Source organism: Paenibacillus koleovorans NBRC 103111 (assembly GCF_004000845.1).
Taxonomy (GTDB): Bacteria; Bacillota; Bacilli; order Paenibacillales; family NBRC-103111; genus Paenibacillus_AA; species Paenibacillus_AA koleovorans.
On record NZ_BIMA01000015.1, the window covers coordinates 1 to 57,449 of the forward strand.

A 57,449-nucleotide genomic window follows, 5' to 3' on the forward strand; every position below is an offset into this window, starting at 1 on the left:
TTGCTGTTGTACCGACGTAGGTCGGATTAGAGTCTGCGCTCCATGTGACATCCACCGTCGCCGTGCCGCCGCCGACCAGGTTCACCGTCACGCTCGTGCCCAGCGCAGCCTTCGCATCAGTGATAGTCGTTCCGTACGCTACGGTCTTGGTGATGTTGCTGACACTCGCTATGCTCACCGTGTCCACGGTCACCGTTCCACTTGGAGCGGACACGGTGTTCTTGTTGTCCACATTCGCCGGCAAAGTGCCGAACGTACTCGTGAACACGTAGGCTGCCGACGTGTTGCCATTATAGGTCGGCGTGGAGTCCGCGCTCCACGTGACCGGCACCGTCGCCGTGCCGCCGCCGACCAGGTTCACCGTCACGCTCGTGCCCAGCGCGGCTTTCGCATCGGCGAGGCTCGTGCCGTATGCAACTGTCTTGGTAATATTACTGACACTTGCTATGCTCACCGTGTCCACGGTCACCGTTCCACTTGGAGCGGACACGGTGTTCTTGTTGTCCACATTCGCCGGCAACGTGCCGAATGTTCCCGTGAACACGTAGGTTGCCGACGTGTTGCCACTATAGGTCGGCGTGGAGTCCGCGCTCCACGTGATCGGCACCGTCGCTGTGCCGCCACCGACCAGATTCACCGTCACGCTCGTGCCCAGCGCCGATTTGGCGCTTGCTAACGACGTACCGTACGCGACCGTTTTCGTTATATTGGCTACGCTGGCAATGCTGACTGTAATCGCAATATTCGGTGCCGATTTACTCGACCATCCCGAGTCCAAGTAGGTAGTTCCATTCCCCTTCGTCTGAACCTCCACATAGTAGCTCCCTGTCGCAAGCGCCCGTGTGGATAAATCAATCGAAGTGCCGGTTCCGACATCGACTGTATCAATCAGCGTTCCGCCGCTGTTATAGATTTTGACCATATACTTAGTTGCGTTCAGGATCGGGTCCCAGCTTACCGTCTGATTGCTGACTGCCAAGATCGGTGCCTTCAAAATCGTCTGCGGGTTGGGAAACGACCCCCCGGCCGCTCCGAAGTTGATTGAGAACTCTCGATCCGTCAGCTTCCCCGTGGTGCCGATAGTTAACGCAATGCTGCTGACAGGAGCCGTAAAATTGACAATAACCGCCGCTGTTCTATCAAAATCGATATTTGGCAAGGAAGTAGTCGTTCCATTAAATCGGGTTTTGCCGTCGCCGACGGCAGAGATCCCCAGTTTCGTGGTCGAATCCACTATATAGCTTTGGAAGCCGGACAATTCTACGAACTCGTTGAATGTGGAGCCGTTACCGTCCAAATCTATGACCGTGATATAGAAGTTCTGCAGTTCGACCGGCACCGGTGTAGGCGCAGGATCAGGAGGACTCAGCGGAAACGAGGCTTGATCATAGAAGTCAACTCTGTAGTTAACCATGCCCGCCGGGTCCGTTGTCAATTTAGGATTGAATCGTTTCTGAAGTTCAGCGTCATTGGGAAAAGCATTGTCATGTGCCGATAGTGTAGCATTTGTGATTCCGGTTATGGTAATCTTCGCCAACACTTTCTTCTGTGTAACGGAGTCCGTAAAAACATCCCGATACGTGTAGACGGTTCCTACGCCTCCATTCCCGGACACGGTTGGCACGCCGAAATTCATACTCTGATGGTTGATGTTTATCACATCTAGGGTTGCGGCTTTGACGGAGTGCGGGGAGAGCCAAAGACTGATCAACAGCAAGGAACAAATAAAACCAAACAGCCGTGTCCATCTAAAAGCACCTGCAACTGCAATACGAAATGACATTTCGAATCTCCTTTTTTATGTGAATTAGTCAATAAGTCCTAGTCCCGGCGGAAAAATAGAGCAAATCTTATGCCCCTTTTATTAAATATATGGAATTAGACCTGCCCACACCAATTCATTATAGATCTAAAGATCTATTTTTTTAAGATGATTATACATATATTTTCTGAATAAAATCTGAATAGCTGCCGAATAGGGGATAAAAAAACCGCCCACAATGAGATGGACGGTCGTTATTATGAAATTTATCCCAATTCGCTAGCTCAAGCTATGCAGCTTCTCCAGCGCGGTTTGCTCGTCTGGCAAGAAAAACACATGCTTCCCGTTGTTGCACTCATAAATAAAATCCTTAAAGCTTTTGCTGCTATACGTGCTGAAGTCTCCGACGATGGCGATGATCATGCTGTAGTTCGTATACTTTTGCAAAATGTCTCCAGCCAACCGTGTGCTCAAGTCGAAAAACGACTCTACAAGGTTCTGCTTAAACAGGATGAGCTTGTCGGCCTCCACCTGGTAGCGAACGGTCGCCATCAAGTCCAGCGCATCCTGCGTGTCTTGAATCAGCACCCGGTCGCTCTCAACGACGGCTACCTTCGACGCCCCCCGTTGGTCCGCTCTAAGATTCATTTTCTCCACCTATTCCAAACCCGCCAAGCGAGCTTTATATTGTTCGTACCAGCCTTTCCACTCCAGCTCCCGTTCGAGCGTCCTGCCGTCCAGCAAGGCGGCAATTACGTCCAAGCATACGTGCCAGCCTGCGAGATCGCGAGGAGTGTGGTCGGTCAGCTTCCCGATTCTCTCGATGAAATCGAGGCGACACCCTGCAGCTCCTTCCGGCTTCAGCTCGAATCGCACGCGGTCTTCGCCCCAAGTATACTCCAGCACGGATTTAGGCTCGAGGTCGAGAATCTCCATCTCCTCGAAGGTCCCGTCCTGCATGTCGAACTTGAGTAACCCTCCGACACGCAACTCGTCCACCCGCAATTCGGAGAACCATTGCTGCAGGTAGCCGTTATCTGTTAAATAAGCCCATACCAGGTCTGCGGAATGGCTATAATGACGCACATAGTGCGCGGTGTAGCCTTGTTCGGTCTTCTGAATGGTCGCTAGCATGCTCGGAGGCCTCCTTGGTTTGGGGTGACTAAGTATCCGCTCCGCCGATAAATTCCTCGAGGTCGCGGTCGGCTTTCGTCTGATTGCATAGGTTGCAGGCGCAGACGCAGTTGTCCGGTGTCGTATGTCCGCCTTTGGCGCGGGGCAGCAAATGGTCGATCGTGTCACCGTATTGCCCGCAGAAGCGGCATGTGTAGTTGTCTCTAGTGAGGATCAGCCGCCGGAACTCCTTGTTGCTGTACAGGCGACGGATCGTATGACGATTGACGATGACGGCCGCCCGTTCACGGACGAGCGTCTGCGCCAGCTCCAGGTCGATCTCCTGGAACCAGCGGCGGCCGTTATCTGTTTTGCCATGCATACGGATGAAGCCTTGGCGTGTGGCTTTCAAGCCAGTTGCGTCGATCGGCGGACCCGAGCGGACCGGCGCCGTGAAGGCGATCGGCATCGGTGCGGCGAGCTTCGCCTTTTTGCCGCGTCGCCGGCGGCGACGCTTGCGCTTCGGCGGGGCGACAGCATCTCCCGCCGAGGTCGTGTCCGCGGGCTCGGCAGTGGCCGCCACGGGCTGCTCTATGTCGGCGGCGGCAGGCGCCTCCTCCGCTGCAGGCAAGGGCGCCTGCGGAGGCGTCGGCTCCAGCGACGCACTCGCCGACATAGCCGCAACCGAGCCGGCCCGGCGCCTGCGGCGCTTCCGCTTCGGCGGGGCGACGACCGCTTCAGTCGCGTCGAAGTAGGCGGGCTCCAGCGCAGCCTCGCCTACGGCAGCGTCAGTCCCCACTGCGGGCGCCTCTGCCTGCGCTTGCGGGAGCAGCGCCTCCAGCGCCGGCGCCGGCGTTGTTGCAGCTGCTGCAGAGCCGGTCCCGCCCCGACGACGGCGTTTCCGCTGCCGCTTCGGCGCTGACGCCGCTGTGGTGCCCCCTGCAGGCGCAAGCTCCAACATATCGGCTTCGCCCGGCAGCTCAGCAGCAGCCGCATCGACGCGCTCCTCCGGCAACGCCGTACGGCAGCTGCGGCATGTGCCGCGCCGCCGCGGCGCGCCGGCCCGCTTGCCGCTGCGGCGCAGGAAGTCCGCGATCGGCTTCATCGTGTGGCATTGGGCGCACAGCTTGAGCGTCGGCTCCGTTTCTTGGTTTGGAGTATCGGTCGTTAACATCGTCATGGTTCCCTCATCCGGTTGCAAAATCATCTTAGGGAAAGTATACCATACCTAGGTTCCAGGTAAACAATCGCCGACCCCCGCTACACCGTGTACCGCACCCCGGCCTTTCCCTCGTGCTTATGCCTATACATCGCCCTGTCCGCCTGCAGCAGCAAAGTGTTGCTGTCCCGCCCCTGCTCCGGGTAAAAGCTGACGCCCATGCTCAGCTCCACGATCAGCCGCTGGTCGCCGTAGATCAACGCCTCCTCCGATAGCCGCAGCTGCAGCTGCCCCATCATCTCGCGGACATCCGCCTCCGACGAGATGCAGCGCAAGAACAAAACGAATTCATCCCCGCCTAACCGGGCCGCAAACCCGCCCCCGCCGGCGGTCTCGCCGATAATTCTCGCCACATGGCGCAGCAGCGCGTCGCCCGCCTCATGCCCGTACTTGTCGTTCGTTTCCTTGAACCGGTCCAGGTCAAGCAAAATTACGGCTAGCTGCAGTTGCTTGGCTTCCGCTTCCTCGAGTGCGGTCCGCAGCTCTTCATGGAAGTATCTCCGGTTCGGCAGACGCGTGAGCGAATCGTGGTAAGCGAGGAAACGGATTTCTTCCTGATGCTTCTTCTGCAGCGTAATATCCCTCACGATCAAAATCGCCAGCAGTTCGTTCTCAAGCGTCACGTAATCGCCGTCAATCAGCACGTCCAAGCGCTCATTGCCGTTATGAATGGTCGTTTCGTAAGCTTTGATCGCTTTGCGGCTCTGGACCGCCTCTTGGAGATACGGGTCGACCAAGGCGAAGAACAGCACACGATCCAGATCAATGTAGTCGAACAGCTGGCGTGCGCCTGGATTCGCTTCACGGACATGGCCAGAGGGCTCGACGAGCAAGATGGCCGCCGGGTTCATGTGGAACATTTTCTCATAACGCCTGGTGGAAAAATTAAGAAAGTCGTAGCGGATCATAGCCAGTCGAAGAATGAACAGCCAAATCACGCCTCCGAAAATATAAGGATAGGGGGGTGTCCACTCGCCGAATTGAAAGAAGCCGAACACGATATGCCACACGGAGCTGATGTAGACTCCTAAGAGGAGCAGGTCGAATATTGCGCGATGTTCGGCGCTGCGTGTGACCGCACGGCCTTTGTACAGCACGGCCAAATACAGCAGGCTGATGAAAATGCTCGCACTAAGTGCTATATAGTAGGAACTGTTGTACACCGGCATCTTCCAGACGCCGACCGTGACGAATTCGCTGGAGGAAATAATCTGCTCGCGGCTGAGCACATTGACCACAATGACCGATAGCGGCAAGTAAAAAATATAAGGATAGACGTAGCGCGGCATCCGCTTATCCATTCCGGAAAACTTGGCAAGGAAGTGGAAGCCGAGCCCCGGGATGGCGATGCCCGCATTGGAGAACCACAGCGCCACGATCGTCGCACTTTCCCCGATTGGCAGCTGATGGCGTACGTACTCTTCCATAAACAACAGAACATAGCAAAAGGCGGTTACGGCCAGAAGCCGATGCTCCGTCTTTTTCGAATTGCGCAATAGAACGTCGGTACCCATGTAAATAAAAAACAGGAGAGGTATCAAGTAAACTGCCACGTATGTCCATACAGCCCCCGTACTCAAGCCACCACATCGCTTCCTGTTCATTATCCATTGATGAGAGCCATCGCTACACGCTCATTCTAACTGATCCTGTACGTAACATGCCATCGCTCATGACAAAAAGAGGTCTAAAGCCCTAGTGAGAGAGCCGCTAGTTGAAATTACGATACATCACCTCAATTACAGCAAAAAACACCCCCGGCGAAGACCGCATCGAAACCGACGACGCAGCCCCGCTCCAGGGGAGCTCCTCACTTGTCTATCCCAACACTCTGTAAGCGTTTCATGTTTCTGTCATGAGGCCCCCGTTGACGTGAATCACTTGCCCTGTCACGAAGGAAGCATCGTGAGCGCCGCCTTGGTCATGAAGAACATCGGGAAAATGTTCGTCCGGTACGTATCCTCCAACTGCCCGTCGGAGATATTCGAGAACCTGCCGTAGGCTTCGATCGTCTGCCGCACAACGGCCACCGAGAAAGCCGGATGGCGCAAGTCCCCTTGTATGAGCAGGCAGCGGCGACCATACGTTGTCGCAGGCAGAATATTCATATGAAGTCCATGGGGTGCGTGCCCATGCTCGAAACGCATTAGGGGCGCACGCATGACTCGTGCTAATATGGTAAAGAAAATAAGCCATCGAAAGGGGCGGTCCGTTTTGGCCGATCAAGATCAAGCACCAGCACAAGCAGCACCTGTTTTTGAAATGGGGATCAGTACCTTCTTAGAAGCGACGGTCGACCCGGCCACCGGCGGGCCGGTCAACCATGCCGAGCGGCTGCGTCACGCGGTCGAGGAAATTGTAGTCGCCGATCAGGCCGGGCTCGACGTCTACGGCATCGGCGAGCATCATCGCCCGGACTACGCCGGCTCGGCGCCGGTCGTCGTGCTCGCGGCGGCGGCCGCGATGACGAAGCGGATCCGCCTCTCGAGCGCCGTGACGGTGCTGTCGTCCGACGATCCGGTCCGCGTCTACCAGGCGTTCGCCACGCTCGACGGCATCTCGAACGGCCGGGCCGAGATCATGGCGGGCCGCGGCTCGTTCATCGAGTCGTTCCCGCTGTTCGGGTACAGCCTCGACGATTACGACGAGCTGTTCGAGGAGAAGCTCGAGCTGCTGCTCGCGATTCGCGCTTCGGAGAAGGTCACGTGGCCTGGCGGGCATCGCCCGGCAATCCGGAACACGGGCATCTACCCGCGCGCGGTGCAGAACCCGCTGCCGGTCTGGATTGCGAGCGGCGGCAACCCGGAGTCGGCCGTCCGCGCCGGCACGCTCGGGCTGCCGATCGCCTTCGCGATCATCGGCGGTATGCCCGAGAAGTTCGCGCCGCTCGTCGAGCTGTACAAGCGGGCCGCGGCCCAGGCCGGGCACGATCCGGCGAAGCTGGCGATCGCGACGCACTCGCACGGCTTCATCGCCGACACGACCGAGCAGGCCGCGGAAGCGTTCTATGAGCCGACGGCGAAGCAGATGAACGTCATCGGCCGCGAGCGCGGCTGGGGGCAGCCGTACACCCGCGCGACGTACGATGCGGCCCGCAGCCTGCGCGGGGCGCTCTATGTCGGCGATCCCGAGTACGTGGCGGAGAAAATCGTGCTGCTGCAGAAAAACCTCGGCATCACCCGCTTCCTCCATCACGTCAACGTGGGGACGATGCCGCATCGCGAGGTGCTGCGCTCGATCGAGCTGCTCGGCACGAAGGTCGCTCCCCTCGTGCGCAAGGCGCTTGGGCAGCCATAACAAGAAGGGCTATCGCTTGCGGTCGACATGGACCGCCTGCGATAGCCTCTTTTCATTTGGGGTTACGGATCTGAGTACCTAAGTACTTTAAACAGGAATCTAGCTTCGCGAATTGGATACTTAGGTACTCAGATTGGCGAAAATGAAGCCCGTATGCGTAATTTGGTTCTCCAATAGCGAAATTGGGTATCCAGATCACCCTGGACCCGGCCCTCATGCCCGGAACCGTCACACACCCCCGCCGCACCCTACTGGTACAACACCTTATCCACATTGTACTTCGCCCGCTGCTTGTTCACGATGTACGTCTCGTAGATTTCCCGTTCGACGGGATCCTCCACCAGACACACCTCGATGCGGGTAATTTCGCCGCGATGGTCCTTCACGGCCGACACCGTGTCCTCGAAATGCTTCTTGATCCGCGGCCGCAGCTTGCGCGCCTTGCCCACGAACAGCAGCTCTCCCGCTTCGTTGTAGAACATGAAGATCCCGCCTCGATCCCTCGGAATCAGATGAAAATCGGTAAACCCATAAATATGGCTCAGCTGCGGATCGGCCTGCTTCAAAATCGTCACTTCCGGATTCGGCACCGTAATCAGGATCACGCTCGAACACTTCCTCATTCACATTTGTCCCACATCGTACCACAAACGCCGCCCAAACGCCATGCTTGCCGCCTCCTTTAATGGGATTCCTTGCAAAGGGGCATGATAATCAGGCAGCTTGAATTTCCTCAAAGTGCTTGTCCACGCGGAGGATTGGCAGATATGGTGGTCTTTCGCCTTCTGGGCTTTCATCCTGGTGATGCTTACGGGGGGAATACGACTATTCCGCAAGCTCGTCGCCACCATCGATTATTTTTTGCACGCTACCCCGTACCACACCTACTATTTCTCCGACAACCCCTCTTATGAGCTATCCGGCGCGTTTTTCCATTTCTTCATGTATCCGAGCGCTTCGATCTTGTTCTTGTTCATTTATGAAAAATGGCGGCTGCACGGGTGGAAAACGGTGGTGTATGTGCTGGGCTGGTCGGCGTTCGCGCCGCCGCGACGATGCTGCTGATCTTGTTCCATTATACACGAGGAAAACTGCGAGAGCTGGCGTATCAGCGAGATAGAGCGATGAAACGATGAGTCGAACCGGCCGCCGTCTCCAAGATTGGCTTATTCTGCCCCTTGCTCGAGTTTACTTCAAGGAGTATATTGTTAAGTAGTTATTTATTAAGCACTGAATTAATTAGGAGGGGGACGTTTGAATCGTTATGACGATATTTTCGCCTTAGCCGCTTTGTTCAAAACTTTTTTCAAGGGCATCTCGAACGACTGGAACAAACACGGATTCGGGTTGACGCTCCCTCAGTTCAAAGTAATGTACTTGATCGAGCGGGAGGGGCCGCGCAAAGTTTCGGAAATCGCCCATTCGTTAGGCATCACGCCGTCGGGCGTCATCTGGATCACCGATCAGTTGGAGAAGGAAGGGTATGTGCGCAAGGAGAGAGCGGAGACGGACCGAAGAGTTGTGCATGTGATCTTGACCGACCCGGGCGGGCAGCAGCTTCACCAAGCGCAAGCCTTGCAGAAGCAGCTCATGCAATCTTATTTTCATTTGCTGACGGATGAGGATATCGGGCATCTACAGCGTATTTTCACCACCTTGAACCAAAGCTTGGACCAAACTTAACAAAATTGGAGAGAGAGAGACCGCAATGGAACATTTGTCCCACAAACGCAAGATGACCATTATGATCGCAATCATGGCCGCCATGTTCTTCGCCGCGATCAACCAGACGATTACGAGCACGGCGATGCCGCGCATCATTGCCATCCTGAACGGGATGGAGCTATATACTTGGACGATCAACATCTACATGCTGACCTCTACGATTGCCACGGTGCTAGTAGGGAAGCTGTCCGACATGTTCGGGCGCAAGCCGTTTCTCCTGATCGGGATTTTGTTTTTTATTTTAGGCGCTTTTCTGACCGGGACGTCGAATGACGTGTACCAGTTTATTTTTTATCGAGGCATTCAAGGGATCGGCGCCGGTATTATTCAATCGACCGCCTTCACCGCCGTCGGCGACTTGTTCCCTCCTCGCGAGCGCGGCAAATGGATGGGCATGATGATGGCCGTCTTCGGCTTCTCCAGTGTGCTCGGACCGACGCTTGGCGGTTACTTGGTCGACCATCTCGACTGGCATTGGCTGTTCTGGGTGTTCCTGCCGCTCGGCGTTGTCGCCTTCTTCATGATCTTGTCGCTGTTTCCTAAGGTGGAGCGCGGCGCCAAACAAAGCGTCGATTATCTCGGCTCGCTGTTCTTGACGACGACGATTGTGCCGCTGCTGCTCGCCTTCTCGTGGGCCGGATCGCAGCATCCTTGGGGGTCGGCGCGTATTCTCGGACTGCTTGGGGCGTCGCTTGTGTCGTTGTTGATCTTCATCTGGGTGGAAACGAAGGCGAAAAGCCCGATTTTGCCGCTCAGCCTGTTCAAAAACAGCATCGTTACAATTTCGAACATCATCGGCTTCATTATGAACTTCGGCATGATGGGCGCGATGATCTACCTGAGCTTCTTCGTGCAGGGCGTGCTCGGCATAACGCCGACTTACGCCGGTTACGTCACGATGCCGATGTCCATCGTTATGGTTGTCGCGAGCTCCATGGCCGGTCAGCTGATGGCGAAGAAAGGCAAATACAAGCGCTATGCAATGCTCGGCATTCCGCTGATGATTGCCGGGATGGCGATTATGATCTTCATGAACAGCGTCTGGCTGGCGGTCGTCAGCATGATCGTGTTCGGCCTGGGGCTCGGCCTCGGCATGCCGGTCTTCTCCCTCGCAACGCAGAATGCGGTGCCGCATACCGAGCTGGGGGTCGCGACGGCTTCGAGCCAGCTGTTCCGGAACTTGGGCGGTACGATCGGGATTGCCGTCATGGGGACGGTTATGTCCAACACGCTCGGCACCCATCTGAAGGAAGCGTTGGCCTCGCCGAACGCCCCGGATCTCAGCAAGGTCGATCCGGCGCTGGCCAAGCAAATGCTGAGCTTCGCCAACCCGCAGGCTCTGATGAACAAGCCGCTGCTGGAGCAGACGCAGGCAAGCCTGCCGACAGACGTGCAGCCGCTGTTCACGCAGATGATCGACAACATCCGGGAAGCGCTTGGCGCTTCATTATCCACCGTCTTCTTGGCCGGCACGTTAACGCTGGCGACCGCCTTCATCCTGGTGTTCTTCCTGAAGGAGATCCCGCTGCGAACGACGAACCAGGCCAAGCCGAAGCCGGCTGAGGCCGAGTCGGAGAAGCCGCTGGAGGAGCCGGGTACCCTGGCGCTTCCGCTCGAGAGAGCTTAAGCCTTAGTTTCTTTTCGTCTCTTGGAGCATCCCCGTACAGCGCAAAAGCCGTCCTCGCGGACGGCTTCTTGCTTTTGCTTTTGCTGCGTGAGCAACTTAACTTATTTAGTCAACCTTAAACGTAATCTTCTTGCCCAGCGCGGTGGACACTTGCTCGGCGTAGCCGTCGAACAGCGCCTTGCCGCTGTATTTGTCCATCAGCTCTTGCGAGTATTTGACCCAATTGCTGGAATCCTTTTCGTCGAACAGCACTTTGGCTTGATAGACATTCATCTGTTTGCGGAACGCCGCCAAGTCCAGTCCTTGCGGAGGCGAAACGTTCGTCCCGAGGGTGTAGTACTTGTTCGTCTTGAACTGAGCCAGAATGGCGCGGTCGTGATCGGTTTCGCGCGGATCGACCAGCTCCAGGCCGAGCGGGGCCAAATCCTTCACGCCATAGCTGAATATACTGGACCAGATCGTTGTGAAGCTGCCGTTGTCGATAATGTCCTTCTTCACCGCGTCCGGAATCAGGGTAATTTTGTTGCCGTCCTTCTTGTAATGCACGCCTTCCTTGCCGAAATTGGCCAACAGGAAGCCTTCCGGAGAAGCGAGCCAGTCGAGAATTTCCATCGTGCGCTTGATCTTGTTGTCCGGCGTCTTCACCCCGATCATAAACGGCAGGCCCGGCAACGCTTCGTACGTAATCGGGATGTTGCCCGCAATGTGGAACGCTGCGAATTCAGCTTTCTGGTTGCCGGTTACTTCACGGGTTTTCGCTTGAATGCTGTTGTTGCTGTTGTCGAAGGCGATGTCGCGGGCGGTGGAGTAGAAAATCCCTACGCGGCCCTGCTGCACCTTGTTCAAGTGCTCGCCCGTCTTGTTCAGATACCAGTCGGGATCGACGACCTTAAGCTCCAGCGTCTTGCGGATCTCGTCGAGCACCTTGCCGGCCCGTTGATTGGAGCCGGTATCGTAGAAGCTTTCTTTGTCGATCAGTAGCCCAGCACCCATCCCTGCCTTGAACCATTCCGGGAACTCCCGGGATACGTTGGCGCCGGCTCCGAACGTAGTAAAGCCGTACGTATCGTTTTTGCCGTTGCCGTCCGGATCCTTGAACGTGAACGCCTTCATGACCTCGAGCATTTCGTCGTAAGTTTTAGGAATTTTCATCCCCAGGTTGTCGAGCCAATCCTTGCGCACATAGTATGCATGGTACTGGGATTTCTCGAACGGCACAGGCGCCCGCTTGAACGCGCCTTGCACTTGGTAACGCTTCATCTCATCCTGCGTCACCCATTTGAAGTAGTTCGGCATCGTCTGCGGAGAGACGTACGGCGTCAAATCTGCTACAACGCCGTCCAGGATGTACTTCGAGGTTTTCTGGGCCTCGGCGTGGAACAGATCCGGCGTATCGCCGGCGGTCATCTTCGCGTGCAGCTTGTTGGAGAATTCCTCTCCCAGGACGCTGTACTCGATCTTAAGCTCGACATTGAACTTCTCCTCGATCGTCTTGCGGATGAAATCTTTGTCCGCCGCAGGCAGGCTCGCTTGGGCATTAGGGACCGAGATCATCCAATTCAGCGTAAGCTTCTCCTTCTGGGCGGCGCCGGGGGCCTGGCTGCCGCCGGGCGAGGGCGAAGCCGTCTCCTCCTTGCTGCCGCAAGCGCTGAGCACGACAGCTGCAGCAACCGCGACCGATGCCGCTTTTTTCCAATGTTTCGTCATTGCTGGACCTCCTCCATGTTGTTTCCCCTATACTTTATATTGTCTGCAAGGCGGCAAGCGCCTGGACAACCGCTTTATGGCCCGAATACGCGCACATTATTGACATACATTGTTCCGGTCGCCGTCGTGCTGAAGAAAAACTTAAGCTGCTCCACCGAGCTGACGCCGCTGCGGTACGCAAAGTCGTCCGCTACCTTGACTCCGTCCACATACACGTCGTACTTGTCTATTGTCGAATTCAGCACCAGTCGCATATCGTACCAAGTGTTGGCGCTGTAGGGTCGAAGTGTTGTGGCGGTAACGCCGTTGTAAGCCTTGATGTTGCCGTCCGAGGAGAACACGATAATCCCGGCGTTGGCCCCCGCTCCATCGAGCACGTAGGCGCCGCCCAAGCTGACATTGGTCTGAGCCGCCATGAGCGAATACTCCACGACCGCTGTTCCGGTAATTGCGGTAAATGCGCGTGTCGCTTCGGTCACCTGTGCGTTGTTCGTATCCTGAATGCGCAGGCTCTTATCCGACGAGCTTGGCGTGTTGACCACTTGAACGGTTCCACCTGCAGTGACGGTTGACCATCCAACCGGCAACGAACCGGAGTCAAAGCTATCGTTGACCGAATAGGTCGGTTCATCGATTCTAACAGTGCTGCGATACGTCTCCGTTTGCACCAGTTGCCCTGTCGCACTCTCGTATAGATCGGCGCTATAAATTCGGAAGTCCGCTTCACCCGAGTTGACGATTGGCAGGAATTTCACCTTGAACAAAGTCCCGTCGCCGGTCGCTCCGCTCGAGCCCGAAATGCCGATGGACAAGTAGCCCGACCTGATTTCCTGCACAGTATAGCTTAGTCCGGACAAGGTTCCGGCGGAAATGCCGACATACTCGAAGCGGCTCGGATCGTAGTTCATCAGCACACGCTCGGGTTTGATCGTATCCTCCGGATTCCTCAGCATCGCTTTCACTTCAAGCTCGGTTCCCGCCGGTACGGCGTCGTCCATCATGAGCTGCACGTCCGGCTTCGGCCGAACTCCATTGTAGAAGTACTTCTCCGCGTCCGTATACACCCTCAAGTTGTCGATATACAGTGAGCCGGTCGCTGTGGTGCTGAAGAAAAATTTGATCAACTTCAGAAAGTCGATGTTGGCGTCCCGGAAGCTGAATTGCGAAGCCTCCAGTCGGCCGTTGATGTAAATGTCGAATTTATCGGTGGTCGTATCCATATCCAGCCGGATATTGTACCAAGTGTTGGCGCTGTAAGGCATCAACGTCGTTACCGTGGACCCGTTGTAAGCTTTGATATTGCCGTCCGAGGAGAAGACCACGACGCTGGCATTGAGCGCAGCCGTATTCCCTCGCCTGTAACCGGAAACATAAGGCGCCCCTACGCTGACGTTGGTCTGACCGGCCATGACGTTGTAGTCCAATACGAGCTTGCCGGACAGATCGGCGAGCGCATGCATCGCTTCCGTCGCCTGTGTCGAGCTGGTGTCGGTTATTTTCATGCTCCTGTTGGAGGCGCTCGGCGTATTGACCAGCTCCACGGTTCCCCCGCTCGTAGTTTTCGTCCATCCCGTCGGCAGCGCTGTCCCTGCTCCGTTGAAGCCGTCATTGATTAGGTAGCGGACACCGGGCACGTCACCGCGAGTGTCCCAACCGGAGATGTCGCCAGCGGAAGGCAGCGAAGCCATGGATGAGAGTGTGCCTACCTTCACATCGTCCAGGTACACCGTCACGGACGGATCGCGAAAGCCGATCCGGATTGCTCCGATCCCCGATACCGCGCGAATCAGCGGCACCCGACGCGCCTTAAGCGCATCGTCTACATATACATCCGCCTGATCGGTAGAAGTATCGAGCACGACACGAATTTTGTACCATTGGGCCGCGTCATAGTTTTGCAGATATGTGGAATACGGGCCTTCGCTTGACTTGATTCGGCCGTTCTCCTCCAGCACAATCTCCAGAGCCGGCGCTGCCGAGGTGCTCTCGAGCAGCGACACGGTGATCGGCTCGCCGGTCTGATCCGCGCGAACCCGGAACTCCGCCGCCACTACTCCGGAGACGGGCGTGAAGCTTTTCTCCGCCTGGACGAACGTCCCTGTCGATGTTGATCTCAGCTTGTAATCCTTATCGCCGGAAGCTCCGGCAGGTACATTCACTACCCCGCTCCCTCCGGTCTGTGTCAGCGTCCAACCGGACGGCGCCGCGCCGGTCGTGCCCGAGTCGAACGAATCGTTCAAGGCGAGACTGCCGATCTGCTCGTAAGCGGGAGCCGAAGGCGTGGATGGCGTTGCTCCCGAGAATGTCCCTTGCACGATCAGCCTTGGCCCCCCGTAAGAAGCCTCCCGGCTGAGCAGCAGCAAGTTCTCGTCATCGTAGTCCGTGCCTGCAAGAAGCAGGGTGACCGTGTTGTCTCCGGCGGCTTGAGCGGCTACGTAATCCGTCACGTCCAGCTCGTAGTCCTTCTCCACGCCGCTCACGAATATCGTATCCAGCACCGACGATTCCTTGACCGGTGCGTTGCTCCATGTGACGGCTCCTTCGGTCCAGTTATCGCCCGCTCCCATCACCGTAAGCGCTGCGGCTTTGCCCGATGGAGTGGAGGAACGCACCACGAGCTTCGCACTTGTCACGGATACGATGGAGGTCACATCGAATTTCACAACCGCCTTGCGATCCAACTGATCGGCGATCGCTTCTCGGACGCTTAGCGATTTGGACGATCCGAAGTTCGTACTCGCCTGATCCTCGTGAACGGAAGCGTCGGCGGACGGTGTGTAGGTCACAACGGATGGTTGCGTCGAGCTGGCCGTATCCAGCTTGATCCGCTTGGTGGCTCCCATCGCGCCGCTCACTTGCACCGATAGGCGGATCGACGGCGTCAGCGAGAGTACCTCGATGGCTGGGTCGGATGTCACGACTTTCGCCGCGGTTTTGTTGATTTCCACTTCAATCGTACCGTTGTTTCGCTGCGTCGGGTCGGAGACGGCGATCTCCAGCTCGGTGCCGGTTTCCTTCATGGCGACCGATGCCTTCTTATCGACCGTGATGCCGCCTGCCGTCCGTTTCACATCCTGCCAGAAGTTGGCCGCTACGATATCGAGCCCGGTTTCTTCAACCGCATGCACATATTCGGAGTTTTCGAGAATCGAAATATCCGGCGAGGCGGCATAGCTCGAGACCTGCGTAGCGTTCCGATTCGGCAGCAGGACGTAAGAGTAGCCGGCATTGCTCGGATTCGTCCCGTGATCGAACCATAAGTTCATGAAACGATTCGTGTAAGACGTCGTGGAAGCGAGATCGGACACATCTTTCCAAGAACCGGTGCGGCTTTCCCGCAGTCCCTTGACGGTGGCCGACCCAGGGAAGTAGTAACCGGTGTCCGCCCCGCTAACGTTGCCCGCCAAATGAATCCAGTTGACGCCTGTCATCGTCTCGCTCCAAGGGATGGATGTCGACTTGGCGGAGCCGTTGACGGTGAGCGCATTATTCCCCGTACTGTTCAGCTTCCGGTTATCTATGATCGTCTCAATCGTACGGCTGTCGGCGCTATCGATATCCGAGCCGAGCGCCACGATTTCGTCATCGAACGCGAACCAGGACTTCTTAGCCGTCAGAGTCGTTCCGAACCCCTCCAGCTCCATGCCCGATACCCCGTAGAAATCGCCCAGCTCGACGCCGCCTACCCAGCTCTTGGTGCTCAGCTTGCTGTCGACGCCTTCCGCCCGGGCATAGTCCTGATCCAAGGTAGTGCCCGGCATCCGCTCCATATTGACGGTCGCCCAATAGTTGTCGTTGTACTGGGACAAGTCGTCATTATAGAGATAAGTCATGCCCGACGACGTGTACCAGCCCCTCTTGTTCTCGATATTGTGGTTCGCAGGCGTCCCGATCGCCTCGAAGTCGTAGACGCGGTCCGAGTACATGGCGAGTCCGAACGTATAATCCGGACGCTGCTGCACGGCTCTGTCCATGGAAGGATACTGGCGGTAGAGCTCGGGTCGAAGCGGGGTGATGCCGCCGTCCTGAACGATCGCCTTCGCTTTGATCAGACTGGTCAAAGAGGCTTTGTTGTAAAATGGAGCGTACGTATTTTCCTGCATCCATTCCTTCATGTACCGCTTGAGAAGAGCCGATTCCGCCGGCGGGGACGCATCCACCAGGATCAGCAGCGCATCCAGCAAGGCGTTGCCTTGCGAATAGTCGCTCGAGGCTTCTCTCGCAATGGTCCGGCCGTTGACCATATCCAGCAGACGTCCGCGATCCACCAGCGGGACGTACCCGTCGAAAGCCCAGTTCAGCACATTTCCCCCTCGAGGGTCGTCAATTTCCCAGCTCGTTCCGTCCAACAAGTATTTGATCTTGATAAAAGTCGAAAAATGGCCCAAACCGTAGGATCCGTTGTAAGGATGTCGATCATGGGAGATGAAGGATCCGTCTCGGTACCAGCCGTTCAAGGCTTTCACATTGTCATAAATTTTCGCTTCGAAATCGCCTAGGCGGTCGCGCACCAGCGCCAGCTTCGAGCTGTTTTTCCCAATCACCCCGCGTAAGGCGATCACTAGCGATTCCCACAGCCGGTTGGCGCCATACGAAATCGTAGTACTGGTGGAATAATTGGTCGGGTCATTGGCGAACTTGTCGACCGCATTCATGTAATTCGTCCGTTGCGTCGAGCTCAGTTGGTCATACATCAGGATGACGATATTGCACAATGTTGTAGGCGTCGAGATTTCCCACAGATGCGTGTTCACTTGCCAGGTCATCGTTTCGTTGTACTGGTTCGTGTACATCCAATCGAGCGCGTTCTTGATGTCGGTCAGCAGGGTGCCGTCCCCTTCAAGCGCAGCGCCCTTCGTCCGGTAAGCTAGCGCCAGCGCGTAGATCCGATTGTAATTTTCATAAATATAGCGGGATTCCGGGTAGTTGACGGCGGTTACATCGCTCCACAAATACGTGCGGCCTGGGGACGTGTTCAGCGTATTCCACAGATCCTGGACTTCAGTGTCGATGGAATCGACCCGTACCTGTACATCGGGGTCTGTCACGGGAAGCGAATAGAGATCCGCACCGGTTAAATAGTTGAACCATTTGATTCTCATGTCGTCATACTCGTCGGCAGCTCCCGCCTGTTGCAGGACAACGCCTTGAAAACCGGTGACAACCAACGTAACGATTAGCAAACGAATAAGCATTTTCCGAACGGCTCGCAGCAAAGGAATCCTCTCCTTGACTTCAAATTAGTCGCCGTATTCCACGATCGCGCCGACTACGGCGGCGGGGTTGCTGGCAAATTCTCCATACAGGTCGCTCATGTCGGAAAGCCTTGCTTGTTTGTTGATGAGCGAAGTCACGGCTATCCGTCCTTCTTCCAGCAATCGAATATATTCCTTCATGTTCCTCCCTTCCGTCCATCGTACATAGCCGAGCGGATAATCCCGTCCCTCGACTTCATATGCGGCGTCATATCGGCCCGGACCGCCGGCTCTTGAAATGACGACCTTCACCTCCTTGCCGAACATCTTGGAGCGAGTCAGCTCGGTCAAGATGTCCCCTACGACAACAATCGTGCCTCGATCCCGCAGCATATCGATGCCCTCGTCGATCAGGCCCGCCCGTTTGCCTCCGGCACAGATCAGCACTGCATCCGCCCCCGAGCCGTCGCTTAATCGGCGAACCGCTTCGTGAAGCTCGGCCGCCTCCAGGCACACTTCAAGACCGGGCAATCGAGGCAGCAGCGCACAGCGCGATTCCAGCAAGTCGCACGCTGCGATGCGATAGCCGGCCGCATAGCCGATTCGGGCCATAATCTGTCCGAGAATCCCCAAGCCTTGAATGACGCCGATTGCCCCGAACGACAGCTCTCCCTGCCGCAGGGCATGAATGCCGATGGCTCCTAGCCCAACGAAGGCCGCCGCCTTCATATCGACCGATGACGGCACCTTGACGGCGAGATGCTTGGGGATCAGCTGCAGCTCCGCATGCCGAACGTAAGGCCCTCCGTAGCAGGCAACGCGGTCTCCCGGCGCTACATGCTCCACTCCTTCGCCTACTTCGAGGACGATGCCGGACGCGCTGTAGCCGATCGGGGTGGGGAAGTCGTAGCCACGCCCGATCATCGTCAGCTCCGTTCCCGGACTGACGGCCGAGTACTGCGTCTTCATCAGAATGTGGCCGGGCTCTATTAGTGGCTCTTCCACCTCCAGCAATTCAACGGCACAGTTGCGGGTCACGATCATTTTCACAGACGATTCCTCCTAAGCGATTCTACGTTGTTCATATATTGTTTATATATTCACTATATAGGCGAAATGTAGGCGCTGTCAACGACAAAAAAGAGCAAAAACAAATGTTTTTGCTCAAGGGTTTTGTTAATTTATATACAATTAATGGACTATTTTTGCCGTAACCTGCTCCATACTCTCCAATCCGGCCCAATACAGCTTCAAATCTCCGCGCATTTTCAGAAATTGCCTAGGGGTCAATCCCAGCTCCGTGTAGTAGCGGAAGGTAGGAACGATCTCCCGATACATGGCAAACCTGGAGATGCCGGAGGCATGGCCCGCGCTTCTTCCCTCCGCCGCCGGCTTCAGGGCCGGCAAGCTGAACGTGTCGTTCGCGATCAGCTGCTGCCCGACGGGTCCCGTGAGGAAATCAATGAAATCGCGCGCCTCGTCCTTATGGTGAGAATGCCGGTTCAAACCGACGCCGATGTTGACCAGAAGCGTCTTGAATGCGCCTGAGGTCGGAATTGGCGCTACGTCGAACGGAAAGTCGCAGTCCTGCAATCCGTTCAGATTAAAGTAAGTCGTCATAATCATAGAAGCCTTCTGCTGCTTGAACAGCAGCTCGGCATCGTTCTCGCCTTCCAGCAGAACAAGCGGCATCCCCTGCTGAGGCTGCAGCAATTGCCTGGTGAAGGCAAGCGCCTGCTGAATCCCCTCCGTCTCCACCAGAGCGGCGCCTTGCTTGAAGCGGATTCCTTGCTGCAGCAAGAGGACGGACCAGCGGTGCTCGGAAAGCAGATAGAAATAGAAGCCGTACCGTTCCTCGCTTCTAAGCTCGCAAGCCGCTCGCATCAGCTGTTCCCAGCTCCAGCCGCTATCCGGTTCATCCAGCTTCGCCTGTTGGAAATGCCGCCGATTGTAGCAGAGAACGACCGGGGAAAATAAAAACGGACGGAGCCATAAAGCTTCCCCCTCCCGATAAACCTCCTCCAGAAAGGGGTAGGTACCGGGTACAGGCGGGAGCGGCTCCAACAACGTCCCGAGCACTCCGTCGCTCTGCAGCAGACCGAAATCCAAGTAAGGCAACGATATCGCATCCACCATGCCGCTCGTCATATAGGACTGTACGGTTTCCGTATCGATTTCCGCCGGCAGCACGATGGTCTGCACTTCGACCTCCGGCTTTAGCTTCTTATAAGCCTCGAGCAGCTGAAGCATAGCGGCGTCCCGCATAACCGATTTGTATAAGCCCAGCTTCAATTTCACTTTGTCTCGGAGCTCCGCTATCACAACATGTCCGACATTCGGAACTTTACGGACCAGCTCCTCGGCCGCCAGCAGCTCCAACGCTCCTCGAATGGAGTTGCGGCTAAGCTCGAATCTGGCGCTGAGCTCCACTTCGGACGGCAGCAGTTGCCCGGGCTGCAGAGCCCCGCTGTTGATTTCGTCTCGCAAAGCGCCAACCATCGCGTCTATTCTCGCTTGAAACGTAGCTCGATCGATTCTGCCCATAACATGTCCCTCTATTTATCAGTCTAATCTCTGTTATACCATATTCTCGCCGGAAGAAATACTGCATAGTTCATATATTGTCTATAAATCAACCCTGCGTTCTACACTCTCTACATAAGTTGGACTAAAAATCAGTCTCGAGGATGAGGTAAATGAACTGAGTGCGTAATATACTGTTTATATAACATACAATTCATGGAATGGGGGAACCTTTATGAATGTTTATGCCATTGAAGTGAAGAGCTTGCGTAAAAGCTACGGCGCTCACACGGTGCTGGACGGCATCGACCTCTCGGTGATGAAAGGCACGATCTTCGCGCTGCTCGGGCCGAACGGTGCCGGCAAAACGACGCTGATCCACATCTTGTCGACCTTGTCCAGCCCGGACGGCGGGAGTGCACGTATCGTGGGGCATGACGTCGTCACCGAACGGAGTGCGGTCCACGGCTCCATCAGTCTAACCGGCCAGTTCGCGGCGGTGGATGAAGTGTTAACCGGGCAAGAGAACCTGATGATGATGTGCCGGCTGTCCGGTTTGTCAGCAACGGAAGCCCGGACGCGAACCGCGGAGCTGCTGAAGCGTTTCGAGCTGCAGGCTGCCGCAGGGAAACGCGTGAAAGCTTATTCCGGCGGCATGCGCCGCCGGCTGGATCTGGCGCTCAGCCTCGTCGTCCCGCGTCCGGTGCTGTTCCTCGACGAGCCGACCACCGGCCTGGACACGGTTAGCCGCCGCTCGCTATGGGACATCATCCTGCAGCTCAAACGGCAGGGGATGACGATATTCCTGACAACGCAATACCTCGAAGAGGCGGATCAGTTGGCCGATGAGATCGCAGTGTTGAACAAGGGGCGGATCGTAGCCAGCGGGACGGCCGAGGAGTTGAAGGCGCGCGTCGGAGGCGAGGTTATCGAACTGCGGAATCAACTGGACGAAGTCCTCATGACCATTCCGACGAGCGGCAGCCTCTCAGATGTGCAGCATTCGTTGAGTGAAGTCGCCGCCGTTCTGCCGCCAGACGCCCGGGTCGTCATCCGCAAGCCGAGCATGGACGATGTCTTCCTAGCCTTAACCACCACCACTTCCGCCGAACACAAGGAGGTTATTCACGTATGAGTGCGAATTTGAATCCTACAACGGCATTCTCAAGCGAGCCAAGTCAGGGGCCGATTTCCCCCAAACCCGCCTCGCTGCTGACGACCAACCTCGTCTTTATCGGACGCGGCATCCGCCACAGCCTGCGCAACGTTGAATCGCTCCTCATGTCGATTATGCTGCCCGTCATGCTGATGCTGCTGTTCACCTATGTGTTCGGCGGAGCGATTACGGCAGGCGGCGACTACGTGAATTACGTCGTGCCGGGCATCATCCTGCTATGCGCCGGCTTCGGCTCCTCCAGCACGGCGGTCGACGTCGCCACAGACATGTCGAACGGCATCATCGACCGATTTCGGACGATGCCGATTAGCAGCATAAGTGCCGTCACCGGCCACGTCGCCGCAAGCCTTGCTCGCAACTTGCTCGCCACGGGCATTGTGATCGGCGTCGCCCTTCTGGTTGGATTCCGCCCCTCCGCAGGTTTCGTCGAGTGGCTAGGGGCGCTTGCTCTCATCGCCTTGTTCATCCTAACGTTCACGTGGCTGTTCGCCGCAATCGGCATGGTCACAGGCAGCCCTCAGGCGGCAAGCGGCTATGGTTTCATGCTCCTATTTCTGCCCTACCTGTCGAGCGCCTTCGTCCCGACGAACACGATGCCGTCCTGGCTGCAAGGCTTTGCCGACCATCAGCCGATCACGCCGGTTATCGAGACGATCCGCGTGCTGCTCGCTGGTCAGCCGGTTACGAGCAACGTCTGGTGGGCGGTCGGCTGGTGCTCCGCAATCCTGTTGATCGCTCTGCTCTGGTGCAGCCTCGCTTTTCGTCGGAAAGGCGGACGGCGCTAACCCAAAGCGTACCGCATTTTTCCAAAGCAACATTGTCACAAAACCGAGTCCTCCTTTGTCTAAGATAGTGAAACAACAAGGAACCTAAGGAGGACTACAAAATGCAGATGAGAATGAACCATCGCACGGCCAATCCGGCCGGTTTTCAAGCGTTGCTCAAGCTGGAGGATGCGGCGAAAAAAATGGGGCTCGATCCGGTGCTCTACGAGCTGATCAAAATTCGCGCCTCGCAAATCAACGGCTGCGCGTTCTGCCTCGATATGCATGTCGCCGATCTTCGCCAAATGGGCGAATCCGAGCAGCGGCTCACGCTCATCAGCGTCTGGCGCGAAGCGCCGATGTTCACCGACCGCGAGCGCGCGGCGCTTGCTCTGACCGAGGCGGTCACTCGCATCTCCGAAGGCGGCGTGCCTCTAACGCTCTACGAGCAAGTACGCGAGCAATTCAGCGAGAGCGAAGTCGTCGCGCTCCTCATGGCGATCAACGCGATCAATTGCTGGAACCGCATGGCGATCACGACCGGCATGTTCCCGGGCAGCATGTAATCGCACACCGCGCAACGCCAAGCCTCACCGCTGTGCGCCTACTGAAATAAGCCACCTCCGGCGGGTGGCTTGTTTCCTATTCTAGAGGTTATAGTAGTAGTATGGCCGAAAGGGGCGAATGCCATGTCAACGAACGGAACGGCAATCGAGGTTGAACAGCTCTATCGAGACTACAAGCCGCTGCTCGCTTCCATCGCCTATCGGATGCTTGGCTCCATAAGCGAGGCGGAAGATGCGGTGCAGGACGTGTTCGTCACGCTCAGCAAGGTGGATCTGCACCACATCGGACATCCGAAAGCCTATCTCGTCAAAATGATCACGAACCGCGCGTTGAATTTGATGAAAGCGGCTCCCCGTCAGCGGGAGACGTATCCCGGTCCTTGGCTACCGGAACCGATCATCGAGCTCGCATCGGAGGGCGAGCCGCAGGAACGGCTGCTGCGCCATGAGCGGCTCGGTTATGCGCTGCTCGTGCTGCTGCAGACGTGCACCCCGCCGGAGCGCGCCGTCTTCGTGCTGCGCGAGTCGCTCGGCTACGACTATGCCGACATCGCCGCGATGCTGGACAAGTCCGAAGCCGCCTGCCGCAAGCTGTTCAGCCGCGCCTCCGCCAAGATCCAGCATCGCCCCCACGAACAAACCGAGGAAGCGGCGCTCGACGCTTCGATCGATCGTTTCGTCCAGTCGTTCGCCCAAGCGATCGACTCCGGCCGGTTCGAGCCGTTCCTGCATCTGCTGACCGATGACGCGGTCATGCTGAGCGACGGCGGCGGCATCGTGCGTTCGGCACTGAAGCCGATCCTCGGCCGGGAGCGGATCATCGCCTTCTTCGCCGGCATCGGCGGCAAAGGCTCGCTCGCCGGCGAGCTGCGCCGCGTGCGCATCAGCGGACAGCACGGTTTGCTGCTCTACAAGCAAGGGAAGCCGCAATTCGCCTTCATCCTCGAGCCCGATCCGCAGCTGCAAGCGATTCGCGCCGTCTACCTCGTCTCGAATCCGCACAAATTGGGACGGATTGAGCCTTAATCGTCACCAATACCAACGAACGAATGCCTACTGCTGCTGCTTGGACCGCAGATACTGCTCTATCCCGTCCAGAATCCGCTCCAGGCCGAATTCGAGCTCATTGCCAACCGGATTTTCGGCTTCATCCGTGTAAGCCCCCGACAAGATCAGGGGGTACAAGTAAGGGAATCGTTCCGGCGTCACCAACTGCCGCAGCGCGGGGCCGAACGGGACATTCGTAATCGTCTCCGCACTTCTCCCGCCGCGCACCGCCATCTCAATGTCCCGCGCGATGAGGCCGCAAGCACGGGCGTAGCTGCTGACTAGCAGCAGGAACGACATTTTCTCATACTCGTTCAGCGGGAAATCCCTCATAATGCGAAGCATCCAATCGATCACGGCCATATTGTTCGGCCCCAGCGGTACGTTCGTCACGGGAATGTCGGCGTACCATGGATGCTGCTGGAAAATAGCGACGCATGCCCACACGTACTCCTTCATCTCATCGCGCCACGGCTTCCCTTCCACTTCCGGCGGGATCGAGATGACGCTTACCGCATCCTGCATCAGCGTCAGCAAATCTTCCTTGCTCGTCAAGTAACGATACAGCGACATCGTCGTGAACCCGAGCGACTGGGCGACCCGACTCATCGAGACCATCCCCAGCCCGTCCCGATCGGCAATCGCAACCGCCGCGTCCACGATTTTTTTCACGCTCAACTCGCCCTTCGGCCCGCGCCGAGGCTGCTTCACAATCCCCCAGCTCAGCGCGATCCCGGGCGGTAGTTGGCTCAAGCTTTGCTCATCCGGCTTTTTGCCGCCTGCCATGATGTCCATCCCCATTCATCCGTTCGAACTTGCTCCGAAAATGTATATTTCATATACAGTATAGCACACCTTGCTCCGCCTATCGCCGACCACAGAATAAACGCTTAGGAACTCTGATGAATGAAGGAGGTCGACAAATGAAAACAGACAAGGAAAACGAACCGATAAACGACGTGACAGAGCACTATCAGAAGATAATGGGGACTCCGAATAAAAAGGTTGATTTATCCACGCTACCAAATCTTCCACTTTCCGTATGAAGGAGGTTCGTTATGATTTTGCACAAAGGCGAAACATTGTTCCGACAAGGAGAGACGGGACCGCTATATCGCTTGAAAACGGGTCTGCTCAAAATTGTCCGCATCCACGAAGACGGCACCCCGCTGCTGATCAATATCATCGTGCCGGACGAGGTGATCCCGCATCATTCGCTGATCAGTCCCAAGCCTTACCACGGCTCCGCCATCGCGCTTGTGACCAGCGAGATCGAGCTGCTGCCCGCGGCTGACTGGTACCGGGAGCTGGAGCAGCATCCCGAGCGGTACCGCGATATTAGCCTGCTGCTGCAGGACAAGCTGCGCATGATGCAGCAGCGCATCGATCAGTTGTCGGAGGCGTCGCCGACGGGGAAGCTGCTCAAGCTGCAGCTGTGGTTCCAGACTTACATAGCCCCCGCCGCATTGACCGATGTGCTGACTCAGGACGAGATCGGCCAGTTGCTCGGAATACGCCGTGAAACGATCAATCGTCTGCTGCGGAAGCAAGCGGAGCCTACTTCGAAGCGGAAGTGACAGCGCCCTTCGCCTCCAACGGCTCTTCCAGGCTGCCGGATGGTCCGAAAAACTCGTAATGCCGGTCGGCTGCGGGTACGCCCCACTCCGCCAATAGATGATTGATATGGCGCATGAAGGGGACAGGTCCGCAGAAGTAGAAACTCACATCCAGCGACGGGATCACCTTCCGCAGCAAGGGCAGATTGATAAAGCCTTCGTGATCAAAAGCGCGGCGCTCCCGGTCCTGCGACGTCGGTCTGTCGTAACACCAGAACACCCGGACCTGCGGATAATGCTCGGCGATCTTCTCCACTTGCTCTCTCAAGGCATGTACGTTCCCGTTCTGAGCGGCATGGATGAATGTGACCGGGCGATTCGGATTCGTCGTAACGACCGTCTTCAGCATGCTGACGAGCGGGGTGAGCCCGACGCCGCCGCTTAGGAGGACGACCGGGCGCGTGTCGCGTTGATCCAGCGTGAAATCGCCTGCCGGCGCCGATAGCGACAGCACATCGCCTTGCTTCACTCGTTCGTGCAAGTAAGTGGACACCTGGCCCGCCGGCTTGCCGCCGATTGCATCCTCACGCTTCACGGTGATGCGGTAATACGGATAACCCGGCGCTTCGGACAAGCTATATTGGCGGATATGCGTGTTGGGCTCCCCGGGGATCTCGAGCTTCACGCTGACATACTGGCCCGGCTCGAACGTCGGCACGGCGCCTCCGTCCTGAGGCGCCAAGTAGAAGGAACGGATCACGTCGCTCTCCTTCACTACTCGGACGACCCGGAACTCGCGATAATCGGCCCAGCCGCCTGGCTGGCGCTCCGCTTGCTCGTACATCTCGGCTTCGACGTCGATGAACACTTGGGCTATGATGCCGTACGCTTCCTCCCATGCTTGGAGGATGGCCTCCGTCGCCGCTAAGCCCAGCACCTCGCGAATCGCTTTCAGCAGCGTCTGCCCGACGATCGGGTATTGCTCCGGCTTCACGCCGAGGCTGCGGTGCTTGTGCGCGATTTGCCGGATCGCCGGCAGGATTGTCTCCAGCTTGTCGATATGAAGAGCCGCGGCATAGATGGCGTTCGAGAGCGCTGTTTGCTGCCGGCCTTGGTTTTGGTTCGCGTGGTTGAACAGATTCAGCAGCTCCGGATACTCCGTGAAGAGCAGCTTGTAGAATGTCTTGGTAATCGCCGTCCCGTGCACCTCCAGGACAGGAACCGTCGATCGGATGATGCGGATCGTTTGTTGGCTTAGCATAACGATTCTCCTCGCTTTCTTAACGCTTGGGATACCCCAAGTATAGAGAAGGGAGGCTGCGATCGATGTGATCGCAGTCACAGCAATTGGCAACGATTTGTGTCTTGGGCGGCTGGGCTGGCGGCATTGCGTGATCTATCGGTTGCCGTTAGCCCCGCACGTCCCGCTAATCCCGATCCTCGTCCGCCGCCGCTTCCAGCATGAGCTTGCCGGCATTGCGTCCGGCTTGGCGGAACAGCTCTTCCGGGGTAAGGCTTGGGCGCAAGACCGGTGTCGGGATGTCGTCCTCGTATGGCTCCGCGATCTGCTCTTCGACCGGATCAGGCACGACGAATTCCGCTTCTGCACGAGTGGCGAAAAGCGCAGACAGCGGGTCGGGCTGCTGCTCCATGGCCGTAGGGATTGATTCCGGCGGCTGGCGTCTAATCTGCTCGGTCAGCAGCTCGATGATGCCTTGGCTGAAGTCGCCTTCTTCCTTGAGGCGATTCAGATAGCGGATGACCTCCGGCGGGGTATCCGCCGGTATGTACAGCGTTACATTTTTGCCCGGACGCACCAGGACCGTTTCTCTTCGTTTCCTCAATCCGAACCGCTCCCGCCTCTGGCTTTCTTCTCGGTTTCCGCACCGGCCGCCGCTTCCTGCCCATGCTGCTGCAGCGCATGCTTCAGCAAGAAGTACGTGCCGCGCACATTGCGGTACTGGCTGAACTCCGTATGATCGAACCGAATCGGCAGCCCGAGCTCCGCATTCAGCTTCTCGATCCAAGGCTGGAGCACGACCGCCCCGCCGCCGATGAACCAGAACTCATTGGCATAGCGCACATGCTTCCAGGAATTTCGCGCGTACTTGAGCACCTTTTCCGCGAGGATGCGCATATGCCGGTTGAGCAGGTTCGTCATGTCGAACGCCACTTTGCCTTCCGCGTAAATCTCATATTCCTTGTTGACGATCATGAGCGTCAGCTCCGCCGTACTCGAGATCAGCTCTTCGCCTTGAGCATTGATTTCGTTTCGGATGCTCTCCAATGCGTCGTTCAAGTAAATTTTGGCGCCTGTGGAATGCCGTTGATCCAGATCTAGTCCCGGGCGGAAAAAGGCGATATCCATATCCACACCGCCAACGTCGGCTATCCCGAATCCTTTATGCGAAAATTGCGCCTTCGCCGTCGCTTCCATATCATACACGCCGGACACATCGTCGATGCTGATGCCTGTCGGTAGCGTAAACTCCATTTCGATCGTCACCCCCTTGAACCCCGGAGTCGTGATAAATGTGATCGAATGGACGCCGCCCGTTATTTTATCCGCGAACTCTTGGCTGAACTTCGTAATTTCCCGGATCGGCAGGCCGGTTCCCAGGTTGACCAACGCTTTGATGCGGGTTTTGCCGCGCCGGATCGCGTCCTCGTGTTTCTTCGCGACCGCGTACGCCGTTGCCGTCAGGAGGGTGACCATCGTCTCCGGGCGCTGTGCCTTTTTCTGCACCGCCTTGTCGCCTACGATCTCATGCACGATGCCTTCGTCGCCGATCGCGAGATTGCCTACGTACACATGCCGGTACTGCTCCGTATTGATCGCGGGCGAGGTGATCTGCACGTCGAGGAAATCCAGGGGATCGCCTTGCTCCATGAGCAGAAACCGCTCTCCGAACGGCTGCGCCACTACATTGGGGAAAATGAAGCTGTTGTTCAAGTCGTCGTAGATGCCTTTAATGTGACTGCTTCCGTTGTCGATCGACAGATCGATGGTTGTGGCTAGTACATCGTGCTTGGCCATTCTAGTATCCTCTCCCAACCTACCATTTAGTATTGATAGAAGTTCGAGGTGGGAGGCGCGGTTTCAGTGGGTGTGTAACATTTTTTAACAGATTTAGTTCGGAAGGACCAGTAAAGTTTAAAAGTTGAACTGTAGAGTCTGAAGTTTAAAATTCGGAGTTTAGATTTTAAAATTTAGTGTATTGGAGTTTAAACTCCTCCTTATCACAATTAATACCCTGAACCCAGAAATCGGATTCAGGGTATTTTTCAACTTTCCTAAACCTAAACAACTAGCTCCCTAGAGCCCTAGTCGCCGCTTCTTCTAGGCCAATATTCATTCCAAGCGCAATTGCCACTTTCAATAGCGTTTCCATTCGGGGGACCGATGACTGTGATTCTAACCGGGCGATCTGGGATTGCGTCATACCAGTACGGTTTGCTATATCTTTCTGAGATAGTCCAAGTTGTTTTCTCCGGCGAATAATGGCGTTAACCAAAATTGCCATTTGTTTTATTGCTTCTTTTTCCACATTTGATTTATAGTCCAATTCATTATCAACAAAATCATCCCAACTCATTTTTTCACCTCCGATGATATTTGGTTTATTTGCCTTTGCGTTTCAACCAATCCTTCATCCGTTCCTCTGCGCGATCTAATTCATGCATTGGTGTAGGCCCCGTACTCTTACGAAACACAGTTAAGAGCAACAGTTTTTTCCTCCACAGGAAATACGGGATGCGATACTTACTTGGTCGCAATTCCCACATCCCATTTCTCAACGGCCGGGTATGAGGTAACCCTACTTGCGGTCCCTCTTCTCTTACCCTTGCCACCGTGTACAGAATGGAATCAAGCAGTGCCACGGCATTTTTATCCCCAGCCTTAGCCCGAAGGTTGAGATCACGGAGGAAATCTTTCACTTCAGAATTCCCCTTTGCAGTCTCATAAAAGTCGGCGTCGAACAATGGTCAAAACTCTCCCGGTATTAATATCTTATTCGCTATAAATTATAGCGTATTCGCTATATTTTTACAAGAAAAACCTAATTTCCCTTTATACGCAAAAAGGCTGCCGGTCCAGTGACCGACAGCCTCCGATTCTATGGGTAGCCTCTCCATTCCGAGGAAAGTGGAATAGTGAAAGTATCGCCGGCCGCAACCGCGTAGCGGTAAGGCCGCTCCCCGCCTGCAGCGGGACCGGCCGGCTCCAAGCCCTCAATCAACGTGACGGCGCCGATGTCGAGCTGCGCCTCGCACGGGTCCGCATCGCTCGGCGTCCAGCCGCAGATGCGGAACACGGGGTTGCGGCCGGCGCCGGCCGCATGCACGTACCGACCGGTCAGCTCGTGACCGGCTGCACTTGCGGGCAGCGGGCCGGTGAACCGGACCCGCAGCCAGTTCGCTTCAGCCAGCTCGCGGCTGAAGTCCAGGATCTCGCCCCCGAGCGACGCGGGGGCGCCGTCGATGAGCGGCTGGGCCGCACCAGCCGCAACCCAGGCGATCCGGCTGCCGTTCGCGACGAACGCGTACACCGGCTCGCCAGCCCGCTCCGAGATCACGCCTACATGCCCTTGGAACTCGACGCGCTCGTCAATCAAGTACACTTGCGACGGATCTGCCGCATGCACGATATAGTCCACGCGCCCGTCAAGACGCTCCACGCGTATCGCCGTCACGCCAACCTCGCTCACGCCGCCATGAGGCTCCTCGCGCACCGCCGTCACCTCAGCCGTACTCTCGCCAGCTGTGCTCCCACCAGCCGAGCTCCAGCCGGCAGCACCGGCAGCGAAGCCGGCGCCATCGTCACCGCCGTCTCCAGCGCTTCCAACGCAACGCACCGAGCACCGCCGCACATCGCGCAGCTGCCGCGCCTGCTCACGGTACGGCTCGAGCACCGCCGCGAAACGGCTCACGCCGTCGGCCGGCCGCCGCTTCGCGAGCATATACCGCAGCCGCTCCGGGTTGCCGGGCCGATTGCTCGACGGATGCCCGTCCGCCAGCGCCACCTCGTCGGCCGCCGTCAGCATCGTCAGCCGCAGCCGCACGCCGGTGTCCGCCGCAGTCGCAGCCGATGCTCCAGCCGCCGGCCCCTTCGCCTTCGCCTCCGCTTGCTCATGCGTCCGACCCGCCTCGCCGTCCCCCGGCATTCCCAACACCCGCCACGTGTCGCGAATCGCCCATTCGACGGCGAACGCCGACCCCGGCGCCTCGTCCCGCACCACGTCGGTCAAATAATGGAACCCGCTGCCCGCATACTCGCGCAGCCGCTGCCCCGGTACGGCATCGTAAGGCTCGCCGTACGCCACATGCGCGCCGGCATACGTCCCTCCGGCCTGCGCCGTCAACTGCAGCCCCTCCGTGCGCACAGCACCTTCCGCACCGTGGAACGAGTACACGTGCTCCTCCCCGCCCTCCACATGGAACAGATCAACCGCATACGAATGCGTCTCATCCAGTCGTACCATCACGACACACCGCCGGTATACGGACGTCTGCGCGTACACCTGAGGCGCCTCCACCTCGACGACCTTCACCTCGCCCGCATCCACGAAAAGCCGTGACGCCCCTACAACCGAGTTCAACTGCTTGCTTCCATCAACCGTCACCGTGTTGTGCGCCACCGTGCTGCGATCCCAATGGTGCGTCTTCTGATGGACGTCATCGCATTTCTCGGGATAGCCGAGCTCCGGAGACAAGTCCAAGCCGAACGCGTATAGCCCGATGTTCAGCGTATCCTTATGGCCGTGCCCCTGATTGCGGCCATGGTACAGCCACACCGCTCGCTCCACGTCGCCTGCACCGCCGTCCCTCAAGGCTGCAAACCCATACCCGCCCAAGTGCACGCTCGCATTGTGGAACAGCCCCCGCTCCGCCAGCACCTGCCGCATATCCCGCAGTACCCGCTCCGGATCCAACGAGAACAAGCCGGCGCGAAGCCCCTCGACCGTGCCTCCGTTCGCCAGCACCGCCAATTGTGCAAATACCGGCTCGCCGGTGCGCTCGAACGTGTCGACGGCCATCTCCGCCTTGTACAGCACGTTCGGATTGCCCGCGGAGTCGCTGTCGCCGATTTGCGGAATGTAGCGCCTGAGCATGAGCAGATCGGCATGCGCTCGCAGCATTTGCCGGAACTTGGGGTGCCGGTACAGGTCGGCGATCGGATACCGGTCATAGCCCTGCAGAATGTCGGCGACCAGCTTGAACGTATCGACCCATAGGTTGTTATACAAGGGAGCAGCCTCGTCCCCGAAGCCGTCGCGGTCCACGTCATGGAGCAGCGAATGCAGGATATCGCCCCCGGTATCCGCCCAGCCTCCTGCTTCAGGCCGTAGCAAGCCCCCTTCCTGCAGCACGAAATCCAGCATCTCTTCGGTCGTCCCAGGCTCGTCCAGAACGATTGCCGCCATCGCCAGCGAGCTTTGGTGCATCCCATTATTGCCGTGGATCTGCACCTTCCTAACGCCGGGATACACCTGCCTGACGATTCCGTCCTCGATGTTCGCAGTGATCGCGGCAAGCGAGCTTTTCTCCGCCGGCAGCTTGTATCGCGACACTTTCTCCCGCAAGAACGCCACGACATCAGCCATCTCCGCAGCTCGCTCCTCCCGCAACGCAAGATAGAAAGCATCATATGCGCTGACAAACGAACGAACAAGTCCGGTTTCCCAGATGCAGCCGATCACCTTGCCTTGCCCGGTCAACCCGTGCGAATTGAGGATGCCGTCCTCCCAACGGAACACGCCGCAATCCATCTCCGGGTACAGATCGGCGATGCGATCCAATAGCACAACGCCTGCCTGAGCATACTTCAATTCCCCCGTGTACAAGTAGGCATCACGAAGCTGCCCTATAGCCGAAGCCGCGATTCCGCCATGTCCCCAAGGCGCATCCGTAGGTGGGAACTGATTGCCGCCGGCGTCGATCATAGGGCACCATATTTTCCAATGGTTATAGAACGCCACGAACGTCCAGAAGTCGCCCCGCCACTCTGCCTGCTTCTCCTGCTTGTCTTGCCCGGCCCCCGCGGCCTTCCGAGTTTCAAAATCAACCCAGCCATGACCGTCATCCACGCCCCAGCCCGGCCCGCGCTCCGGATACAGCTCGTTTATCAAATACCGGGGATCCGCCAGCTCCCGCCGGAACAAACCATGCTCGTCCTTCCCGCTCTCATAATAAGAAGCGAAGTCGTTGGACGGGAACACGGACTTGCAGCTCGGGCAAATCAGCTTCCAGGGCTGCCGCAAAGGATCCGCCAACCATGGCCAGCGACCATAGGCGTGATGAGCTTCGCCGCAGACCGGGCAACCGAGCTCCTGATTCACCGCATAGCTGCGCGGGATGGACTGCGGTGTCGGCAGCTGCCATAGCTGCTCCCAGCCCATTTCCACATAGACCTCAGCCTGCTCCACCGCCTGCTCCTTGAACGGCTTCGCCCAGTCATACAGAGTTACATTGCGCCTGACGGCTTCGACTTTTTCCGACGTATAGTAAGTACTGCGAGTTTTCACTCCCATAGGAAACTCCGCCTTTCTCTGTCGTTGTCCGAACCTGCCGCTAAAACAAAAGTCGCGCTTCCTCCGGATGGTCGAGCTGCCACTGAATGATCTCCTGCTCGTGGCGGCACAGCTTCCCCTTGTAACGCAGCCCGCCGTGAGAAATGTTAATGCTGCAGGCGATCTGATCAGAGGCTTCCACCCAGTGCGGCGTCAGAAACGTATTCCACAGCACCGTGCCCGGCGGCATGGCGTATGTAAGCGCATCTGCATCGGTCAAGCCGTCAGGGCGAGAAATGCCCTTGCTCCTCAATCGCGTCTCGAACGGCGCCCAGCGCTCCGGGTCCTGCAGCCCCGAGAACAGCTTCGTACCGTGCGTCTGCCACGCGATCACTTGCGAGAAATCGAGATGGTAGTTCGTCGCGCAGCCCGGACCGCTGATGAATAGAATCGGGTAACAACGTGTCCAGGTAAAGCCAGCCTCCTGCAGCGCATCGGTCCAGGGCCGCATGACCCCTTCCTCGAACCCTTCCAGCAGTTGACCATCCCCAAAGAACTTATTGAGTTTGAAATGCGCCAAAGCAACCGAGGCCCTCACCGCTTCCTCAATCGGCAAAGCGCAGAACGACGCTCGAATATCCGTCAGATTCAAGGCATTGCCTTTCACTCCAGGTGTAATTCTCGTGTCGGGGTCGCTGCGCAGCGTCTCTACGATCCGTTCGATCGACGGCATCGTATAGCGAAACGGCACCAGCTCGTCCCCCTTCATCAGAAAGTTCAACACGCCGTCCCAATCGTCCTGAAACTCTCGCCAAGTGCTAATCGTACGTTGCATGGCTCTCGCTCCCCTCGCTATGGTCAAGCTGGACTAACCGAAAAACAGCCTTGCTGTATCCAACCTGCGTCTTTCCATCATTGTAAATATGCGCCTGCGAAATGCGGTACAGCTTCTCGACCGTATCCCGGTTGGAGTACCCGATCTGTTCGAGGATGCTCGCCACGATGAGCGGCCATTCCTCTTCCGAGCCATCCATTACCTTCAGCGCAAACGCCAGACGCTCCTTCTTCAAGCCAATTCCGTAGACGCCTTTCGCCCCTCCTTTGGCCACGATATTCGGATCCGACAGCAGCAGCGAGCAAATAAAGTCGGTACCCGCCACCATCTCGCCGTGTGTATGCATGAGCATAACAAGCCTTTCGACAGCCGACCTCACGGCCGGTTCCGCGATCAGGTCGGGACAGGCGAGCTTGAGATAAGCTCTCGCGATCGCATCAAGCGGCAGCGCAAACACGGGGAACCCGCAGCCGTCCACCCCGATCACGATCTGTTCCTCCGGGACCTCGGCGAGCATGGATAAAATGCGCAAAATTTCGCGTTGAGCGGGATGTTCGGGATCGCAGTAGGTGACCGGGTCGTACCCCAAGCCTTGGCACAAAGCCAGCACGCCCGCGTGTTTGCCCGAGCAGTTATGGTACACCCGACGCCTCAAGCCGCCTGTCCTCACGACTTCGTCCCTCGCATTGGCGTTAAGCGGATAAGTCGAAGCGCAGACAAGCGACTGTTCCCTCAGACCGATCTTGCCCAGCATCGATTCGACCGCTTCAATGTGGAACGGCTCGCCGCGATGGGAACCGGCCATGACCGCCGCTTCCGGCGGAGTAAAGCCGAACTTGACGTCGATCTCGTGCAGCAGCGCCGGAATCGCTTGAAACGGTTTGGCCGCGGAACGCAAATACGTCGTATGCTTTGGGTTGCCCCACGAATACCGAATCGCTCCGGTTGCATCCACCCCGCATATATGTCCGGAATGGACGCACTCCAGCACTTCTCCGCGGTATTCCTCTACCAGCACATCTTTCATTAGCATCCCCCTCTACTACTCCTTACATCTTGGAAATAAGATTGGCTCATGCAACAGATTGTAGTGGTACAGGTTTAATACAAGTATGATTGTATTATACATGCAAACTCACCAATCTGAGAAGGGACAGGATGAGATTTATGAATCAAATATTGCGGCCAAGGACACTTGTCTTCGCCGCCTGTCTGCTGTGCGCGGCATTGCTGCTGCTCGTCGGCTCCAGCCGGGTATCCGCCGAACCGGGCACCACTCTGTTGTACGAGGACTTCAACGCCATGACGGCGGGGGCGGCGTGCTGACGGTGGAGTTCGACATTTACCCGGTGAGATCCAGGTGTACAACGGCTCGAGCGTCGAGGTCGTCCAGGCTTACGCGGCCAACACGTGGTACCACATGAAATATGTCGTCGATACGTCCACATCCAAATTTGACGTTTATGTCGACGGTGTCTTGAAGAAGACAGGGATGGGGTTCAGCGAGGCGGCCGTAGCCATGTCCAAAATCCAGTTTTTCTCCGGGCAGCCGGCCAGGTCGGTCTACTTCGACAATGTGCTTGTCCGTACAGGAGGCATGATGAAGCTCTCCACCAAAATAGCGTTCGAAGTGCTTATAGTAAAAAAACGGAAGACGGGATGAACATTGTCCGTCCACCCCGTCTCAATTCTGCCCCGCCTTGCCTTGCCTTGCCCTGCCTTGCCTTGCCCTGCCTTGCCTTGCCCCGCCCTGCCCGCCTCCCCTACCTTACCACCGACAACCTCCCGTCCGCGATCTCCAACTCCTTTTCCGCGTAGGCGGATACGGCCTTGGAGTGCGTAACGACGATGACGCAACGTCCCTCCTTGTGCGCGAGCGTCTGGAAAATTTCCATTATGCCGCTCTCGTTCTTCCCATCGAGGTTCCCGGTCGGCTCATCCGCGATGATCAGATTCGGGTCGTACGACAGGCTGCGCGCGATCGCCACCCGCTGCTGCTCCCCGCCGGACAGCTTCAGAATTTTGCGGTCCGCCGTCGCTTGGTTGATCCCGACCTTCCGCAGCAGCTCGTACGCTTTTTGCTTTTTGTCCGGCTCTGTGCTGCCGCTCAGGTGGAGCGAGAGCATCACATTTTCCACCGCCGTGTCGCTCAGCAGCAAATTGTACGCTTGAAAAATAACGCCGATCTCCTTGGACCGATAAATGTCCTTGTCAATCTGCTTCAAATCCAGGCCCTTATAACCGATTTCTCCGCTCTGACATGTGGTCAGTCCGGCCATAAGCGATAGCAGCGTCGTTTTGCCCGAGCCCGAGGCACCTACGATTGCGTAGATGTTCCCCTTTTCAAATTTAGCCGATATTTCGTTCAACACGCGTTTGGGATTGCCTTTATAGGAGAACGACACTTCCCTCAGAGTTAGCACGCTCATTATAGAACCTCCTCAAGTCCGCTCGGACAAAATTTTAATCGGATCGAATCGCAAAATATGAATGATGAAGCCCAGCCCCGCGATCAGCACCAGCACAACCGCCACGCCCAGCAATTCCGCTACGTCCACCAATGATAAGCTGGCCGGGATCTCCCGGATGATCTGGGTCAGCCCGCGCGGAGCGCCTTCGTCGTTTTCGATGATCAGCTTGATGAGCCAATCGGCGATCGGTTGGTTGAGGAACAAGCTGACGAGGATGGCCAACAGGACGGAAATCCCGGCCAGAATCGTCAATTCCCCCAGCAGCAGCACGGCCACCTTGCTCTTCGGCATGCCGATCGCGCGGAATACGCCGATCTCGTACTTCCGCTCCCGAAGCGCGAGCAGGTTGAGCAGTACCACGATGCCTCCGCCGATCACGAAGATAGCCAGTCCGAACACGGCAATCACCTGGTTCAACGTCTCCACCGGGTGCACAGCCCGCTCATAACGCTTCGTATCGTATTTCAAGTCGTAATACGACGAGAGCCCCTTGCCCAGCAGCTCGGCCTGGAACGCTTCGAGCTGATCCGCTTGCTTCAGCACGAACACTTGGACGTCCTCGTTGCGCATCGGGAACGTATCGAACAAGGCGATCGGCACGATGAGCTGATTTCTGGCGTTGTTCATCGGCGAGGGCACATTCTCGCTCGCCCGCGCCTCCGTGTTATCCGAATAAATACCGGATACGGTGCATTTCGAATCGCCGATCGGGCCATTGTTATACTCGATCGTGTCGCCGAGCTTCAGCTTGTTGCGGTCTCTCAAGTCGCTGGAAATCATGCACTCGTTGGCCGAAGGGAACGCGCCCTCGACAATTTGCCGGTCCCCGTTCGCGAACGATTCCGCACTACTGCCGTTCAGCAAACCTATCATCTGGGCGTTAAAACCCAAGGCTGGCCCCGTTCTCCGCGCCTCTTCCTCCTCCGACCGCACATAATCGTCATCGAACAAACTCAAGTTCTTGATCGCCACGCTGACCGACTTGTAAAACGTTACCCCTTGCAGCAGCGAGCTCTCGGCGAACTTCTTGTAGTCCTCCGTAGTGAGCTTGATGCTCTCGGCCTTGACTCCATCGGCCTTCATCTTCTGCGTATTGGCGACGAGGGACACTTCGCCCGCGTAATAATTGCGGGTCTCGTCCATGATTCTAGCGGCCGCATTGGTCAAGGACAACCCGATGACCGAGGCCAGGATCACCAGGGCCAGCATGACGAACAGAATGCTGTTGCGCCCTTTGTTCTTGAACAGGTTGCGGTACGCTTTCTCAACTAAGTACATCCGGTTACCCTCCTACAGAGACAAGTTATGCTATGACTATAGCGGAGGGCGAGTTAAATGACGGTTAAGAAAAACCAAAGGCCGAGTTCCCATCCTTAACCGCCCTTTGATTGGAGTTGGTTGTGGTTGGGCCCTCGCTCTCCCGAGGCAAAGTGACCACAAACGAAGTGAACACGTCGACCACGCTCTGCACTTGGATGTCACCGCCGTGCTTCTCGATGACCGCCTTCACGATCGACAGCCCGAGCCCGCTGCCTCCGAGCTCGCGGGATCGCGATTTGTCCACGCAATAGAACGGCTCGAAGATGCGCTCCAGGTGCTCCTCCGGGATGCCGCTCCCCGTGTCCATGATCGTGAGCCGCGTGCGGTCCTCGGTCTCGGCCACCGCCAGCTTGACTACGCCGCCGGGTTTGCTGTACTTGATCGCATTCTGGATCAGGTTGGAGAACGTCCGCTGCAGCAGTTGCCTCTCGCCATACAGCAGCAAGTCGCCTCCCGAAGTCTCGATGCGGAGGCTTTTGCTCTGCCAAGCCTGCCGATGCTCCTCCAGGAGTTCCTCGAGCATCGCCTGCGCCTCGAATTTCTCGCGATTCAGCGTGTGGAGCTCGGCGTTCATACGCAGCAGATCGTTCACCAAGGCACTCAGCCGTTGGGCGTTCCGCAGCGTGTCGTCCAGCGTCTCCTTGTACTCGTCAAGCGAAGGCTCGTCGTCCAGCTGCAGCACCTCGATGTTGGCGATCATCGCCGTGAGCGGGGTCTTCAGCTCATGCGCGGCGTTGGCGGAAAATTGCTTCTGCGTCACGAACGCCTTCTCGAGCTTCTGCACCATATGGTTGAAGGACAAGGACAGCCGAGACACTTCGTCATTGGAAGGCGGCACTTGCACTTGCCGGAACAAGTTGTTCTCGTCGATCTCTTCGATCTCGCGACTAAGGCTCGTCACGGGCTTCAACGCCTTACCGGCGATAATGTAGGTGAGGGCGGTGCCCACGACCAACACCAACAAGGCGCTGATGATGCTGACCGTCGTAAAATCATGATCCGGGGTCACCCGGATAATCGGGACCGGAATCGCACCGACCCTCGGGTCATCAACACTGATGCCGCGAGTCCTAGGCATGTCATCATAGATTTGTCGCGCGGCGGCAATCGAGGTCACAATCAGCACGGTGCAGGCGAACGAGAGGATCGACCCCATTAGCCAAGTGAGCCGCAATCGCAGCGGCATCGTTTTAAACCGGTTCATTCCGCACCGCCTCCGCAATAAAGTACCCGAGTCCTCGAGCGTTTTTCACAACCTCTTGATCGCCTAGGTGGACGGCCAGCTTTTTCTTGAGCGAGTTGATATGCACCTTGAAGGAGTTGGAGAACATATCGGCGTCGCTGTCCCAGACGTGCTCGATCAGCTTGTCCGCACTCACGATCTGATCCTTGTGCATGAGCAAATACTCCAAGATCGCGTATTCCTTCTTCGTAAGCTCCAGCTTCGCTTGGCCCACGCTAACTTGCTTCAAGGCTGTATCGAGCCGCAGCTCGCCGTGGGCGATGAGCGTATCGGTCAAGACGAACCGGCGCCGCAACAGCGCACGCAGCCGAGCCTCGAGCTCTCGGAAGTGGAAAGGCTTCGCCATATAATCGTTGGCGCCCGTGTCGAGCCCGGCAATTTTGTCCTCCACCTCGGAGCGCGCCGAGAGAATGAGCACCTTAATCTCCTGATTATCCTTCCGAATCGTTCGCAGCACATCGATCCCATCCAGCTTGGGCAAGTTCAGATCGAGCACGATCGCATCATATTCGTTGATCTCCGCCAGCTGCAGCGCTTCTTCCCCGTCCGACGCCGCATCGACCGCATAGCCGAACTTCCGCAGCCCGGTTGTGACCGCCTTTTGCAAGGACAGATCGTCTTCTACCACCAACACTTTCAATGGCATCACCACCATTCCACTCACGTCTCGATTCCTTTAGAATACCGCAGGTTAGGTTAAGTTTCGGTTAACTTTCATCATACCACTCCAACCGGGACATCCTATAGGCAACTATTTCAGGCTCGTGGAATGAGGTAAGCGCATGTCTAAGGATCCGAACGCTATGGCCGCCTATCTGAAAAAAAAGTTCGCGCACAACACCGACTTTTCCGCCGAGGAACTGGATGATGAGCGCGGGAAAGCCGTGGTCTGCTATTTGTCCAGTCTGGTAGAGCCCTCTCATGTGCCCATTCATCTTCAGTATGTGCGCTGGGACAAGCCGAGAACACTTGCTTCGTTAGGAGGCAAAATCGATCTCTCGAAGGAAGAGCTGGAGCACGAGATTCTCGGAGGCCGGCTCGTCGTGCTGCATGCCCGCGGCAACGCGTCGCTTCAACTGAAAACCCGCAACGTATCTCGTTCCGTAGAAGGTCCTCAGAGCGAAAGCGCCATAGAAAGCTCCGAGGACGCCTTTACAGAAGGCGCCATCACGAACTTGGGCATTCTCCGGTCGCATCTGCAGAGCTCCGATCTGATCATCTCCACAGTGGCGCTCGGTACTATCCGCAAGCGCTGCATCACGGTCTGCTACATGCGTTCCATGGACGGAGAGAAGCTCGCGCCGGAAGTAATAGAGCTGCTGTCTACGACCCAATCGGACGTCTCGACGATCCAGGACCTGGCCAAAGTATTGAAGCAGAGACGATGGGGCCCCGTTCCCTTGTTCACTTCGACACAGCTGCCGGAGCAAGGCGTTAAATTTCTTTTGGAAGGCCGCATCGTCTTATTCTTGGACCAACACCCTTATGCTTTGGTTGCTCCTCCGAGCATAACCGATATGTGGTGCGCGCTGTACGACCGCAATCATATGTCCGTCATCTCCCTCTCGATCGTCGCTTTGCGGGTGTTGGGCATTCTCATCGCCTTGACCGTGCCCGGCCTGTATGTGGCGCTCGTCAGCATCAACCCGGAGCTTCTCGATATCGACATCGCGCTCGCCGTAGCCCGCAGCCGGGAAGGCGTCCCGTATCCCGCTCTGATCGAGATGCTGCTGATGGGCATTGTAATCGATATGGTCGGAGCGGCCACCATCCACCTGCCCAAGAGCTTCGGTCCGACCCTTACCATGGTAGGCGGCATCATGCTCGGCCAAGCCGCGGTTCAGGCCCAATTAGTCAGCAATTTGCTGTTGATCGTGCTGTCCGCCACCATCATCGCGAACTATAACATCATCGGCATCCAGAACATGATGAGTCTTCGTTTATTCAAATACTTGAATATTGCGCTGGGCGCCATCCTCGGCATTGTCGGTATGCTGACGGGGATCGTGTTCTTCGTATTCTATCTGGCGGGCGTGTCCACCTTCCGGCGCCCTTACTTGCGCACGCTGAAGGAAGCAGGTGAGGAGCATGATTAGGAACGGGGCGCTGGCTCCGCTGTTTTTCGCCGCTCACTTGGGATTGATCTTCTTCCTCTACCCGGACAAAATGGTGGGGATCGCGCACTTCGGCCACTGGGCCTATATCCTGACCGGGATTGCGCTGGAGTTCGCGATGCTCTGGCTGTTCATGAAAGGTTTGGCGGCGATGCCCGGAACACCCCTGACAACCTTGTTTCGCCGCTGGGGGGCGTGGACGGCCAGATTGTTGCTTCTGCCTCTGGCGGTTTACTGGTTCATCAGCCTGCTGATCGTGCTCCGTATTCATGCGGAGACGCTCATGATCATTTTCCTGCCGCGCACCCCGAAATGGGTCATCCTGCTAGTACTCGTCTTGCTTTCCCTGCAGGCATCGCTCATCGGCCTCCGGGCGGTTTCGCGGGCTACAGTGACGCTGCTGTTGCTGCTGATGCCTATCATGGTGTTCTCGGTCGGGGCTTGTTTCCTAAATACGGACGTACGATATTTGATGCCGCTAACGCCGGACCCTTTCTTTTGGCGCAGTCAACATTACTTGAGCAGCTTGGCTGCCCATTCCGGCTTTTTGTTCTTAGGGATGACTGCGGCCAGATGGGATTTTTCCGCCCCTCGGGTACGTAGAAGCATCTATGTCGCCATGCTTGCTTTGGTCCCTTTATACTTCTTGGCCGTCTATATTCCGATCCTGATCTTTTTACCGGGCAATGTGGACAAGTTCCACTATCCGCTCACCGCCGCTTTCGATACCGTCAATATCGACTGGCTCCTCTTGGACAGGATTACGATGCTCTACGTAGTAGGCTCGGTCACGTTCATCCTCATCTTCGCGGCCCTGCTGATCAAGATCAATACGGAGCTGCTGCGGGACTTGTTCCTCCCGGTGTCCAAGCCTGTGCTCTCCTGCTCGCTGGCCGCTCTTGCATTTATCCTCTGCCTGTTCGTGCCGAATTGGCGGGCCGTGCAGCATTTTCTCGATATGGATACGCCCTTGCGCATGTACTGCGGCGTGCTCATTCCGCTCGTAACCTTCACCATCGGCAAACTGGCGAGAAGGAGGCGATTGGCTTGAAATTGCTCTATCGGCGGATGTTGGCGGCGGGGCTCCCGCTAGTGCTGCTTGGTATTGTACTAACCGGCTGCTGGGATGCCAAATCGATCGACAAACGGCTGTTGCCGCTCATCATGGGCATCGATCAGTCGGACGACCGCCAGTATTACACGGTGCGGCTGCTCGTTCCGCGTCCGGAAGGAGGCTGCTATAGCATTCAGGGGAAAGCGGCGACGATCAGCGATGCCATCGACCAGATGAAGATGAACCAAGAACGCGGGATCGGGATCGTCCACGTAGACACCATCTTAATCGGGCAGTCTCTGGCCAGAGAGGGGATCCACGATGTAATGGAATATGCTTTTCGGTCTCGCGAGCTGAAATCCAAAGCCAAGCTGGCCGTCGTGAAAGGCAATGCGGGCACCTTGATCACCCAACTCGAGGAAGACAAAGGCAAATCGACGCGTATTCAGGATTTCTTCGACACCCATTCAGGCTGGGATCCCAGCGTGGCGCTGACCTATGTATGGGAGGCGTTCCGGGACGTGTTCTCGGAGACGACCGATATGGCGCTTCCTTACCTCGAAAAAGGAACCGATTCCGAGTTTCAGGTGGCCGGCTCTGTCATTATGCGCGACGATCGCATGATGGGCGTAATCTCCGCGGATGACACCCTTCTCTATAATGCATTTCGAGATCGGGGGATGAGCGGCATCATCGAAGTCACGCCGTCGGCCAGCATGCAGATTCTAAGCACCTCTCTCGATTACAGCAAGGAGTGGAACGCCGGAGTGCCGGTGCTGCACACCACCCTGAAGATGGATTGTTTCATCTCGGAGAAAAAGCTTTCCGGCGCGAAGGCCAGCATCCCGATGCTGAAGGAAGAGCTCGAGACGCTGCTTAACGACAGGTACCGCAAGCTGTTCCAGCGCCTCCAGCGAGAACGCTGCGACGTGTTAAGCACCGGGTTGATGTTCCGCAGCAAGCTGGCGCCCGACCAGATCGACCGTTGGGAAGAGGAGTATTATCCGAAGCTGGAATTCGACTTTCGCACCGTTGTGAACATAAGCAATACGGGGGAATTAAAGTTGTTTAATTAACAGGAAGGCGAAGGCAGCGCGAGGGACGCTGCCCTCGCCTTTTTTGTGTGGTCCGGATGTTTAAGCTTCACTAAAGGTTTGTATATGGAGAAGGTTCGAGTCGGACTCGACAGTAACCGTACTAACACGGCACCACCTACCAAGTAACCATCTGGCTCTAGTCCGACTTTTCCCACTTATTAAGGGAGGCTTGGTAGGAAAATGAGTTGTAGTCCGAAAATGCCGAATTGGAATGCCTATTTTTGATACGGTGGCACCAAAACAGCTTTCCTAGTGGGCAAACTCGGACTACAGCACGTTTTGTACGGCTGCAAGTGATTGCAGTCAGGACAAGTCGGACTGCATCGCCTACCGCCCGTCCGTCCCCTCTCTTACCGATCTGCCCAACGCTGCGCCCATTGGTCCATCTCGGTGATGACTTTGCGGAAATCATGCCCCTTGTCGGTGAGCGAGTACTCGACCGTGATGGGCACGGTGGGGAACACTTCGCGGCGGACGACGCCCGTCTCTTCCAAGTGGCGGAGCGTGTCCGTCAGCGACTGGGTCTTCACGACCTTCACATTGCGTCGCAATGCATTGAAGCGCTGCGGACCGTCGCTCAGTTGCGCGATGACCATGAAGCTCCACTTCGCCCCGATAATGCGCAGCGCTTCGCAAATATTAGGGATCGTTTCTTTCTCTGACATCCTGTTCCTTCACCTCGATCCTTTTACTTACAAATAATTAGTAGGTCAATTTACTTGGATAAGATCCATTTGGTTTTCCTTCTTACATTAAGTTAGTACGTAAATTATAATCCTTTCCATAGACGATGGAAAGGGAGATGGGCAATATGAAAAACGTATACTGGCTCGCCCTCGGCGCCTTCTTGGTGGCGACGGCGGAGCTCATCGTATCGGGAATTGTAAATGTGCTGGCGGAGGACCTAGGCGTTACCGTAGCGAAGGCCGGCCAGCTCGTGACCGCATTTTCGCTCGGTTTCGCAATCGGGACGCCGATTCTAGTGGCGTTCACCGCACGCATTCACCGCAAGGCGCTGCTGCTCGCCGCGCTGACGATCTTCCTGGCGGCCAGCCTGGCTTCGGCACTAAGCAACGAGTACATCTATTTACTGTCGGCACGTACTTTCTTGGGCGCCAGCGCCGGGTTGTTCTGCGTCATTGCCTTAGGCGCGATTCCGAAGCTCGTAGCCGGGAATCGACTGGGGAGCGCCATGGGCACGATCGCCTTGGCCTTTAGCTTGTCGATGGTGATGGGCGTTCCGCTCGGGGTGGCGATGTCGAACTGGTGGGGGTGGGAATCGATCTTCTGGGCGATGGGACTGGGGAGCTTGCTCGTGCTGGCGATTCTGAAGCGCAACCTGCCTTCCATTCCAGGCGATGCGCCTCAACCGTTCTGGAGCCAGTTCGCGGTGCTTCGAAGCTGGGCCGTGCTCGGCCCCCTACTGCTCTCCATGTTATGGAGCTCAGGCAACTCCGTCATGCTCACCTACATGGCGCCGCTTGTGGAGCAACAACTGCAGCTCAAGCCAGACGCTGTAGGCTGGGTATTGTTGGGGCTCGGCATCATCGGCATCGCCGGCTCCAAGCTCGGTGGTCTCGCCGTGGACTGGCTGGGCAGCCGGCGGATGCTGCTCTCCAGCCTGGCGGCTTCGGCGATCGCGCTGACCGCCTTCCCGCTGACAGCCGACCTCTCGCCAGCCGTGGGTTTAGGCCTGATCGGCCTATGGGGCTTCTCGATGTTCATGACCGCCCCGGCGATCAATGCCTATTTCGTTCAGGCCGCCCCCCGCTCCATCAACCTCGTGCTGGGCTTGAACACGTCGTTCACGCATCTCGGTCTAGCGGCCGGAGCCAGCGCCGGCGGGGTGCTGCTGGCTTGGAGCGACAGCGTAGCCTATCATCCTTGGCTCGCCGGCTTGTTTATACTGGCTGGTCTCGGTTCTGGAGTGTTGTCGTTCGGGTATCGGAGGGCGGTCGCGAGGTCCGCATCAGAAAAATAACGATACGTCATAACGCTATTTGCTTCACTATCAAGTTCCAGCCAAAAATAACGCTACGAAATAACGCTATTTCGATCAAAATGAGCCGAATCAGGGCATTCTGGCCATATTAACGCTATGGTATAACGCTATTCTTCCGATTTCTCTTTCAAACGAGCAAATAGGGTGATTTCATAACGCTATTGTGCAACGAGCAATTGCTCCATATCTGGGAAGCTAGAGGCCAGCATGAGCTGCACAAGGTCCCGGTCGGTCTCAGCAACCTAAGCACCCGGCAAACCTGCCGGCCCTTCATTCATACTCTTCCGCCGGAATTGGGCATAAATAAAAAGTCCGGTGAAGACCACCATCACGCCTGCCCAGAAAAACCAGGTCTCGACGCCGTACTTCTCCACGATGGACCCGGCCAGCGCTAGTCCGATCGGCGACGAGAGCATAGTGATGCTCGTGACGAACGATAAGACGCGACCGAGCTTCTCCGGCTCGAACGATTTCTGGATCATCGCCATGTAAGGACCGTTGAAAAGCGGCGCTCCTCCGCCCATTAAGAACGATAGCACCACGAACACCGCAAAAGCTCCGCTTGACAGCAATCCGCTGGCGGCACACGTCAGACCGATTAGAATCAAGCTCAGACTCATGAATGTCGTGTCCTTCAGCTTGCCGGCGAAGACAGACAGCAGCAAGCTTCCAAGTACCATACCGACGCTGAACACCGCCTCGATAAGGCTGGCGCTATAGCCGCCGAGGCCGAAGTGCTGCAGCGTCATAAGCGGGAACAGCATGCCGAGCGGCATGAACACGATGCCGAACACCGCGGTAGCGAACGTAGTGATCACAACCGGCTTGACCGCCACGAACGTTTCCCAGCCCAGCTTGAGCTCTCGGAAAAAGGCCGGGGCTTGAACCGTCTCCGGTTTCGGCTGATGAATCTTGACCATAAGCAGCATCGCATTGGCGATCAATGCGCCGATGACGTCCAGGAATAGCACCATCTCCAGCGAGGAAGCAGAGTACACCGCAATACCAAGCGCTGGCCCGAATATGGTGGAGCACGAGAACACCATCTGCTGCCACCCGGCCACTCGGGTCAATTGATCGGCAGGCGCGATCAGCGGGATCGCGGCTTGGAAAGACGGCGCGTGAAAAGCGGTGGCCGTAGAACGTATTAAGAGGACGGCATACACAAATAGTAAGTTAGGCTCCCCGAGTGCGAAGTAAGCGCCGAGCAGCAAGCTGGACAGCGCGATGGAGCCGTCTGCGATCATCATCGTAGCTTTCCGGTTCCACCGGTCCAGCCAGACGCCGATGAAAGGGCCGAGCAGCGCTTGCGGCATGAAGCCGACAAGTCCGGCGATCATCAGTACAGAGGCCGACCCGGTCGTTTCCGTCAAATGCCAGATAATCGAGAACATAACCATCGATGACGTCAAAATCGAGAACAGCTGTCCGCTGAAGATCATCGCGAACTTTTTTTTCCAGTTGGATTGGGAGTGCATGGGTAGGTCTCCTTTTCATTAGGTAGAGGCGACGATGGTTCCATCATAACAAATACCGGAATGCGAGAACAACCAAGCCCCATAAGCAATTACACATCCATGTGCAGGAAAATCCCTTGACAAAACGGGCTACAATATTTAATATTTATTTAGAATAATTATTGATAAGAGTTCTCACTCCATCGATAACTCCTATTCAACCACTACACTTATTCTAGGAGGATTTGTTAATGTCACTCATTGGAACAGAAGTAAAACCGTTTAACGCAAAAGCTTACCAAAATGGTAAATTCATCGATGTTACAGAAGCCGACTTGAAAGGTAAGTGGAGTGTCGTTTGCTTCTATCCAGCAGACTTTACGTTCGTTTGCCCGACAGAGCTCGAGGATCTGCAAAACCAATACGAAACCCTGAAGAGCCTCGGGGTGGAAGTGTACTCGGTATCCACAGACACTCACTTTACGCATAAAGCTTGGCACGACACTTCCGCCACTATCGGCAAAATCACATACATCATGATCGGCGACCCGACGCACACGATCTCCCGCAACTTCGATGTGCTTATCGAAGCAGACGGTTTGGCGGATCGCGGTACGTTCATCGTGGACCCGGACGGCGTCATCCAATCGGTTGAGATCAGCGCAGGCGGCATCGGCCGTGATGCAAGCATTCTCGTCAGCAAAATCAAGGCGGCGCAATATGTACGCAACAACCCAGGTGAAGTATGCCCTGCCAAATGGCAAGAAGGCGCTGCTACCCTGAAGCCTAGCCTTGATCTTGTCGGCAAGATCTAAGGAGCGATTTCCATGGCGTTAGATGCAGACATTAAGGCACAATTAGCCCAATACCTCGGACTGCTGGAAAGCGACATCGTGCTGAAAGTAAGCGCTGGCGCCGATGAAACGTCGGTCGGTATGCTGGAGCTGGTCGATGAGCTAGCCGGCATGTCGTCCAGAATTACCGTGGAGCGGACTGAGCTCGCTCGGACGCCGAGCTTCAGCGTGAATCGAGCCGGTATCCCCGATTCCGGTATCGTCTTCGCTGGCATTCCGCTCGGTCACGAATTCACCTCCCTGGTACTCGCCTTGCTGCAAGTGAGCGGCAGGGCCCCCAAGGTGGAGCAGGCGGTCATCGACCAGATCAAGGACATTCGGGGCGAGTATCGGTTCGAGTCGTTCATCAGCCTCAGCTGCCACAACTGCCCGGATGTCGTGCAGGCGCTGAACTTGATGAGCGTGCTGAATCCCGGCATCTCGCATACGATGATCGACGGCGCCGCCTTCAAGGCCGAAGCGGAGAGCCGCGAAGTGATGGCGGTACCGTCGGTATTCCTGAACGGGGAGTTCTTCGGAAGCGGTCGGATGACCGTGGAAGAAATTCTCGCCAAGCTCGGTTCCGGACCGGATACGTCGGAGCTCGAGAACAAGGAGCCGTTCGACATCCTCGTGATCGGCGGCGGCCCGGCGGGCTCCAGCGCAGCGATCTACGCGGCGCGCAAAGGCATCCGCACGGGCATCGTAGCGGAGCGCTTCGGCGGCCAGGTGATGGATACGGTAGGCATCGAGAACTTCATCAGTGTCAAATACACGGAAGGGCCGAAGCTCGTAGCCAGCCTGGAAGAGCATGTGAAGGAATACGGCGTCGACGTCATGAAGCTGCAGCGCGCCAAGCGGCTGGAGAAGAAGGAGCTCATCGAGGTGGAGCTGGAGAGCGGAGCGGTGCTGCGAAGCAAAGCCGTCATCGTCTCGACCGGTGCCCGTTGGAGAAATATCGGAGTGCCCGGCGAAGCCGAATTCAAGAACAAAGGCGTAGCTTACTGCCCTCACTGCGACGGCCCCCTGTTCACAGGGAAGCATGTGGCCGTGATCGGCGGCGGCAACTCCGGCATCGAAGCGGCCATTGACCTCGCGGGCATCGTGAAGCACGTCACCGTGCTGGAATTCATGCCGGAGCTCAAGGCGGATGCGGTGCTGCAGAAGCGCCTCTACAGCTTGCCGAACGTGACCGTCATCAAGAACGTGCAGACGAAGGAAATTACCGGTACCGACAAAGTGAACGGCATCTCTTATATCGAGCGGGATACGGGCGCCGAGCAGCAAATCACCCTGGAAGGCGTGTTCGTCCAGATCGGTCTCGTGCCGAACACCGACTGGCTGGCGGACACCGTGGAGCGCACGCGCTTCGGCGAGCTTGTGGTCGACCGTCACGGCGCGACGAGTTTGCCGGGCGTATTTGCCGCAGGCGACTGCACCAACAGCGCGTATAAGCAGATCATCATCTCGATGGGATCTGGAGCCACTGCCGCTTTGGGAGCATTCGATTATTTGATCCGAAACTAGGGACTAGGAACAACCCCTCCTGTACAGAAAAGCCGCTTTACTACCGGTTGGTAGCGAAGCGGCTTTTTCGTATGCCCGGCCTCTGCTAGGCGTGCATCAGTTCTTGTCTCAGACGCAGCGCCTGATCGGTGGACGAATGGATCTCGTCGATCAGAGCCGGATTCTTCACGAGGGATATGCCGTAGGAAGGAATCATTTCCTTCAGCTTCGGCTCCCAGGCCTTCATATGCTGCGGGAAACATTTCTTGATCAGCTCGAGCATGACGGATACGGCTGTGGAAGCGCCAGGAGAGGCGCCGAGCAAGGCGGCAATCGTCCCATCGGCATCGGTCACGACTTCCGTACCGAATTGCAGCGTTCCTTTGCCACCGGCCTCGGTATCCTTGATCACCTGCACCCGCTGGCCGGCTACGAGCAAATCCCAATCCTCGCTCTTCGCTTCCGGCACGAACTGGCGCAGCTCTTCCATCCGGTTTTCCTTGGACAGCATCACTTGCTGGATCAAGTACTTGGTGAGCGCCATATTCTTGGCGCCGGCCGCCAGCATCGTGAAGACGTTGTTCGGCTTCACCGACCCGATCAGGTCGAACATGGAGCCGGTCTTCAGGAACTTCGGCGAGAAACCCGCGAACGGTCCGAACAGCAGCGACTTCTGATTGTTGATGTATCGGGTATCCAGGTGCGGAACCGACATCGGAGGAGCGCCAACCGGCGCTTTACCGTATACCTTGGCATGATGCTGCTCCACGATTTCCGGATTTTTGCACACCATGAACAGGCCGCTGACCGGGAACCCGCCGATATTTTTCGCTTCTGGAATACCTGATTTCTGCAAGAGCGGCAAGCTTCCACCCCCGCCGCCGATGAAGACGAACTTCGCCGTATGGCGCTCGACCGCACCGCTCTCGATATTCCGAACCTTCAGCTCCCAGAGCCCATCGCGCGTCCGTTTAATACTATCTACACTTTGCTTGTATTTGATTTCGACTTTTTTGCGCTTTAGGTCTTCAAACAGGAGGCGCGTTAATGCGCCAAAGTTAACATCCGTCCCAGATTCGATTCGAGTCGCTGCAATCGGTTCATTCGTGGTCCGGCCTTTCATAATAAGCGGAATCCATTCCATCAGCTTCTGGGGATCATCCGAGAATTCCATCCCTTGGAACAACGGATTGCTCGCCATCGCCTCGAACCGGTTCTTCAGAAACTGAACGTTCTTCTCCCCCATCACCATGCTCATATGAGGCAAAGGCATAATGAAGTCCTGCGGATTGCGAATCTGCCGGTTGCTCACAAGATACGACCAGAACTGTCGGGACACCTGGAATTGCTCGTTGATCTTGATCGCTTTGCTAATATCGACCGAACCGTCCGGCTTCTCTTCCGTGTAGTTCAATTCGCACAAGGCCGCATGCCCCGTACCTGCATTGTTCCACTCGTTGGAGCTTTCTTCCCCGGCGCTGCCCAGCTTCTCGAACACTTTTATGTTCCAGTTCGGCACCAATTCCTTCAGCAGGGATCCTAGCGTAGCGCTCATGATGCCGGCACCAATCAAGATAACGTCTGTTTTGGCTTGTCTGCTGCTCATAATAACCGTCCTTACATACCTTTTCACAAAGTTAATAGATTTGTCTTCATCTATTATAGAATAGTTGTAGCCTATTTGAAAGCCGGAAAATTTCAGGCAAATTGTACAGAGTCGTCTTCGTGGACCTCCAAATTAACCTGAATTTAACCTTCTATGAAGTAGGTAAGAGCATCACTCGTTATCCTGGCTCGTACTGGGAAAATGTCCCCTTCAAAAACCGCGAGAGCACGGGCAGCACCGCTTTCGGGCTAGCCATGTGGTCCTGGCCGGCGAGCCGCACCAGCCCCGCGCCCGGAATCGCATCAGCCAGCTGGCGTGAAACCTCATGAATGCTGGCCGGGCTTTTCTCGCCCACAATAATTCGCAGGGGCACCGCGACTTGAACAGCGCGATCGACCGGCGGAAGGTCCTGTGTGAGGGCAATATCATAGGCCAACGTAGGCGCCAAGGCCGCCATCGTCTTCCACCCCGGGAACAAGGGGAGCAGCGCCACGAACAGGCCAGGCATGCCGATGCCTTTCAGAAACGTTTTCATCGCCTTCTTGTTCCGACCGGCGTCCAGCAGCTGCCTCACCGTCTCGCCCAGCCGACCGTACGACACCCGCTCCGCCTCGTTTGGCACATAGGGCAGATCGTGCAGGACGACCTTGTCCACCTTGCCGCCCAACCGCAGGGCCGCCTCCAGCGCGAGCACCGCTCCCGAGGAATGGCCGTATAAATGAGCCTTGCCGCCGGCGGTGTCGATCATCGCCTCGATGTCCTCGATCTCCCGCTCGATCGCGTAAGGCTGGGTGTCCCCGCTGTCGCCACGCCCTCGGCGATCGTAATTGTATACGGTAAACGCCGTCCCGAATACCTTGGCATCCTGCTCGATCGGCTTAAATTTGCGAAAGCAGCCTGCACCGGTAATGTAGATCAGGGCAGGTCCGCTGCCGTGGATATCATAGGCTAATGTGGTGCCATCCTTCGATTGTGTCGTCTTCATGCGTTCGCTCCTCAGACTCATTCAGAATTAGTTTCCGAGAGTTAGACGATTCGCCAGCCGAATAATCATCGGTCTACTGCTAAACTCGGCCGGCATCCAACCGAGAAGGCAAGCCGAAGCGCTCAAATAAAGGCGTGTCGATAAAATTGTGAAGATGGACGAGCTTCGCGTTCTGAATCTCCAGCACATGGATGCACCATGGCCTGTACCCGCCGCCCTCGCCACCAGCCGGCACGTATTGCCCGAAAGCGGGACACCCGTTCGCCCAAACCGGCAGCAGCCGGGAGCCTGCACAATGGTGCCGTGTCGCTTGGTAGAACGACGCAAGGCTCGCTCTGCCGCTCACCCACATCGGGTAAGGCGGCATCGACAAGCTGCCGTTCTCGTGGAACAGCGCCACCAGCGCCTCGATGTCATACCGCTCGAACGCTTCCACGTAACGGTCCAGCAAGCTTCGATCGGCCTCGACAACGCCGTAGTCTCCCTCGCGCAAGACATCTGAACGCAGCTCCGCTCGGCGAATCTTCTCCCTGGCCCGCTGCGAAGCGCTATTGACGGCGGCCACGGTCATCTCTAGCGACTCCGCCGTCTCCCGGGCGGACCATCGGAAGACGTCCAGTAAGATAAGGACGGCGCGCTGACGGGGCGGCAACGACTGCAACAGAGCGAGAAACGCCAAGCGAACGGTCTCCCTGCCGACTACGATATCCGCGGGGGATCCCAGAGAGTCGGGGGCCGGCCATACCCAAGAGGAATTCGGCCATTGTTCAACCGGCTCCACGACAACCGCCGCCGCATCGGTCATGTCCATGGGCAGCGCCCGGCGTTTGGCATTCCTTAGCTTATCGAGACAAATATTCGTGGCGATCCGATACATCCACGCCCGGAGGGAAGTGTCTTGCCGCAGCTGGTCTCGGCTCTGCCATACGCGCAGCATCGTATCCTGCACCGCATCCTCCGCCTCGAAGATCGATCCCATCATCCGATAGCAATACCCCAACAGCTCGGAACGCAGCCCCTCCACCGCGGGATCCCAGCCCCCTTGCTTGTCGCTCGTCCTCATCTTGACGCCCCCTCACCGCTCCTGCACGTGTGCATTATAGCAGGAAAGGAATGCCTCGCGCCACTTAATTGATAATGATTTTCATTTCTTTGTTGACAACTAAAAGATTCGAAGCTATAGTGACATTGATAATCATTATCATATGAACAGGAAAAGGAAGGGTTAAGGAAAAATGAATGCAAACCGCAAGCTCACTGTTAAGGCACTGCTTCTGTTGACCGTCGTTATGATCATTCTGGCCGCTTGTTCCTCCAAGGAGCAACCCGGTTCATCCGCTTCGCCGTCGCCGTCTTCGTCACCATCGCCTAGCGTATCGGCAAGTGCTTCCGCATCTCCGGCCACTACTTACCCGATCACCATCAAACATGCTCTCGGCGAGACGGTTATCAAGAGCAAGCCGCAGCGCGTTGTCACGATTCAATGGGCGAACCACGACGTCGTATTGGCGCTTGGCGTTGTCCCTGTGGGCTTCTCGGCGGCCAACTACGGCACGACCGACAACAGCGGCCTGCTGCCTTGGACGGCGAAGAAGCTGAAGGAACTGAACGTAGCCAAGCCGAACGTGTTCCAAGATACGGATGGTCTGGATTTCGAAGCGATCTCCGACGCCAAGCCGGATGTCATCCTGGCCGCGTACTCCGGCATCACGCAGAAGGACTATGAGATTCTCAGCAAAATCGCTCCGGTTGTCGCCTACACAACTAGCCCTTGGACCACCACATGGCGCGAGCAAGTACTGGTGAACGCAACCGGCATGGGCATGAAAGCCGAAGGCGAGAAGCTCATCAAAGATACCGAAGCTCTGATTAAAGAAAAAGTAAGCAAATATCCGGCGCTCAAAGACAAGAAAATCGTCTGGGTCAACTTGTCCGCCAAAGATTTGTCCAAGTTCAGTGTGTACACGCCTGCCGATCCTCGCGGTGCGTTCCTCGAAGAATTGGGCATGAAATATTCGGAAAAAGTAACGAAGCTGATTACCGATCCTAAAGCCTACTCGTTGAAACTGAGCGCCGAGAATGTTGATTCCCTGTACGAGGCGGATCTCCTCATCGGCTATGGCGACGACAGCCTGCTGCAAGCGCTCAAAGCGGACCCGCTGTTCGGCAAAGTGCCTGCGATTCAGAAAGGCACCGTCGTATTCATCCCGAACGGCACGCCGCTCGCCGCTTCCGGCAACCCGAACCCGCTGTCGATTGCCTACACGATCGACGAGTACCTGAAGTTGATTGGGGCCGCTCTTGAGAAGAAATGAGCCGTCTCCCAAGTTCCGCCACTAAGCGTATAGGAGCTCCAACGCCCAAGCATTTCGCCCTGGTCCTGGTGATCGGTCTCGTCCTGCTCGGCATCTGCTTGCTCGCTTCCCTGGCATTCGGCTCGCGCGTGGTGAGATTCCACGATGTGATCGACGGTCTGTTCTTCCCGGACATCGACTCCCTCGAAGCCAATATAGTGCGCAAGCGGATCTCCCGCACCGTGTTCGGCCTATTCTGCGGGGTGGCGCTCGGCATTTCCGGCTCGCTCATGCAGTCGGTCACGCGGAACCCGATCGCCGATCCGAGCATTCTGGGCGTGAACACAGGCGCCGCCTTGTTCGTCGTCATCGGCAGCGCCTTCCTGGGTATCGGCAGCGCGGGCGAGTATATCTGGCTCGCTCTGGTCGGGGCGGCATTAACGGCTCTATTCGTATACGGAATCGGCTCAATGGGACGTGGCGGCGCCACGCCCATTAAGCTTGTTCTGGCCGGGGCAGCCACGAGCGCCGCTCTCGCCTCCCTGATCGGGGCCATTCTGATTCCGCGCGCCTACGTCATGGACCAGTTCCGGTTCTGGCAAGTGGGCAGCGTCGGCGCGGCCAACTGGGATTTCATCGCTCTCTTCGCTCCGTTCCTGATCGTCGGCGTCGCGATCGCCTTTATCGCGGCTCCCGCCTTGAATGCGATGGCGCTCGGGGACGAGGTCGCGACCGGACTGGGCGTGCGAACCGGCGTGCTGCGGCTGATCGCCGCTTTCGCGGGTGTGATCTTGTGCGGCGCGGCGACGGCGCTGGCCGGACCGATCGGCTTTGTCGGGCTCCTGGCGACTCACGCCATGCGCCTCGTTCTAGGGCCTGATCTGCGTTATGTGATCCCCATGTCCGCTTTGTCCGGCGCCATCATACTGACCGTATCGGATGTGATCGGCCGACTGATCGGCAGTCCTGGGGAGCTTGAAGTCGGGGTCGTAACCGCGTTCGTCGGAGCCCCGATCCTGATCCTATTAGCGATGCGATCGAAAGTGCGTTCCTTATGACAAATTTAGCGATTGAATTCATCACTGCTGGCCGTCGCCGTAGACACCGCCGCTGGGTTCTGATTACGAGTCTGCTCGCGGCGATATCCTTGGCCCTATGCTGCGCCATGCTGCTGCTAGGGAACACGATTTATCCGGTAAGCGACGTTATCCGAGCGCTCGCGGGCGAACAGGTCCCCGGCGCTTCCTTCGCCGTCTCTACCATCCGCTTGCCGAGAATGCTGGCCGGACTGCTGGCCGGCTTCGCGTTCGGCATTGCCGGGAATACGTTCCAGACGATGCTGCGCAACCCCCTCGCGAATCCGAACGTAATCGGCATTACGTCCGGCTCGAGTGCGGCGGCCGTATTCTGCATCCTCATCCTGCATGCGAACCCGGCGGTCGTATCGGTTGCTTCGGTCATCGCCGGACTGGCTACCGTCATGCTCATCTATGTGTTGTCCCGGGGAAGAACGTTTTCCATCGGGCGATTGATTCTGGTCGGGATCGGCATACAGGCGATGCTCGACGCCGTCATCTCATATTTGCTGCTGGTAGGCGCTCAGCAAGATATTCCCGCAGCGCTGCGTTGGCTGAGCGGCAGCCTCAACGGCGCTCAGATGCACGAGCTTCCGCCGCTAGCCCTGACGGTGCTCATTTTCGCGCCTATTATTATTGTGCTGGGCAACCATCTGGGCATGCTGGAGCTAGGGGAACAGGCCGCCTCGACCCTCGGGGTGGATACGGACAAGACCCGCATCGCGCTCATCGTGAGCGCCGTGTTCCTCGTCGCCATGGCTACCGCCATTACCGGCCCTATCGCCTTCGTCGCCTTCTTATCGGGTCCGATCGCCAAACGATTGGTCGGAGTCGGCTTGCCGAACGGCATTCCAGCCGGTTTGGTTGGCGTCATCCTAGTCTTGGCGTCAGATTTAATCGGACAGTTCGCGTTTGAAATCAGATTCCCCGTGGGCATCATTACCGGGATCCTCGGAGCGCCGTATCTGATCTTCTTACTCATCCGAATGAATCGAAAGGGAGACTTATAATGAAACCCAACCATACTTTTAGAGGCGAACAGATTGTCGCGGGTTATGAAAATAAAACGATTATTCACGGCGTGAGCCTTGAAATCCCGAGCAACCAAATTAGCGTCATCATCGGCGCCAACGCCTGCGGGAAGTCCACCTTGCTCAAGACGCTGGCCCGCCTGATCAAGCCTACCTCCGGGGAAGTGACGCTGGACGGCAAGTCTATCGGCAAAATTCCGCCGAAGCAGCTGGCTCGCGTCGTCGGCCTGCTGCCGCAATCTCCGATCGTGCCGGAAGGCATCTCGGTCGCGGATCTCGTCGGGCGGGGCCGGTTCCCGCATCAATCGCTGCTCCGAGGGTGGAGTCGGAAGGACACCGAGGCGGTCGCCGAGGCGATGCACATCATGAACATCACGGAGCTCGCCAATCAGAACATCGACGAGCTCTCCGGCGGGCAGCGGCAGCGGGTCTGGATCGCCATGGCGCTGGCGCAGCAGACCGATATTTTGTTCCTGGACGAGCCTACGACGTTCTTGGACATCACCTATCAGGTCGAGATCCTGGATCTGCTCACCGACCTGAACCGCAAGCACGGCACGACCATCGTGATGGTGCTCCATGATATCAATTTGTCCGCGCGGTACGCCGACTACTTGTTCGCCCTGCGCGAAGGCAAGCTGGTGGCGGAAGGATCGCCGTCCGAGGTAATCACCAGCGGCTTGGTGAAAGACGTGTTCGGGCTGGATTGCTCGGTCATCGCCGACCCCGTCTCGGGTTCGCCGTTCGTCGTGCCCAAAGGTCGCTATCATGTGCATGCTTGAAGAAAAGGACCACCCCTTGATTGGGGTGGCCCTTTTTTTGTTAGGTGGTCTGCTCGTACTCCTAAGATTAAGCGCTGCCTGCCTTCGAAGATTTGTTACTGGGGGCGAACCAGCCCAGAACGGCGATCGCCACCAGGAGCAGATAGAACACAATCGTCCAGCCCGTGCTATGCGAAAAATCATGACTCAACACGCTGATATCGTCGTGAGCCAGCGTTATGACCGCCAGCTTCACGCCAACCCAAGCCACGATCGCATAAGCGGTCGTCTCCAGCGCCGGGTGTTGGCCGAGCAGCAGCCTATCGAACGTAGCGGTATAATCGCCCGGAACCGGAGCCCGGCTCGAATCGACGACGAACGGCACTTCATACAGGACGAGCTTGGTGATGGACGAGAGACGATTGGCCGCCTCGAGCGCCCCTTTATTGCAAGCTATCCCTTCACCCGCACCAACAAGTACAGGAAATAGGGCGAGCCGAGCACCGCCACGACAATGCCCGTCGGAATCTCCGACGGCATCAGCACCCAGCGCGCGATCGTATCCGCCGCGATCACGAGCAGCCCGCCGGCCAGCGCAGCCGTCGGCAACAGCACCTGGTGCCGCGTCCCGATCAGCCGGCGTGCTAAGTGCGGAGCGATGAGGCCGACGAAGCCGATGCTGCCGCTCACCGCGACGCAGGAGCCGGCGAGGCCTACTGCGGCGGCCAGCAGCACGAGCTGCTCGCGCGAGACGAACGCGCCGAGGCCGGTAGCCGTCGCGGTGCCCAGGCTGAGCACGTTGAGCGTGCGTGATTTGCAGATCACGTAGGGCAGCAGGATGGCGATGAACGGCAGCAAGGCAAGCACAAACTGCCAGTCCTTGCCCCAGATCGTGCCGACCAGCCAGGATTGGATGAACTGAAACTTCTGCTTCGAGATCTGCAGCGACAACAGAATCATCACCGAGGAGAGGCC

52 protein-coding genes and 1 pseudogene (1 of these 53 running past the window's edge) are annotated in these 57,449 nt (G+C 57.1%); 22 read left to right on the top strand and 31 right to left on the bottom strand.

The features are described from left to right. From PKO02S_RS06990 to PKO02S_RS07015, 6 genes are all read right to left on the bottom strand, one after another. Window positions 1-1,414 (bottom strand): Ig-like domain-containing protein (locus tag PKO02S_RS06990; RefSeq protein ID WP_164821334.1); only part of this gene is annotated, 1,414 nt, incomplete at its 3' end. Window positions 1,415-2,041: 627 nt separating this feature from the next. After that, complete coding sequence (locus PKO02S_RS06995) at window positions 2,042-2,410, bottom strand: DUF4180 domain-containing protein (protein WP_127580410.1); 369 nt, start codon at window positions 2,408-2,410, stop codon at window positions 2,042-2,044. A 9-nt stretch (window positions 2,411-2,419) separates the two neighbouring features. Beyond that, window positions 2,420-2,896, bottom strand: a complete 477-nt coding sequence (locus PKO02S_RS07000; RefSeq protein ID WP_127580412.1) for an SRPBCC family protein — start codon at window positions 2,894-2,896, stop codon at window positions 2,420-2,422. A gap of 28 nt (window positions 2,897-2,924) precedes the next feature. Next, window positions 2,925-4,055 (bottom strand): HNH endonuclease, encoded by a 1,131-nt coding sequence (locus PKO02S_RS34100; protein WP_444980884.1) that lies wholly within the window; start codon window positions 4,053-4,055, stop codon window positions 2,925-2,927. Window positions 4,056-4,135: 80 nt separating this feature from the next. Beyond that, window positions 4,136-5,590, bottom strand: a complete 1,455-nt coding sequence (locus PKO02S_RS07010) for a GGDEF domain-containing protein (protein WP_164821335.1) — start codon at window positions 5,588-5,590, stop codon at window positions 4,136-4,138. 393 nt (window positions 5,591-5,983) lie between these two features. Continuing rightward, the gene (locus PKO02S_RS07015; protein WP_373865197.1) at window positions 5,984-6,202 is read right to left on the bottom strand and encodes a Rossmann-fold NAD(P)-binding domain-containing protein; all 219 of its coding nucleotides are present in this window, start codon (window positions 6,200-6,202) and stop codon (window positions 5,984-5,986) included. Between the two features lie 154 nt (window positions 6,203-6,356). On the opposite strand from PKO02S_RS07015, the gene PKO02S_RS07020 reads away from it, so the two are divergent. Next, on the top strand, window positions 6,357-7,391 hold the full coding sequence (locus PKO02S_RS07020; RefSeq protein WP_127580556.1) for an LLM class flavin-dependent oxidoreductase: 1,035 nt from the start codon (window positions 6,357-6,359) through the stop codon (window positions 7,389-7,391). Window positions 7,392-7,639: 248 nt separating this feature from the next. Here the strand turns inward: PKO02S_RS07020 and PKO02S_RS07025 are convergent, their stop codons facing one another. Continuing rightward, window positions 7,640-7,996, bottom strand: coding sequence for a nucleotide excision repair endonuclease (locus PKO02S_RS07025; protein WP_127580416.1), 357 nt, complete (start codon window positions 7,994-7,996; stop codon window positions 7,640-7,642). A 118-nt stretch (window positions 7,997-8,114) separates the two neighbouring features. Here PKO02S_RS07025 and PKO02S_RS07030 point away from each other — a divergent pair, with 118 nt between their 5' ends. The 3 genes from PKO02S_RS07030 to PKO02S_RS07040 all read left to right on the top strand — a co-directional run bounded on the left by PKO02S_RS07030 (window position 8,115) and on the right by PKO02S_RS07040 (window position 10,743). Beyond that, window positions 8,115-8,456 (top strand): hypothetical protein, encoded by a 342-nt coding sequence (locus PKO02S_RS07030; RefSeq protein ID WP_127580418.1) that lies wholly within the window; start codon window positions 8,115-8,117, stop codon window positions 8,454-8,456. Window positions 8,457-8,645: 189 nt separating this feature from the next. Continuing rightward, on the top strand, window positions 8,646-9,074 hold the full coding sequence (locus PKO02S_RS07035; protein ID WP_127580420.1) for a MarR family winged helix-turn-helix transcriptional regulator: 429 nt from the start codon (window positions 8,646-8,648) through the stop codon (window positions 9,072-9,074). Between the two features lie 25 nt (window positions 9,075-9,099). Continuing rightward, a complete protein-coding gene (locus PKO02S_RS07040) occupies window positions 9,100-10,743 on the top strand; it encodes an MDR family MFS transporter (RefSeq protein WP_127580421.1) in 1,644 nt (547 codons plus the stop codon). A 105-nt stretch (window positions 10,744-10,848) separates the two neighbouring features. On the opposite strand, the gene PKO02S_RS07045 is transcribed toward PKO02S_RS07040, so the two are convergent. The 4 genes from PKO02S_RS07045 to PKO02S_RS07060 all read right to left on the bottom strand — a co-directional run bounded on the left by PKO02S_RS07045 (window position 10,849) and on the right by PKO02S_RS07060 (window position 20,189). Then, window positions 10,849-12,450: a type 2 periplasmic-binding domain-containing protein gene (locus PKO02S_RS07045; protein ID WP_127580423.1), complete on the bottom strand. Its 1,602-nt coding sequence runs from the start codon at window positions 12,448-12,450 to the stop codon at window positions 10,849-10,851. Window positions 12,451-12,524: 74 nt separating this feature from the next. Next, on the bottom strand, window positions 12,525-17,666 hold the full coding sequence (locus tag PKO02S_RS07050) for a polysaccharide lyase family 8 super-sandwich domain-containing protein (protein WP_127580425.1): 5,142 nt from the start codon (window positions 17,664-17,666) through the stop codon (window positions 12,525-12,527). 24 nt (window positions 17,667-17,690) lie between these two features. After that, complete coding sequence (locus PKO02S_RS07055; protein WP_246066869.1) at window positions 17,691-18,689, bottom strand: zinc-dependent alcohol dehydrogenase; 999 nt, start codon at window positions 18,687-18,689, stop codon at window positions 17,691-17,693. Between the two features lie 147 nt (window positions 18,690-18,836). Next, window positions 18,837-20,189 (bottom strand): extracellular solute-binding protein, encoded by a 1,353-nt coding sequence (locus PKO02S_RS07060; RefSeq protein ID WP_127580429.1) that lies wholly within the window; start codon window positions 20,187-20,189, stop codon window positions 18,837-18,839. Between the two features lie 214 nt (window positions 20,190-20,403). Between PKO02S_RS07060 and PKO02S_RS07065 the strand changes: the two genes are divergently transcribed. The 4 genes from PKO02S_RS07065 (at window position 20,404) to PKO02S_RS07080 (ending at window position 23,701) form a co-directional block, all read left to right on the top strand. Further along, window positions 20,404-21,303: an ATP-binding cassette domain-containing protein gene (locus PKO02S_RS07065; RefSeq protein ID WP_127580431.1), complete on the top strand. Its 900-nt coding sequence runs from the start codon at window positions 20,404-20,406 to the stop codon at window positions 21,301-21,303. Beyond that, a complete protein-coding gene (locus PKO02S_RS07070; protein ID WP_127580433.1) occupies window positions 21,300-22,130 on the top strand; it encodes an ABC transporter permease in 831 nt (276 codons plus the stop codon). The genes PKO02S_RS07065 and PKO02S_RS07070 overlap by 4 nt, the downstream gene beginning before the upstream one ends. A 101-nt stretch (window positions 22,131-22,231) precedes the next feature. Then, on the top strand, window positions 22,232-22,675 hold the full coding sequence (locus tag PKO02S_RS07075; protein WP_127580435.1) for a carboxymuconolactone decarboxylase family protein: 444 nt from the start codon (window positions 22,232-22,234) through the stop codon (window positions 22,673-22,675). A 123-nt stretch (window positions 22,676-22,798) separates the two neighbouring features. Next, complete coding sequence (locus tag PKO02S_RS07080; protein WP_174819887.1) at window positions 22,799-23,701, top strand: sigma-70 family RNA polymerase sigma factor; 903 nt, start codon at window positions 22,799-22,801, stop codon at window positions 23,699-23,701. A gap of 27 nt (window positions 23,702-23,728) precedes the next feature. On the opposite strand, the gene PKO02S_RS07085 is transcribed toward PKO02S_RS07080, so the two are convergent. Beyond that, window positions 23,729-24,517, bottom strand: coding sequence for a TetR/AcrR family transcriptional regulator (locus tag PKO02S_RS07085; protein ID WP_246066868.1), 789 nt, complete (start codon window positions 24,515-24,517; stop codon window positions 23,729-23,731). A gap of 128 nt (window positions 24,518-24,645) precedes the next feature. Between PKO02S_RS07085 and PKO02S_RS33615 the strand changes: the two genes are divergently transcribed. Together PKO02S_RS33615 and PKO02S_RS07090 are read left to right on the top strand one after the other, a co-directional pair. Then, window positions 24,646-24,768: a hypothetical protein gene (locus tag PKO02S_RS33615; protein ID WP_281280413.1), complete on the top strand. Its 123-nt coding sequence runs from the start codon at window positions 24,646-24,648 to the stop codon at window positions 24,766-24,768. 12 nt (window positions 24,769-24,780) lie between these two features. After that, a complete protein-coding gene (locus PKO02S_RS07090) occupies window positions 24,781-25,299 on the top strand; it encodes a Crp/Fnr family transcriptional regulator (RefSeq protein ID WP_127580437.1) in 519 nt (172 codons plus the stop codon). Here the strand turns inward: PKO02S_RS07090 and hmpA are convergent. The 8 genes from hmpA to PKO02S_RS07130 form a co-directional block, all read right to left on the bottom strand. Next, complete coding sequence (gene hmpA, locus PKO02S_RS07095; RefSeq protein ID WP_127580439.1) at window positions 25,280-26,539, bottom strand: NO-inducible flavohemoprotein; 1,260 nt, start codon at window positions 26,537-26,539, stop codon at window positions 25,280-25,282. The two genes, PKO02S_RS07090 and hmpA, sit on opposite strands and share 20 nt — an antisense overlap. A gap of 166 nt (window positions 26,540-26,705) precedes the next feature. Then, complete coding sequence (locus PKO02S_RS07100; protein ID WP_127580441.1) at window positions 26,706-27,122, bottom strand: hypothetical protein; 417 nt, start codon at window positions 27,120-27,122, stop codon at window positions 26,706-26,708. Continuing rightward, on the bottom strand, window positions 27,119-28,315 hold the full coding sequence (locus tag PKO02S_RS32260; RefSeq protein ID WP_164821336.1) for a ParM/StbA family protein: 1,197 nt from the start codon (window positions 28,313-28,315) through the stop codon (window positions 27,119-27,121). Before PKO02S_RS32260 ends, PKO02S_RS07100 begins: the two co-directional genes overlap by 4 nt. A gap of 271 nt (window positions 28,316-28,586) precedes the next feature. Continuing rightward, on the bottom strand, window positions 28,587-28,874 hold the full coding sequence (locus PKO02S_RS07110) for a helix-turn-helix domain-containing protein (protein WP_127580443.1): 288 nt from the start codon (window positions 28,872-28,874) through the stop codon (window positions 28,587-28,589). 25 nt (window positions 28,875-28,899) lie between these two features. Further along, window positions 28,900-29,262 carry a type II toxin-antitoxin system RelE/ParE family toxin gene (locus PKO02S_RS07115; RefSeq protein ID WP_127580445.1) on the bottom strand — a complete coding sequence of 121 codons (363 nt, stop codon included), beginning with the start codon at window positions 29,260-29,262 and terminating at the stop codon, window positions 28,900-28,902. Window positions 29,263-29,396: 134 nt separating this feature from the next. Next, the gene (locus PKO02S_RS07120; protein WP_127580447.1) at window positions 29,397-32,810 is read right to left on the bottom strand and encodes a heparinase II/III domain-containing protein; all 3,414 of its coding nucleotides are present in this window, start codon (window positions 32,808-32,810) and stop codon (window positions 29,397-29,399) included. Between the two features lie 40 nt (window positions 32,811-32,850). Beyond that, window positions 32,851-33,624: a hypothetical protein gene (locus PKO02S_RS07125; protein ID WP_127580449.1), complete on the bottom strand. Its 774-nt coding sequence runs from the start codon at window positions 33,622-33,624 to the stop codon at window positions 32,851-32,853. Beyond that, entirely contained in the window at window positions 33,608-34,657 is a 1,050-nt protein-coding gene (locus tag PKO02S_RS07130) for an asparaginase (protein WP_307720011.1), read from the bottom strand. The genes PKO02S_RS07125 and PKO02S_RS07130 overlap by 17 nt, the downstream gene beginning before the upstream one ends. 134 nt (window positions 34,658-34,791) lie before the next feature. Here PKO02S_RS07130 and PKO02S_RS32265 point away from each other — a divergent pair, with 134 nt between their 5' ends. Continuing rightward, window positions 34,792-34,950, top strand: a complete 159-nt coding sequence (locus tag PKO02S_RS32265; protein WP_164821337.1) for a hypothetical protein — start codon at window positions 34,792-34,794, stop codon at window positions 34,948-34,950. Window positions 34,951-34,984: 34 nt separating this feature from the next. Next, window positions 34,985-35,287 (top strand): hypothetical protein, encoded by a 303-nt coding sequence (locus PKO02S_RS07135; RefSeq protein WP_127580453.1) that lies wholly within the window; start codon window positions 34,985-34,987, stop codon window positions 35,285-35,287. Window positions 35,288-35,387: 100 nt separating this feature from the next. On the opposite strand, the gene PKO02S_RS07140 is transcribed toward PKO02S_RS07135, so the two are convergent. From PKO02S_RS07140 to PKO02S_RS07155, 4 genes are all read right to left on the bottom strand, one after another. Beyond that, complete coding sequence (locus PKO02S_RS07140) at window positions 35,388-36,053, bottom strand: ABC transporter ATP-binding protein (protein WP_127580455.1); 666 nt, start codon at window positions 36,051-36,053, stop codon at window positions 35,388-35,390. A gap of 12 nt (window positions 36,054-36,065) precedes the next feature. Next, window positions 36,066-37,373, bottom strand: a complete 1,308-nt coding sequence (locus PKO02S_RS07145) for an ABC transporter permease (RefSeq protein ID WP_127580457.1) — start codon at window positions 37,371-37,373, stop codon at window positions 36,066-36,068. A gap of 64 nt (window positions 37,374-37,437) precedes the next feature. After that, window positions 37,438-38,619 (bottom strand): sensor histidine kinase, encoded by a 1,182-nt coding sequence (locus PKO02S_RS07150; protein ID WP_127580459.1) that lies wholly within the window; start codon window positions 38,617-38,619, stop codon window positions 37,438-37,440. After that, on the bottom strand, window positions 38,606-39,304 hold the full coding sequence (locus PKO02S_RS07155; RefSeq protein WP_373865198.1) for a response regulator transcription factor: 699 nt from the start codon (window positions 39,302-39,304) through the stop codon (window positions 38,606-38,608). The genes PKO02S_RS07150 and PKO02S_RS07155 overlap by 14 nt, the downstream gene beginning before the upstream one ends. Window positions 39,305-39,440: 136 nt before the next feature. Between PKO02S_RS07155 and PKO02S_RS07160 the strand changes: the two genes are divergently transcribed. From PKO02S_RS07160 to PKO02S_RS07170, 3 genes are read left to right on the top strand one after another with little or no spacing between them, the layout of a single operon-like run. After that, window positions 39,441-40,754: a spore germination protein gene (locus tag PKO02S_RS07160; protein ID WP_127580463.1), complete on the top strand. Its 1,314-nt coding sequence runs from the start codon at window positions 39,441-39,443 to the stop codon at window positions 40,752-40,754. Then, window positions 40,747-41,823 carry a GerAB/ArcD/ProY family transporter gene (locus PKO02S_RS07165; protein ID WP_127580465.1) on the top strand — a complete coding sequence of 359 codons (1,077 nt, stop codon included), beginning with the start codon at window positions 40,747-40,749 and terminating at the stop codon, window positions 41,821-41,823. Before PKO02S_RS07160 ends, PKO02S_RS07165 begins: the two co-directional genes overlap by 8 nt. Next, the gene (locus tag PKO02S_RS07170) at window positions 41,820-42,902 is read left to right on the top strand and encodes a Ger(x)C family spore germination protein (protein ID WP_127580467.1); all 1,083 of its coding nucleotides are present in this window, start codon (window positions 41,820-41,822) and stop codon (window positions 42,900-42,902) included. Before PKO02S_RS07165 ends, PKO02S_RS07170 begins: the two co-directional genes overlap by 4 nt. A 371-nt stretch (window positions 42,903-43,273) precedes the next feature. On the opposite strand, the gene PKO02S_RS07175 is transcribed toward PKO02S_RS07170, so the two are convergent. Beyond that, on the bottom strand, window positions 43,274-43,588 hold the full coding sequence (locus PKO02S_RS07175) for a winged helix-turn-helix transcriptional regulator (RefSeq protein WP_127580469.1): 315 nt from the start codon (window positions 43,586-43,588) through the stop codon (window positions 43,274-43,276). Window positions 43,589-43,734: 146 nt separating this feature from the next. Here PKO02S_RS07175 and PKO02S_RS07180 point away from each other — a divergent pair, with 146 nt between their 5' ends. Beyond that, on the top strand, window positions 43,735-44,904 hold the full coding sequence (locus PKO02S_RS07180; protein ID WP_164821338.1) for an MFS transporter: 1,170 nt from the start codon (window positions 43,735-43,737) through the stop codon (window positions 44,902-44,904). Window positions 44,905-45,167: 263 nt separating this feature from the next. Here the strand turns inward: PKO02S_RS07180 and PKO02S_RS07185 are convergent, their stop codons facing one another. Continuing rightward, on the bottom strand, window positions 45,168-46,403 hold the full coding sequence (locus PKO02S_RS07185; protein ID WP_127580473.1) for an MFS transporter: 1,236 nt from the start codon (window positions 46,401-46,403) through the stop codon (window positions 45,168-45,170). A gap of 230 nt (window positions 46,404-46,633) precedes the next feature. Here PKO02S_RS07185 and ahpC point away from each other — a divergent pair, with 230 nt between their 5' ends. Together ahpC and ahpF are read left to right on the top strand one after the other, a co-directional pair. After that, window positions 46,634-47,197 (top strand): alkyl hydroperoxide reductase subunit C, encoded by a 564-nt coding sequence (gene ahpC / locus PKO02S_RS07190; RefSeq protein WP_127580475.1) that lies wholly within the window; start codon window positions 46,634-46,636, stop codon window positions 47,195-47,197. A gap of 12 nt (window positions 47,198-47,209) precedes the next feature. Continuing rightward, window positions 47,210-48,742, top strand: a complete 1,533-nt coding sequence (gene ahpF, locus PKO02S_RS07195) for an alkyl hydroperoxide reductase subunit F (protein WP_127580477.1) — start codon at window positions 47,210-47,212, stop codon at window positions 48,740-48,742. 85 nt (window positions 48,743-48,827) lie between these two features. Here the strand turns inward: ahpF and PKO02S_RS07200 are convergent, their stop codons facing one another. The 3 genes from PKO02S_RS07200 to PKO02S_RS07210 all read right to left on the bottom strand — a co-directional run bounded on the left by PKO02S_RS07200 (window position 48,828) and on the right by PKO02S_RS07210 (window position 52,375). Continuing rightward, window positions 48,828-50,354 (bottom strand): malate:quinone oxidoreductase, encoded by a 1,527-nt coding sequence (locus PKO02S_RS07200; RefSeq protein WP_281280414.1) that lies wholly within the window; start codon window positions 50,352-50,354, stop codon window positions 48,828-48,830. A 151-nt stretch (window positions 50,355-50,505) separates the two neighbouring features. Then, on the bottom strand, window positions 50,506-51,312 hold the full coding sequence (locus PKO02S_RS07205) for an alpha/beta fold hydrolase (RefSeq protein WP_127580481.1): 807 nt from the start codon (window positions 51,310-51,312) through the stop codon (window positions 50,506-50,508). A 79-nt stretch (window positions 51,313-51,391) separates the two neighbouring features. Beyond that, window positions 51,392-52,375, bottom strand: coding sequence for a sigma-70 family RNA polymerase sigma factor (locus PKO02S_RS07210; RefSeq protein ID WP_127580483.1), 984 nt, complete (start codon window positions 52,373-52,375; stop codon window positions 51,392-51,394). Window positions 52,376-52,547: 172 nt separating this feature from the next. Between PKO02S_RS07210 and PKO02S_RS07215 the strand changes: the two genes are divergently transcribed. The 4 genes from PKO02S_RS07215 to PKO02S_RS07230 are packed head-to-tail and all read left to right on the top strand — an operon-like array spanning window position 52,548 to window position 56,495. Next, window positions 52,548-53,627 (top strand): iron-siderophore ABC transporter substrate-binding protein, encoded by a 1,080-nt coding sequence (locus PKO02S_RS07215; protein WP_127580485.1) that lies wholly within the window; start codon window positions 52,548-52,550, stop codon window positions 53,625-53,627. Further along, window positions 53,624-54,664: a FecCD family ABC transporter permease gene (locus PKO02S_RS07220; RefSeq protein ID WP_127580487.1), complete on the top strand. Its 1,041-nt coding sequence runs from the start codon at window positions 53,624-53,626 to the stop codon at window positions 54,662-54,664. Before PKO02S_RS07215 ends, PKO02S_RS07220 begins: the two co-directional genes overlap by 4 nt. Next, window positions 54,661-55,692, top strand: coding sequence for a FecCD family ABC transporter permease (locus PKO02S_RS07225; protein WP_127580489.1), 1,032 nt, complete (start codon window positions 54,661-54,663; stop codon window positions 55,690-55,692). The genes PKO02S_RS07220 and PKO02S_RS07225 overlap by 4 nt, the downstream gene beginning before the upstream one ends. After that, window positions 55,692-56,495: an ABC transporter ATP-binding protein gene (locus PKO02S_RS07230; RefSeq protein ID WP_127580491.1), complete on the top strand. Its 804-nt coding sequence runs from the start codon at window positions 55,692-55,694 to the stop codon at window positions 56,493-56,495. Before PKO02S_RS07225 ends, PKO02S_RS07230 begins: the two co-directional genes overlap by 1 nt. 67 nt (window positions 56,496-56,562) lie before the next feature. On the opposite strand, the pseudogene PKO02S_RS07235 reads toward PKO02S_RS07230, so the two are convergent. Together PKO02S_RS07235 and PKO02S_RS07240 are read right to left on the bottom strand one after the other, a co-directional pair. Then, a pseudogene (locus PKO02S_RS07235) lies at window positions 56,563-56,790 on the bottom strand (TerC family protein); the annotation flags it as partial. 137 nt (window positions 56,791-56,927) lie between these two features. Then, window positions 56,928-57,449: the 3' portion of a FecCD family ABC transporter permease gene (locus PKO02S_RS07240; protein ID WP_127580562.1), read on the bottom strand. Its footprint extends 498 nt past the window's final position; 522 of the gene's 1,020 nt are visible here — the last part of the coding sequence; its start codon lies beyond the right edge, outside the window; it ends in the stop codon at window positions 56,928-56,930.

Excerpts from the sequence above, each read along its gene's own strand:
- PKO02S_RS06995 (WP_127580410.1), bottom strand. The coding sequence starts at position 2,410 with ATGAATCTTAGAGCGGACCAACGGGGGGCGTCGAAGGTAGCCGTCGTT.
- PKO02S_RS07000 (WP_127580412.1), bottom strand. The coding sequence starts at position 2,896 with ATGCTAGCGACCATTCAGAAGACCGAACAAGGCTACACCGCGCACTAT.
- PKO02S_RS34100 (WP_444980884.1), bottom strand. The coding sequence starts at position 4,055 with ATGACGATGTTAACGACCGATACTCCAAACCAAGAAACGGAGCCGACG.
- PKO02S_RS07015 (WP_373865197.1), bottom strand. The coding sequence starts at position 6,202 with ATGAATATTCTGCCTGCGACAACGTATGGTCGCCGCTGCCTGCTCATA.
- PKO02S_RS07020 (WP_127580556.1), top strand. The coding sequence starts at position 6,357 with ATGGGGATCAGTACCTTCTTAGAAGCGACGGTCGACCCGGCCACCGGC.
- PKO02S_RS07040 (WP_127580421.1), top strand. The coding sequence starts at position 9,100 with ATGGAACATTTGTCCCACAAACGCAAGATGACCATTATGATCGCAATC.
- PKO02S_RS07045 (WP_127580423.1), bottom strand. The coding sequence starts at position 12,450 with ATGACGAAACATTGGAAAAAAGCGGCATCGGTCGCGGTTGCTGCAGCT.
- PKO02S_RS07055 (WP_246066869.1), bottom strand. The coding sequence starts at position 18,689 with ATGATCGTGACCCGCAACTGTGCCGTTGAATTGCTGGAGGTGGAAGAG.
- PKO02S_RS07060 (WP_127580429.1), bottom strand. The coding sequence starts at position 20,189 with ATGGGCAGAATCGATCGAGCTACGTTTCAAGCGAGAATAGACGCGATG.
- PKO02S_RS07065 (WP_127580431.1), top strand. The coding sequence starts at position 20,404 with ATGAATGTTTATGCCATTGAAGTGAAGAGCTTGCGTAAAAGCTACGGC.
- PKO02S_RS07070 (WP_127580433.1), top strand. The coding sequence starts at position 21,300 with ATGAGTGCGAATTTGAATCCTACAACGGCATTCTCAAGCGAGCCAAGT.
- PKO02S_RS07075 (WP_127580435.1), top strand. The coding sequence starts at position 22,232 with ATGCAGATGAGAATGAACCATCGCACGGCCAATCCGGCCGGTTTTCAA.
- PKO02S_RS07080 (WP_174819887.1), top strand. The coding sequence starts at position 22,799 with ATGTCAACGAACGGAACGGCAATCGAGGTTGAACAGCTCTATCGAGAC.
- PKO02S_RS07085 (WP_246066868.1), bottom strand. The coding sequence starts at position 24,517 with ATGGACATCATGGCAGGCGGCAAAAAGCCGGATGAGCAAAGCTTGAGC.
- PKO02S_RS33615 (WP_281280413.1), top strand. The coding sequence starts at position 24,646 with ATGAAAACAGACAAGGAAAACGAACCGATAAACGACGTGACAGAGCAC.
- PKO02S_RS07090 (WP_127580437.1), top strand. The coding sequence starts at position 24,781 with ATGATTTTGCACAAAGGCGAAACATTGTTCCGACAAGGAGAGACGGGA.
- hmpA (WP_127580439.1), bottom strand. The coding sequence starts at position 26,539 with ATGCTAAGCCAACAAACGATCCGCATCATCCGATCGACGGTTCCTGTC.
- PKO02S_RS32260 (WP_164821336.1), bottom strand. The coding sequence starts at position 28,315 with ATGGCCAAGCACGATGTACTAGCCACAACCATCGATCTGTCGATCGAC.
- PKO02S_RS07110 (WP_127580443.1), bottom strand. The coding sequence starts at position 28,874 with ATGAGTTGGGATGATTTTGTTGATAATGAATTGGACTATAAATCAAAT.
- PKO02S_RS07120 (WP_127580447.1), bottom strand. The coding sequence starts at position 32,810 with ATGGGAGTGAAAACTCGCAGTACTTACTATACGTCGGAAAAAGTCGAA.
- PKO02S_RS07125 (WP_127580449.1), bottom strand. The coding sequence starts at position 33,624 with ATGCAACGTACGATTAGCACTTGGCGAGAGTTTCAGGACGATTGGGAC.
- PKO02S_RS07130 (WP_307720011.1), bottom strand. The coding sequence starts at position 34,657 with ATGCTAATGAAAGATGTGCTGGTAGAGGAATACCGCGGAGAAGTGCTG.
- PKO02S_RS32265 (WP_164821337.1), top strand. The coding sequence starts at position 34,792 with ATGAATCAAATATTGCGGCCAAGGACACTTGTCTTCGCCGCCTGTCTG.
- PKO02S_RS07140 (WP_127580455.1), bottom strand. The coding sequence starts at position 36,053 with ATGAGCGTGCTAACTCTGAGGGAAGTGTCGTTCTCCTATAAAGGCAAT.
- PKO02S_RS07145 (WP_127580457.1), bottom strand. The coding sequence starts at position 37,373 with ATGTACTTAGTTGAGAAAGCGTACCGCAACCTGTTCAAGAACAAAGGG.
- PKO02S_RS07150 (WP_127580459.1), bottom strand. The coding sequence starts at position 38,619 with ATGAACCGGTTTAAAACGATGCCGCTGCGATTGCGGCTCACTTGGCTA.
- PKO02S_RS07155 (WP_373865198.1), bottom strand. The coding sequence starts at position 39,304 with ATGCCATTGAAAGTGTTGGTGGTAGAAGACGATCTGTCCTTGCAAAAG.
- PKO02S_RS07160 (WP_127580463.1), top strand. The coding sequence starts at position 39,441 with ATGTCTAAGGATCCGAACGCTATGGCCGCCTATCTGAAAAAAAAGTTC.
- PKO02S_RS07165 (WP_127580465.1), top strand. The coding sequence starts at position 40,747 with ATGATTAGGAACGGGGCGCTGGCTCCGCTGTTTTTCGCCGCTCACTTG.
- PKO02S_RS07175 (WP_127580469.1), bottom strand. The coding sequence starts at position 43,588 with ATGTCAGAGAAAGAAACGATCCCTAATATTTGCGAAGCGCTGCGCATT.
- PKO02S_RS07180 (WP_164821338.1), top strand. The coding sequence starts at position 43,735 with ATGAAAAACGTATACTGGCTCGCCCTCGGCGCCTTCTTGGTGGCGACG.
- PKO02S_RS07185 (WP_127580473.1), bottom strand. The coding sequence starts at position 46,403 with ATGCACTCCCAATCCAACTGGAAAAAAAAGTTCGCGATGATCTTCAGC.
- ahpC (WP_127580475.1), top strand. The coding sequence starts at position 46,634 with ATGTCACTCATTGGAACAGAAGTAAAACCGTTTAACGCAAAAGCTTAC.
- ahpF (WP_127580477.1), top strand. The coding sequence starts at position 47,210 with ATGGCGTTAGATGCAGACATTAAGGCACAATTAGCCCAATACCTCGGA.
- PKO02S_RS07205 (WP_127580481.1), bottom strand. The coding sequence starts at position 51,312 with ATGAAGACGACACAATCGAAGGATGGCACCACATTAGCCTATGATATC.
- PKO02S_RS07210 (WP_127580483.1), bottom strand. The coding sequence starts at position 52,375 with ATGAGGACGAGCGACAAGCAAGGGGGCTGGGATCCCGCGGTGGAGGGG.
- PKO02S_RS07215 (WP_127580485.1), top strand. The coding sequence starts at position 52,548 with ATGAATGCAAACCGCAAGCTCACTGTTAAGGCACTGCTTCTGTTGACC.
- PKO02S_RS07220 (WP_127580487.1), top strand. The coding sequence starts at position 53,624 with ATGAGCCGTCTCCCAAGTTCCGCCACTAAGCGTATAGGAGCTCCAACG.
- PKO02S_RS07225 (WP_127580489.1), top strand. The coding sequence starts at position 54,661 with ATGACAAATTTAGCGATTGAATTCATCACTGCTGGCCGTCGCCGTAGA.
- PKO02S_RS07230 (WP_127580491.1), top strand. The coding sequence starts at position 55,692 with ATGAAACCCAACCATACTTTTAGAGGCGAACAGATTGTCGCGGGTTAT.